The organism is Burkholderia sp. BCC1638, assembly GCF_902833195.1.
In the GTDB taxonomy this organism is placed as follows: domain Bacteria; phylum Pseudomonadota; class Gammaproteobacteria; order Burkholderiales; family Burkholderiaceae; genus Burkholderia; species Burkholderia diffusa.
Genome location: NZ_CADFEC010000010.1, coordinates 1 through 56,695, shown reverse-complemented (window position 1 = coordinate 56,695; position 56,695 = coordinate 1). Strand labels below are relative to the sequence as shown.

Annotated in this window: 52 protein-coding genes and 1 pseudogene (1 of these 53 cut by a window edge); 19 read left to right on the top strand and 34 right to left on the bottom strand. The window is 68.4% G+C overall.

Annotated elements, in window-relative coordinates:
- The 16 genes from HWX22_RS14210 to HWX22_RS14135 all read right to left on the bottom strand — a co-directional run.
- Positions 1-431, bottom strand: the 5' end (the start) of a protein-coding gene (locus HWX22_RS14210; RefSeq protein WP_175915861.1) for a 3-hydroxyacyl-CoA dehydrogenase/enoyl-CoA hydratase family protein. Its footprint begins 2,005 nt before the window's first position; only the first 431 of its 2,436 coding nucleotides appear in the window; it begins with the start codon at positions 429-431; the stop codon falls past the left edge of the window.
- Positions 432-544: 113 nt separating this feature from the next.
- Complete coding sequence (locus HWX22_RS14205; RefSeq protein WP_059690653.1) at positions 545-2,332, bottom strand: acyl-CoA dehydrogenase C-terminal domain-containing protein; 1,788 nt, start codon at positions 2,330-2,332, stop codon at positions 545-547.
- 58 nt (positions 2,333-2,390) lie between these two features.
- A complete protein-coding gene (locus HWX22_RS14200; protein ID WP_006751498.1) occupies positions 2,391-2,990 on the bottom strand; it encodes a TetR/AcrR family transcriptional regulator in 600 nt (199 codons plus the stop codon).
- A gap of 199 nt (positions 2,991-3,189) precedes the next feature.
- Entirely contained in the window at positions 3,190-4,464 is a 1,275-nt protein-coding gene (gene clsB, locus HWX22_RS14195) for a cardiolipin synthase ClsB (RefSeq protein WP_175910659.1), read from the bottom strand.
- Positions 4,461-4,955, bottom strand: a complete 495-nt coding sequence (gene nudB, locus HWX22_RS14190) for a dihydroneopterin triphosphate diphosphatase (protein WP_175915860.1) — start codon at positions 4,953-4,955, stop codon at positions 4,461-4,463. The genes clsB and nudB overlap by 4 nt, the downstream gene beginning before the upstream one ends.
- A 156-nt stretch (positions 4,956-5,111) precedes the next feature.
- The gene (aspS, locus tag HWX22_RS14185; protein ID WP_059820390.1) at positions 5,112-6,914 is read right to left on the bottom strand and encodes an aspartate--tRNA ligase; all 1,803 of its coding nucleotides are present in this window, start codon (positions 6,912-6,914) and stop codon (positions 5,112-5,114) included.
- Positions 6,915-6,981: 67 nt separating this feature from the next.
- Positions 6,982-7,632, bottom strand: coding sequence for a DUF502 domain-containing protein (locus HWX22_RS14180; RefSeq protein ID WP_006477842.1), 651 nt, complete (start codon positions 7,630-7,632; stop codon positions 6,982-6,984).
- A gap of 61 nt (positions 7,633-7,693) precedes the next feature.
- On the bottom strand, positions 7,694-8,032 hold the full coding sequence (locus tag HWX22_RS14175; protein WP_059690654.1) for an FmdB family zinc ribbon protein: 339 nt from the start codon (positions 8,030-8,032) through the stop codon (positions 7,694-7,696).
- Between the two features lie 95 nt (positions 8,033-8,127).
- Positions 8,128-8,754 carry an SAM-dependent methyltransferase gene (locus tag HWX22_RS14170; protein ID WP_175915859.1) on the bottom strand — a complete coding sequence of 209 codons (627 nt, stop codon included), beginning with the start codon at positions 8,752-8,754 and terminating at the stop codon, positions 8,128-8,130.
- Positions 8,755-8,771: 17 nt separating this feature from the next.
- Complete coding sequence (gene ubiB, locus HWX22_RS14165; protein WP_059528200.1) at positions 8,772-10,349, bottom strand: ubiquinone biosynthesis regulatory protein kinase UbiB; 1,578 nt, start codon at positions 10,347-10,349, stop codon at positions 8,772-8,774.
- 12 nt (positions 10,350-10,361) lie between these two features.
- Positions 10,362-10,988 carry an SCP2 sterol-binding domain-containing protein gene (locus HWX22_RS14160; protein ID WP_175915858.1) on the bottom strand — a complete coding sequence of 209 codons (627 nt, stop codon included), beginning with the start codon at positions 10,986-10,988 and terminating at the stop codon, positions 10,362-10,364.
- A gap of 163 nt (positions 10,989-11,151) precedes the next feature.
- The gene (locus HWX22_RS14155) at positions 11,152-12,186 is read right to left on the bottom strand and encodes a TIM44-like domain-containing protein (RefSeq protein ID WP_175915857.1); all 1,035 of its coding nucleotides are present in this window, start codon (positions 12,184-12,186) and stop codon (positions 11,152-11,154) included.
- A 41-nt stretch (positions 12,187-12,227) separates the two neighbouring features.
- A complete protein-coding gene (gene ubiE, locus HWX22_RS14150; protein ID WP_059528209.1) occupies positions 12,228-12,959 on the bottom strand; it encodes a bifunctional demethylmenaquinone methyltransferase/2-methoxy-6-polyprenyl-1,4-benzoquinol methylase UbiE in 732 nt (243 codons plus the stop codon).
- 52 nt (positions 12,960-13,011) lie between these two features.
- Positions 13,012-13,425 (bottom strand): DUF971 domain-containing protein, encoded by a 414-nt coding sequence (locus HWX22_RS14145; RefSeq protein WP_011886002.1) that lies wholly within the window; start codon positions 13,423-13,425, stop codon positions 13,012-13,014.
- Complete coding sequence (locus tag HWX22_RS14140) at positions 13,422-13,865, bottom strand: HIT family protein (RefSeq protein ID WP_044846840.1); 444 nt, start codon at positions 13,863-13,865, stop codon at positions 13,422-13,424. The genes HWX22_RS14145 and HWX22_RS14140 overlap by 4 nt, the downstream gene beginning before the upstream one ends.
- 87 nt (positions 13,866-13,952) lie before the next feature.
- On the bottom strand, positions 13,953-17,969 hold the full coding sequence (locus HWX22_RS14135; RefSeq protein ID WP_175915856.1) for a DUF3683 domain-containing protein: 4,017 nt from the start codon (positions 17,967-17,969) through the stop codon (positions 13,953-13,955).
- Between the two features lie 576 nt (positions 17,970-18,545).
- Here HWX22_RS14135 and ilvA point away from each other — a divergent pair.
- Positions 18,546-20,069 carry a threonine ammonia-lyase, biosynthetic gene (gene ilvA, locus HWX22_RS14130; RefSeq protein WP_059820394.1) on the top strand — a complete coding sequence of 508 codons (1,524 nt, stop codon included), beginning with the start codon at positions 18,546-18,548 and terminating at the stop codon, positions 20,067-20,069.
- Between the two features lie 12 nt (positions 20,070-20,081).
- On the top strand, positions 20,082-20,906 hold the full coding sequence (gene queF, locus HWX22_RS14125) for an NADPH-dependent 7-cyano-7-deazaguanine reductase QueF (RefSeq protein ID WP_175910647.1): 825 nt from the start codon (positions 20,082-20,084) through the stop codon (positions 20,904-20,906).
- An 84-nt stretch (positions 20,907-20,990) separates the two neighbouring features.
- Here queF and HWX22_RS14120 read toward each other — a convergent pair whose 3' ends face one another.
- The 3 genes from HWX22_RS14120 to HWX22_RS14110 all read right to left on the bottom strand — a co-directional run bounded on the left by HWX22_RS14120 (position 20,991) and on the right by HWX22_RS14110 (position 23,917).
- Positions 20,991-21,377, bottom strand: a complete 387-nt coding sequence (locus HWX22_RS14120) for a Rid family hydrolase (RefSeq protein WP_006751946.1) — start codon at positions 21,375-21,377, stop codon at positions 20,991-20,993.
- 123 nt (positions 21,378-21,500) lie between these two features.
- Positions 21,501-22,982, bottom strand: coding sequence for a D-aminoacylase (locus HWX22_RS14115; protein ID WP_175915855.1), 1,482 nt, complete (start codon positions 22,980-22,982; stop codon positions 21,501-21,503).
- A 2-nt stretch (positions 22,983-22,984) separates the two neighbouring features.
- Positions 22,985-23,917 (bottom strand): MurR/RpiR family transcriptional regulator, encoded by a 933-nt coding sequence (locus HWX22_RS14110; RefSeq protein WP_059528223.1) that lies wholly within the window; start codon positions 23,915-23,917, stop codon positions 22,985-22,987.
- 119 nt (positions 23,918-24,036) lie between these two features.
- Here HWX22_RS14110 and HWX22_RS14105 point away from each other — a divergent pair, with 119 nt between their 5' ends.
- Both HWX22_RS14105 and HWX22_RS14100 read left to right on the top strand, forming a co-directional pair.
- Entirely contained in the window at positions 24,037-25,317 is a 1,281-nt protein-coding gene (locus tag HWX22_RS14105; RefSeq protein WP_175915854.1) for an amino acid deaminase, read from the top strand.
- 163 nt (positions 25,318-25,480) lie between these two features.
- Positions 25,481-26,062: a DJ-1/PfpI family protein gene (locus HWX22_RS14100; protein ID WP_014896064.1), complete on the top strand. Its 582-nt coding sequence runs from the start codon at positions 25,481-25,483 to the stop codon at positions 26,060-26,062.
- A gap of 121 nt (positions 26,063-26,183) precedes the next feature.
- On the opposite strand, the gene HWX22_RS14095 is transcribed toward HWX22_RS14100, so the two are convergent.
- Positions 26,184-26,630 (bottom strand): MarR family transcriptional regulator, encoded by a 447-nt coding sequence (locus HWX22_RS14095; protein WP_175910642.1) that lies wholly within the window; start codon positions 26,628-26,630, stop codon positions 26,184-26,186.
- A gap of 34 nt (positions 26,631-26,664) precedes the next feature.
- Positions 26,665-28,260 (bottom strand): MDR family MFS transporter, encoded by a 1,596-nt coding sequence (locus HWX22_RS14090; protein WP_175915853.1) that lies wholly within the window; start codon positions 28,258-28,260, stop codon positions 26,665-26,667.
- 107 nt (positions 28,261-28,367) lie between these two features.
- On the opposite strand from HWX22_RS14090, the gene HWX22_RS14085 reads away from it, so the two are divergent.
- Positions 28,368-29,210: an EcsC family protein gene (locus HWX22_RS14085; protein WP_059528235.1), complete on the top strand. Its 843-nt coding sequence runs from the start codon at positions 28,368-28,370 to the stop codon at positions 29,208-29,210.
- Here the strand turns inward: HWX22_RS14085 and HWX22_RS14080 are convergent.
- The 5 genes from HWX22_RS14080 to HWX22_RS14060 form a co-directional block, all read right to left on the bottom strand.
- Positions 29,180-30,142, bottom strand: a complete 963-nt coding sequence (locus HWX22_RS14080) for an alpha/beta hydrolase (protein WP_175915852.1) — start codon at positions 30,140-30,142, stop codon at positions 29,180-29,182. The two genes, HWX22_RS14085 and HWX22_RS14080, sit on opposite strands and share 31 nt — an antisense overlap.
- Before the next feature lie 103 nt (positions 30,143-30,245).
- On the bottom strand, positions 30,246-30,680 hold the full coding sequence (locus tag HWX22_RS14075; RefSeq protein ID WP_059701698.1) for a CHRD domain-containing protein: 435 nt from the start codon (positions 30,678-30,680) through the stop codon (positions 30,246-30,248).
- A gap of 363 nt (positions 30,681-31,043) precedes the next feature.
- Positions 31,044-31,817 carry a class II aldolase/adducin family protein gene (locus tag HWX22_RS14070; RefSeq protein ID WP_175915851.1) on the bottom strand — a complete coding sequence of 258 codons (774 nt, stop codon included), beginning with the start codon at positions 31,815-31,817 and terminating at the stop codon, positions 31,044-31,046.
- A gap of 253 nt (positions 31,818-32,070) precedes the next feature.
- The gene (locus tag HWX22_RS14065; RefSeq protein ID WP_175915850.1) at positions 32,071-33,696 is read right to left on the bottom strand and encodes a phospholipase D family protein; all 1,626 of its coding nucleotides are present in this window, start codon (positions 33,694-33,696) and stop codon (positions 32,071-32,073) included.
- Positions 33,697-33,920: 224 nt separating this feature from the next.
- Positions 33,921-34,637, bottom strand: coding sequence for a FadR/GntR family transcriptional regulator (locus HWX22_RS14060; RefSeq protein ID WP_059820403.1), 717 nt, complete (start codon positions 34,635-34,637; stop codon positions 33,921-33,923).
- 131 nt (positions 34,638-34,768) lie between these two features.
- Here HWX22_RS14060 and HWX22_RS14055 point away from each other — a divergent pair, with 131 nt between their 5' ends.
- The 4 genes from HWX22_RS14055 to HWX22_RS14040 are packed head-to-tail and all read left to right on the top strand — an operon-like array spanning position 34,769 to position 39,470.
- On the top strand, positions 34,769-35,566 hold the full coding sequence (locus tag HWX22_RS14055; RefSeq protein WP_175915849.1) for a (Fe-S)-binding protein: 798 nt from the start codon (positions 34,769-34,771) through the stop codon (positions 35,564-35,566).
- Complete coding sequence (locus HWX22_RS14050) at positions 35,563-36,276, top strand: LUD domain-containing protein (RefSeq protein WP_175915848.1); 714 nt, start codon at positions 35,563-35,565, stop codon at positions 36,274-36,276. The genes HWX22_RS14055 and HWX22_RS14050 overlap by 4 nt, the downstream gene beginning before the upstream one ends.
- A complete protein-coding gene (locus HWX22_RS14045; protein ID WP_175910627.1) occupies positions 36,273-37,718 on the top strand; it encodes a LutB/LldF family L-lactate oxidation iron-sulfur protein in 1,446 nt (481 codons plus the stop codon). Before HWX22_RS14050 ends, HWX22_RS14045 begins: the two co-directional genes overlap by 4 nt.
- 51 nt (positions 37,719-37,769) lie before the next feature.
- Positions 37,770-39,470, top strand: coding sequence for a lactate permease LctP family transporter (locus HWX22_RS14040; protein ID WP_175910625.1), 1,701 nt, complete (start codon positions 37,770-37,772; stop codon positions 39,468-39,470).
- A gap of 113 nt (positions 39,471-39,583) precedes the next feature.
- On the opposite strand, the gene HWX22_RS14035 is transcribed toward HWX22_RS14040, so the two are convergent.
- The 5 genes from HWX22_RS14035 to HWX22_RS14015 all read right to left on the bottom strand — a co-directional run bounded on the left by HWX22_RS14035 (position 39,584) and on the right by HWX22_RS14015 (position 43,908).
- Positions 39,584-40,345, bottom strand: coding sequence for a M48 family metalloprotease (locus HWX22_RS14035; protein WP_175915847.1), 762 nt, complete (start codon positions 40,343-40,345; stop codon positions 39,584-39,586).
- Positions 40,346-40,495: 150 nt separating this feature from the next.
- Entirely contained in the window at positions 40,496-41,302 is an 807-nt protein-coding gene (locus HWX22_RS14030) for a glycosyltransferase family 2 protein (RefSeq protein WP_175915846.1), read from the bottom strand.
- Positions 41,303-41,412: 110 nt separating this feature from the next.
- Positions 41,413-42,702, bottom strand: a complete 1,290-nt coding sequence (locus HWX22_RS14025; RefSeq protein ID WP_175915845.1) for an endoribonuclease L-PSP — start codon at positions 42,700-42,702, stop codon at positions 41,413-41,415.
- 89 nt (positions 42,703-42,791) lie between these two features.
- Positions 42,792-43,508 (bottom strand): 3-oxoacyl-ACP reductase FabG, encoded by a 717-nt coding sequence (gene fabG / locus HWX22_RS14020; RefSeq protein WP_175915844.1) that lies wholly within the window; start codon positions 43,506-43,508, stop codon positions 42,792-42,794.
- 115 nt (positions 43,509-43,623) lie between these two features.
- Positions 43,624-43,908, bottom strand: coding sequence for a phosphopantetheine-binding protein (locus tag HWX22_RS14015; RefSeq protein WP_082722004.1), 285 nt, complete (start codon positions 43,906-43,908; stop codon positions 43,624-43,626).
- 565 nt (positions 43,909-44,473) lie between these two features.
- Here HWX22_RS14015 and HWX22_RS14010 point away from each other — a divergent pair.
- The 10 genes from HWX22_RS14010 to HWX22_RS13965 all read left to right on the top strand — a co-directional run bounded on the left by HWX22_RS14010 (position 44,474) and on the right by HWX22_RS13965 (position 54,871).
- On the top strand, positions 44,474-45,118 hold the full coding sequence (locus HWX22_RS14010) for a hypothetical protein (RefSeq protein WP_175910619.1): 645 nt from the start codon (positions 44,474-44,476) through the stop codon (positions 45,116-45,118).
- Positions 45,119-45,183: 65 nt separating this feature from the next.
- Positions 45,184-46,944 carry an AMP-binding protein gene (locus HWX22_RS14005; RefSeq protein ID WP_175915919.1) on the top strand — a complete coding sequence of 587 codons (1,761 nt, stop codon included), beginning with the start codon at positions 45,184-45,186 and terminating at the stop codon, positions 46,942-46,944.
- Positions 46,941-47,915 (top strand): acyl-CoA synthetase, encoded by a 975-nt coding sequence (locus HWX22_RS14000; RefSeq protein WP_175915843.1) that lies wholly within the window; start codon positions 46,941-46,943, stop codon positions 47,913-47,915. Before HWX22_RS14005 ends, HWX22_RS14000 begins: the two co-directional genes overlap by 4 nt.
- Positions 47,912-48,556: an outer membrane lipoprotein carrier protein LolA gene (locus HWX22_RS13995; protein WP_175910616.1), complete on the top strand. Its 645-nt coding sequence runs from the start codon at positions 47,912-47,914 to the stop codon at positions 48,554-48,556. The genes HWX22_RS14000 and HWX22_RS13995 overlap by 4 nt, the downstream gene beginning before the upstream one ends.
- Complete coding sequence (locus HWX22_RS13990) at positions 48,556-51,039, top strand: MMPL family transporter (protein WP_175910613.1); 2,484 nt, start codon at positions 48,556-48,558, stop codon at positions 51,037-51,039. Before HWX22_RS13995 ends, HWX22_RS13990 begins: the two co-directional genes overlap by 1 nt.
- Positions 51,036-51,920, top strand: a complete 885-nt coding sequence (locus HWX22_RS13985; protein ID WP_175910611.1) for a polysaccharide deacetylase family protein — start codon at positions 51,036-51,038, stop codon at positions 51,918-51,920. The genes HWX22_RS13990 and HWX22_RS13985 overlap by 4 nt, the downstream gene beginning before the upstream one ends.
- A gap of 63 nt (positions 51,921-51,983) precedes the next feature.
- Complete coding sequence (locus tag HWX22_RS13980) at positions 51,984-53,207, top strand: beta-ketoacyl-[acyl-carrier-protein] synthase family protein (RefSeq protein WP_175915842.1); 1,224 nt, start codon at positions 51,984-51,986, stop codon at positions 53,205-53,207.
- The gene (locus HWX22_RS13975; RefSeq protein ID WP_175915841.1) at positions 53,204-54,022 is read left to right on the top strand and encodes a beta-ketoacyl synthase chain length factor; all 819 of its coding nucleotides are present in this window, start codon (positions 53,204-53,206) and stop codon (positions 54,020-54,022) included. Before HWX22_RS13980 ends, HWX22_RS13975 begins: the two co-directional genes overlap by 4 nt.
- On the top strand, positions 54,019-54,555 hold the full coding sequence (locus tag HWX22_RS13970; RefSeq protein WP_175915840.1) for a hotdog family protein: 537 nt from the start codon (positions 54,019-54,021) through the stop codon (positions 54,553-54,555). The genes HWX22_RS13975 and HWX22_RS13970 overlap by 4 nt, the downstream gene beginning before the upstream one ends.
- Before the next feature lie 22 nt (positions 54,556-54,577).
- Positions 54,578-54,871, top strand: coding sequence for a hypothetical protein (locus HWX22_RS13965; protein WP_059447900.1), 294 nt, complete (start codon positions 54,578-54,580; stop codon positions 54,869-54,871).
- Positions 54,872-54,958: 87 nt separating this feature from the next.
- On the opposite strand, the gene HWX22_RS13960 is transcribed toward HWX22_RS13965, so the two are convergent.
- The 3 genes and pseudogenes from HWX22_RS13960 to HWX22_RS13950 form a co-directional block, all read right to left on the bottom strand.
- Positions 54,959-55,159: a hypothetical protein gene (locus HWX22_RS13960; RefSeq protein ID WP_059528278.1), complete on the bottom strand. Its 201-nt coding sequence runs from the start codon at positions 55,157-55,159 to the stop codon at positions 54,959-54,961.
- A gap of 199 nt (positions 55,160-55,358) precedes the next feature.
- Positions 55,359-56,102: an acetoacetyl-CoA reductase gene (gene phbB / locus HWX22_RS13955; protein WP_059820417.1), complete on the bottom strand. Its 744-nt coding sequence runs from the start codon at positions 56,100-56,102 to the stop codon at positions 55,359-55,361.
- A gap of 216 nt (positions 56,103-56,318) precedes the next feature.
- A pseudogene (locus HWX22_RS13950) lies at positions 56,319-56,695 on the bottom strand (acetyl-CoA C-acetyltransferase); the annotation flags it as partial.

Here is a 56,695-nt window from a genome sequence, read left to right as displayed (position 1 = left end):
CCGCAGAAGCGCGACTTCAGCTCGTCCGAGAAACCTTCGGACAGCTTCGTGATCGACAGTCCCGACGTGTTGGTCGCGAAGATCGCGTTCGGTGCGATGTGCGGCGCGACCTTCTTGTACAGGTCGTGCTTCCAGTCCATCCGCTCGGCGATCGCCTCGATCACGACGTCGCACTCGGCGAGCTTCGCGATGTCGTCTTCGTAGTTCGCGGCTTCGAGGTATTTCGCGTCGTCCTTCACGCCGAACGGCGCGGGCGACAGCTTCTTCAGATTCTCGATCGCCTTCAGCGCGATCGCGTTTTTCGGGCCTTCCTTGGCCGGCAGGTCGAACAGCAGCACCGGCACGCGCGCGTTGACGAGGTGCGCGGCGATCTGCGCGCCCATCACGCCGGCGCCCAGCACGGCGACCTTGCGAATCAGGAAATTGCTCACGGGATGTCTCCGGATAATGTCGTGCAGCGCGGGTTGTGAGGGCTGCACGGCGAAGTGAGTACCAGGAACCGTTGCGTTCGGGCGGCGCGCGGCGCGCACCGCCCGGACTCGCGTCAGAACAGCGATTCGTCGACTTCCATCAGCGTCTTCGAGCCGGCGCGCGCGGCGCGGATCGTCGCCGCCGTCTCGGGCAGCAGGCGTGCGAAATAGAAGCGTGCGGTCGCGAGCTTCGACTTGTAGAACGGATCGCCCGACGCTTCCTTGTCGAGTGCGAGACGCGCCATGCGCGCCCAGAAGTACGAGAACACGAGATGGCCGACGGTGCGCAGGTACGGCACGGCGGCAGCGCCGACTTCGTCCGGGTTCTGCATCGCCTTCATGCCGATTTCCATCGTCAGCTTCTGCACCTTGTCGCCGATGTCGGCGAGCGGGTTGATGAACTCGGCCATCTCCGGCTTCACGCCTTCGGCTTCCGCGAATTCGGTGACGAGCTTGCCGAACTTCTTCAGCTTCGCGCCCATGTCGCCGAGCACCTTGCGGCCCAGCAGGTCGAGCGACTGGATCGAGTTCGTGCCTTCGTAGATCATGTTGATCCGCGCGTCGCGCACGTACTGCTCCATGCCCCACTCGGAGATGAAGCCGTGGCCGCCGTAGATCTGCATTGCGTGGTTGGTCGACTCGAACGCGTTGTCGGTCAGGAACGCCTTGATGATCGGCGTGAGCAGCGCGACGAGGTCGGCCGCTTCCTTGCGCACCGCTTCGTCACCGTGCGACAGCTCCTTGTCGATCTGCAGCGCGGACCAGTACGTGAATGCGCGCGCGCCTTCCGCGTAGGCCTTCTGCGTGAGCAGCATGCGGCGCACGTCCGGGTGCACGATGATCGGGTCGGCCGGCTTGTCCGGTGCCTTCGGGCCCGTCAGCGAGCGCATCTGCAGGCGCTCCTTCGCGTACGTCAGCGAGTTCTGGTACGCGACTTCCGTGAGGCCCAGGCCCTGCATGCCGACGCCCAGGCGCGCGGCGTTCATCATCACGAACATTGCGTTGAGGCCCTTGTTCGGCTCGCCGACCATCCAGCCCTTCGCGTTGTCGAGGTTCATCACGCACGTCGAATTGCCGTGGATGCCCATCTTGTGTTCGATCGAGCCGCACTTGATGCCGTTGCGCTCGCCCGGCTCGCCCGCGGCGTCCGGAACGAACTTCGGCACGATGAACAGCGAGATCCCCTTCGTGCCTTGCGGCGCGTCCGGCAGGCGCGCGAGCACGAGGTGGACGATGTTCTTCGACATGTCGTGCTCGCCGCTCGAGATGAAGATCTTCGTGCCGCTGATCGAGTACGAGCCGTCGCCGTTCGGTTCGGCCTTGGTGCGCAGGATGCCGAGGTCGGTGCCGCAGTGCGGCTCGGTCAGGCACATCGTGCCCGTCCATTCGCCCGACACGAGCTTCGGCAGATACTGCTTCTGGAGTTCCGGCGCGCCGTGCGCGTGCAGGCATTCGTAGGCGCCGTGCGACAGGCCCGGATACATCGTCCATGCCTGGTTCGCCGAATTAAGCATTTCGTAGAGCGCGTTGTTCACGAACGCGGGCAGGCCCTGGCCGCCGTAGTCCGGATCGCAGCCGAGCGCCGGCCAGCCTGCCTCGACGTACTGCCGATACGCTTCCTTGAAGCCGGTCGGGGTCTTCACGACGCCGTCGCCTTCATACGTGCAGCCTTCACGGTCGCCGACCTGGTTCAGCGGGAACAGTACCTCGGAGCAGAACTTGCCCGCCTCCTCGAGGACCTGGTTGATCGTGTCGGCGTCGAGGTCCGCGTGCCGCGGCATTTGCTTGACCTCGGCTTCGACGTTCAGAAGCTCGTGCAACACGAATTGCATGTCGCGCAGCGGCGCGGCGTACTGTCCCATGACTCTCTCCAAAGGTGGGCAAAACGGCTCGAGCTCCCGGCGGGCGGATCACGCGCCGCTAACGGCTCTCGCTCTGATACGAAACGATCGTCTTTTCCAGCGCGGCCCACGTGAGGCGCACGGCATCCGGCGAATGCAGGAATCGTGCGTCGTGATGCAGGCCGAGCGTGAAGCTGTACAACTCGAAGAGCATCAGGTCCGGATCCGTATCCGCACGCAGATGGCCTTCTTCCTTCGCCTGCGAAATGGCACGCAGCATCGCAGCACGCCAGGCCGTCACGCTCGCGATCAACTGCTCGCGCACGGGGCTGTCAGGCCGGTCGTCGTACTCGACGGCGCCGCTGATGTAGATGCATCCGGTCGTCACCTCCTGGATGCGCTTCTCCGTCCAGCGGGCCAGCATCGCCCGAAGGCGCGGCAAGCCTCGCGGCTCGCGCAGGCTCGGAAAGAACACCTCGTTTTCGAAACGATGGTGATACTCGCGAACGACCTCGACCTGCAGGTCTTCGCGCGATCCGAAGTGCGCGAACACACCACTCTTGCTCATCTGCATGCGCTCGGCCAGCAGGCCGATCGTCAGCCCCTCCAGCCCGTCACGGCTGGCGAGGTCCAAAGCAGCTTCGAGTATCGCGGCACGCGTCTGTTCGCCTTTTCGCATAGCTATTTCTGTAACCGTTCGGGGGTTCAAATAAAATCGAACGGCCGTACTATTATTGAGTGCGGCCGCTCGCGAAACAAGGAAATTATTAGAAACCGGTGTCTAACCGAGCCGCTATTTTGCGCGATTCCGGCGGGACCGGAGCGGCTTTTCCGCACGAACGTGCGGACAGATTTTTGAAGCGGATGCTTAGTCCGTGTCAGTCGTAACCACCGACCGTCAGCGCCTTCATCACGATGCGGTACGTGTTGTATGCGAGCCAGTTCAGCATGCGCTCGATGCGCGGCCGCGCGGCATACCGGGCAGCGTCGATTTCACGGCCTTCGGTGAAGGCGGCCGCGATCGCGTCGCGCAGTTCGTTGGTGACCGCATCGTAGCGCACCAGCACGACATTCGCCTCATTGTTCAGCATCAGGCTCAGCGCGTCGAGGTTCGACGAGCCGACGGTCGCCCAGTTGTCGTCGATCACCGCGACCTTGCCGTGCAGGATCGTCTTGTCGTATTCCGCCACGCGCACGCCCGCGCGCAGCAGCGCGTGATACAGGAACGGCACGGCCGTATCGAGCGCCGTGAACTCGTTGCGGCCGATCAGGATCCGCACGTCGACGCCGCGGCGAGCGGCGCCCGTCAGCGCGCGGCGCAGCTTGCGGCCCGGCATGAAATACGGATTCGCGAGCAGGATCCGCTGGCGCGCCTGGCCGATCGCGGCGAGATACGCCTTCTCGATCGCGCGGCGGTTCACGACGTTGTCGCGCGCGACGAACGCGACGCTCGGCTCCGTCACGACCCGCAGCGCACCGGCCTTTATCCACCGGTGGCTGCGCATCCAGCGCCGGAACATGTCCGGGAACGCCTCGCCGCCGTGCAGCCCGGCCGCGTACTGCGCGTACGGCTTGTGGCCGAACTGGATGCGGTGCCACTGCAGCTCGAACGCGGCGCGCACGTCCGACACCGCCGGCCCGGCCATCTCGACCGCGAAATCCCAGCGCGGGAACGGCAGCGTCGCGCTGCCCTGCGCGTAGTCGTCGACGATGTTGATGCCGCCGCAGAACGCGACCGCATGATCGATCACCGCGAGCTTGCGGTGCGTGCGCGAGAAGCCGAAGCGGCCGAACAGGTAGCGGTTGTAGATGCAGTGCTCGACACCGGCCTCGGCCCACGTATCGAACAGCGGCAGGCGCGCGGTTCCGACGCCGTCGGTGATCACGCGCACGCGCACGCCGCGCTGCGCCGCGCGAATCAGCGCATCCGACACCGGGCGGCCGGCCGCGTCGTCGCAGAAGATGTAGGTTTCGAGCATCACCTGCTCGCGTGCTGCATCGATCCGTTCGATCAGCGCGTGGAAGAATTCGCTGCCGGTCTCGCAGAGCCGCACCGTGTTGCCGGCCGTGAACGCGAGCCGCGACGCGGAGCCGCGCTCCTGCAGGAACATCTGCCGCAATTGCGCGAAGCGCTTGCGGGTTTCCGCATTCATGCGGACGAGCCGTGCGACGCCCGCGCGAGCGACACGCGCACGGGCAATTGCAGGATCGCCTCGGCGTTCGACGGCGAGAAGCAGCGCGCGGCCGCTTCGCGGTACGGCAACCACGCGTGGTCGACATGCTCGCGCGGCGACAACGTCACGTCGACGCGGCGCGGCACACACAGGCCGAACCAGTGCTCGACGTTGCGCGTGACGCCCGGCGCATAGCGATGCAGGTATTGCGGATAGATGTTGTATTCGATCCGGTGGTGCCAGTCGATCAGCGCGGTGGCCGGCACGTCGTGCGACCCGACCGAGATGCCGGTTTCCTCGGCGACTTCGCGCGCGGCCGTGAGCGCGAGCGGCTCGTCGAGCGCGTCCTTCGATCCGGTCACCGATTGCCAGAAATCGGGCTGGTCGGCACGCTTGATCACCAGCACGTCGAGTTCGGGCGTATAGATCACGACGAGAACGGATTCGGGGATTTTCGGCGGCTTCGTCATCTTTGTTTCATGCGGCACAGGGCCGGGCGCCGGGCCTGTGCCGGAACGTGCGGCAAGTGCTGCGACTGTACCGCAAAAAACGAAAAAGGCGCACCACGGCGCCTTTTTCGCTGGATGTCGTGCACGCGTTGCCGCGCACACGACCTGTGGCACGCGTCACGCCTTCGGCTGTTCCGGCTGACGCAGACGGATGTGCAGCTCGCGCAGTTGACGCTCGTCGACCGGGCTCGGCGCCTGCGTGAGCAGATCCTGCGCACGCTGCGTCTTCGGGAACGCGATCACGTCGCGGATCGAGTCGGCGCCGGCCATCATCGTGACGATGCGGTCGAGGCCGAATGCGATACCACCATGCGGCGGCGCGCCATACTGCAGCGCGTCCAGCAGGAAGCCGAACTTCAGTTGCGCTTCTTCCGCGCCGATCTTCAGCGCGCGGAACACCTTGCTCTGCACTTCCTCACGGTGGATACGCACCGAGCCGCCACCGATTTCCCAGCCGTTCAGCACCATGTCGTACGCCTTCGCGAGACAACGGCCCGGATCGGTCTCGAGGTACTCGAGGTGCTCGTCCTTCGGGCTGGTGAACGGGTGGTGCGCGGCGACGTAGCGCGCATCTTCGTCGTCGTATTCGAACATCGGGAAGTCGACGACCCACAGCGGCTTCCAGCCGGCCTGGACGAGGCCGTTCGCCTTGCCGAATTCCGAATGACCGATCTTCAGGCGCAGTGCGCCGAGGCTGTCGTTGACGACCTTCGCGCGGTCGGCCGCGAAGAAGATGATGTCGCCGTCTTCAGCGCCGGTGCGCTCGAGGATCGCCGCGATCGACGCGTCATGCAGGTTCTTGACGATCGGGCTTTGCAGGCCGTCGCGGCCCTTCGCCTTCTCGTTGACCTTGATCCATGCGAGGCCCTTCGCGCCGTAGATGCGCACGAATTCCGTGTAACCGTCGATGTCGCCGCGCGACAGCTCGCCACCCTTCGGCACGCGCAGCGCCGCGACACGGCCGTCCTTCGCGTTGGCCGGCGTGCTGAACACCTTGAAGTCGACATCCTTCATCGCGTCGGTCAGCTCGGTGAATTCGAGCTGCACGCGCAGGTCCGGCTTGTCCGAACCGAAACGCGCCATCGCTTCCGAGTACGGCATCACCGGGAATTTCGCGTCGAGTTCGACGTCGATCGTCGTCTTGAAGATGTGACGGATCATGTCTTCGAACAGGTCGCGGATTTCCTGCTCGCCGAGGAACGACGTCTCGCAGTCGATCTGCGTGAATTCCGGCTGACGATCGGCACGGAGGTCCTCGTCGCGGAAGCACTTGGTGATCTGGTAGTAACGGTCGAAGTTCGCGACCATCAGCAACTGCTTGAACAGCTGCGGCGACTGCGGCAGCGCGAAGAACTGGCCCGCGTTCACGCGCGACGGCACGAGGTAGTCGCGGGCACCTTCCGGCGTGCTCTTCGTCAGCATCGGCGTTTCGATGTCGATGAAGCCCTGCTCGTCGAGGTACTTGCGTGCTTCGATCGCGACGCGGTAGCGCAGGCGCAGGTTGTGCTGCATCTGCGGACGGCGCAGGTCGAGCACGCGGTGCGTGAGACGCGTCGTTTCCGACAGGTTGTCGTCGTCGAGCTGGAACGGCGGCGTGACCGACGCGTTCAGCACGTTCAGTTCGTGACACAGCACTTCGATCTTACCGCTCTTCAGGCCGGCGTTGACCGTGCCGTCCGGACGGTTGCGTACGAGGCCCTTGATCTGCACGCAGAACTCGTTGCGCACGCCTTCGGCGGTCGCGAACATTTCCGCGCGATCCGGGTCGCACACCACCTGCACGAGGCCTTCACGATCGCGCAGGTCGATGAAGATCACACCGCCGTGATCGCGGCGGCGCTGCACCCAGCCGCACAGCGACACGGTTTGGCCCAGCAGGTGTTCGGTCACGAGACCGCAGTATTCAGTACGCATCGACATGATGTTTGCTTTCGTTCGGTTTGATCAACGGGTGCCGCAACGCGCGGCCCGGGCGATGATTCTTTACTTACAGCGGCGGCTCGACGGGACGACGGGCGGGCGCCGGAGCCGGCGCCGAAGGCGCCACGACGCCCATCGAGACGATGTACTTGAGCGCGGCATCGACCGACATGTCGAGTTCGATGACTTCGCTCTTCGGCAGCATCAGGAAGAAGCCCGACGTCGGGTTCGGCGTCGTGGGCACGTACACGCTCACGTACTCTTCCGTCAGATGGTTGACCACGTCGCCACCGGGCGTGCCCGTCAGAAACGCGATCGTATACGAGCCGCGCCGCGGGTATTCGATCAGCAGCGCCTTGCGGAACGCGTTGCCGCTGCTCGACAGCAGCGTGTCCGACACCTGCTTGACGCTCGTGTAGATCGGCCCGACGACCGGGATGTGACGCACGACCGCGTTCCACCACGTGACGAGCTTCTGGCCGATGAAGTTCTGCGTGGCCAGCCCGACGACGAAGATGAACGCGAGCGTCAGCACCGCGCCGATCCCCGGCAGGTGGAAGCCGAGCATGCGCTCCGGCTGCCACGATTCGGGCAACAGCAACAGCGTCTGGTCCATCGTGCCGATGATGAGGCCGAGCACCCACAGCGTGATCGCGAGCGGGACGAGGACCAGCAGGCCGGTCAGAAACACCGTTTTCAGGGTCGTCTTTTTCATCATCTGCCGTCAATGAACCGCGCCGGAAGCGCGGGTTGGTCGCGGCCCGGCCGGGCCGCGACGGTCAACTGCCGGCGGCGGGCGCCGCAGCCGGGGCCGGCGCGGCGCTCGTCGTCGTACTTTCGGAGCTCGCGGCAGCGGGCGCGGCTGCCGCCGGCGCTGCGGCCGGTGCTGCCGCCGTGTCGCCGGACGCCGTCGCCGGCGCGCTGGTGCCGCCCGAGCCACCGCGGAAATCGGTGACATACCAGCCGGAGCCCTTCAGCTGGAAGCCGGCGGCGGTGACCTGCTTGCGAAAAGCATCCTTCCCGCATTCGGGGCACTGCGACAACGGCGCGTCGCTCATCTTCTGGAGCACGTCCTTCGCGAAACCGCACGCTTCGCATCGATAGGCGTAGATCGGCATGATATTTTTCCCGCAGAAACTGGAAACGGCTTGCAAAACCTTGAATTATAGCCGAAACCCCGGCGCGCTCCGGCAACGGCCGCGACGCCCTGGCTTCAGCGACGGCGCCATGTGAGCCAGCGCTCGTGCCCTTCGAACACGGCCAGCGAATCGGTCACCGGCAGATCCTCGATCAGTTCGAAGTGCGGCGCGAGCAGCGCATCGAGTTCGGCGCGCTCGATGCCGAACGGCGGCCCCTTCGGTTTCGCCGTCACGAAGAAATAGCCGGCCAGCAACGCTCCGGCCGGCAACAATTCGGCCATCCGCGCCGCATAGCCGGCGCGCAGGCTCGGCGGCAGCGCGCACAGGAACGCACGCTCGTACACCCACTGCACGTCGAACGGCGGTCGGTACGCGAAGAAATCGGCCTGCTCGACGACGTCCGCATGCGCGCCGAGCAGCGCCTTCGCGGTCGCCACCGCCTGCGCCGAGAAATCGATCGCGCGCACGGGCCAGCCGGCCTGCGCGAGCCAGCCGGCCTCCTGCGCACTGCCGCAGCCGGGAATCAGCACCGCACACGGCTCGAGGCGCTGCGCAAACGCGCGAAACCCGTCGGGCACGCCGCCGAATTCCCACGGCGTCACGCCGCGCGCGAAACGCTCGTCCCAGAACGCGGCGTTGCCGGGGTCACGCGTTGCGAAATCGGCGGCGCTCGGTGCGGACGGTCGTGTCGGTTCAGGCATCGCGCGGCTCCCTTCGTTCATGCGCCGTACGCGAGCGCGAGCAGCACGCGCGCGACGAGCGCCCCGACGCCGACGGCAAGCCCGAAGATCAGCAATGCCTGCAGCAGCCGGTTGGTACGTTTCTGCTCGACGAGGATCTGACGCATCAGGTCCTCGCTCGCCGCGCGCGGCGCGTCGTGGCGTGCCGCCATCGCATGGTGGATCAGGCGCGGCAGTTGCGGCAGCGTCTTGCTCCACTGCGGCGCCTCGACCTTGAAGCGCTCGTACCAACCGCGCAGGCCGATCTGCTCGGTCATCCAGCGCTCGAGATACGGCTTGGCCGTCTTCCACAGGTCGAGTTCAGGATCGAGCGAACGGCCGAGCCCCTCGACGTTCAGCATCGTCTTCTGCAGCAGCACGAGCTGCGGCTGGATCTCGACGTTGAAGCGGCGCGACGTCGAGAACAGGCGCATCAGCACCTGACCAAGCGAGATGTCCTTCAGCGCGCGGTCGAAATACGGCTCGCACACCGCGCGAATCGCGCTTTCCAGCTCCTCGACACGCGTCTCGGGCGGCACCCAGCCCGATTCGAGGTGCAGCGTCGCGACGCGGTGGTAATCGCGCTTGAAGAACGCGAGGAAGTTCTGCGCGAGGTAGTTCTTGTCGAAATCCGACAACGCGCCGACGATCCCGAAATCGAGCGCGATATAGCGGCCGAACGTGTTCGGATCGAGGCTCACCTGGATGTTGCCCGGATGCATGTCCGCGTGAAAGAAACCGTCGCGGAACACCTGCGTGAAGAAGATCTCGACGCCTTCGCGCGCGAGCTTCTTGATGTCGACGCCGGCCGAGCGCAGCGTCTCGACCTGGCTGATCGGCACGCCGGTCATGCGCTCCATCACGAGCACCTGCGACGTCGAGAAATCCCAGAACATCTCGGGCACGAGCAGCAGATCGAGGCCCGCGAAGTTGCGGCGCAGCTGGCTGCCGTTCGCCGCCTCGCGCATCAGGTCCAGCTCGTCGTGCAGGTACTTGTCGAATTCGGCGACGACTTCACGCGGCTTCAGGCGCCGGCCGTCGGCCCACATGCGCTCCGTCCACGTCGCGATGTCGCGCATCAGCGCGAGGTCCGAATCGATCACCGGCAGCATGTTCGGGCGCAGCACCTTGACCGCGACGGCCTTGCCCGCGTGCGGGCCCTGCTTCAGCTTCGCGAAATGCACCTGCGCGATCGACGCGCTCGCGATCGGCTCGCGCTCGAATTCGTCGAACAGCTCGTCGACCGGCGCGCCGAGCGACTTCTCGATGATCGCGATCGCGACCGCCGAATCGAACGGCGGCACCTGGTCCTGCAGCTTCGCGAGTTCGTTCGCGAAATCGACCGACAGCAGGTCGCGGCGGGTCGACAGCACCTGGCCGAACTTCACGAAGATCGGGCCGAGGCTTTCGAGCGCGTGACGCAACCGCACGGCGGGCGGATCGGAATAGCGGCGGCCGATCGTCGTGATCCGCAACAGCAGTTTCACGCGCCGGTCGTCGATCCGGGACAGCATCACTTCGTCGAGGCCAAAGCGGATGACGGTGTAGACAATCTTGATGAAACGGAAAATGCGCATGCCCTGCGGCCCTCAGTGCGCGCCGCGCGGGCTGGAGCCCGTGCGCGCGCCGATTTTTTGTTCGAGTCGCTCGACCCGTTTCTCGACCCGCGCGAGCGCATCGCGCGCGCGCGCCAGTTCGGCGTCGAAGCCGCCGAGCACCGTGCGCCGGACGACTTGCGGGTTTTCGTCGAGCCAGTATTCGGCGACGGAATCGAGCACGTTGCGGCCGGTGCGGCGCGCGCGCGCGCCGGCGTCGCGCACGACCGTCGCGATCCGGTGCGCCGCCGCGTCGCCGACCAGCTTCGCGAGATCTTCCTCAGGTTCCCAGCGCAGGTGCTCGGCCAGCTTCGCGATCTGCGTCGCGAACTCCGCGTCGCCCTCGATCTTCACGTGCTTCATCACGGCCGCCTGGCCGCCCTGCAGGAATGCGGCGACGGTGTCGCCCGCGAGCGCGATCGACACGTCGACGTGTTGCGCATCGTGCGCTTCCACGGCGGACAGATAGCCGTCGGGCTGCACGAGCAGCGTGAGCGTGACGGGCGGCACGTCGAGCCGGGCGGTCTTGCCCGAGTAGGGGATCAGGCGGTCGCGCGCCCACGATTCGCGCGCGAGCAGGTGATTGACAGCAGCAGCAAAAGGCTTGGCGGCAAAGGTCATCGGGCTGGGAAAGAAAAAACCCGCGCGGGCCGGGCGCCCACGCGGGTTTCTATTGTAACGTCGGATCGTCGGCAGACCGCGGCCAACCGCACACCCGGGCGGCAAGCGGTCGCAGTGCGGCGGCCGTCGCCCGGGCAGCCGGCAAGCCGGCCGCCGGTCACGTTCAGTGCGTGTTGAGCTGCTGGATACCCGCGAGCAGCCAGCCCTGACTGCCCGACTTCGACAGGTTCCACACCTCGTCGAACGGTGCCGCCGACGCATTCGCCGATTCGCGGATCAGCCCGTGGAAGCGCACGCTCGCCGACTGCTCGATGCCGCGATCCTCGATCGCGACCAGTTCCGCGTCGAGCTGCACGACATCGGTCTGGTTCGCCTCGTTGCCGCGCGAGTCGAGGTCGATCTTGATCTCGGCGAACATTTCCGGCGTCGTGAACTCGCGAATGTCGGCCAGGTTGCCCTGGTCCCAGGCTGCCTGCAGGCGCACGAAGTAGACCTTCGCGCTGCGCAGGAACGCTTCGGTGTCGAAGCCGGCCGGCACCTGCAGCGGCGCGGCCGCCATCGCGCCCGCCGCGCCCGCGGCGGCTGCGCCGCCGCCGAACACGCCTTGCGCTTCGTTCGCATAGCTGCTGCCGCTGCCGGCATAGTTGTTACCGGTGCCGCCTTGCTGGAACGACGGGCTCTGCGAGTAGCCGCCCGACGACGATGCCGAACCGCCCACCGAGTACGCCGGTTCGTGCGAACGGCGACGGTTCATGAACTTGCGGATCAGCCAGATGCCGACCATCGCGAGCAGGGCGATCACGATGACGTTCGCCATCATGCTCGCGAACGCGCCGCCCAGGCCGAAGTGCGACAGCAGCGCCGCGATGCCGAGGCCGGCCGCGAGACCGGCGATCGGCCCGAGCCAGCGCGAGCGGTTCGGCTGCGCGGCCGGAGCCGGTGCGGCCGGATTCGCGCGCTGCGCCTGCGCCGGCGCGGCCTGCTGCATCGGCTGCTGCGCGGGCGGTGTGGCCTGGCGCTGCGTGACGGTGGAGCTTTGACGGCCGATGCTGCGCCCGCCGCCCATGCGCTTGGCTTCAGCGTCGAGCGATGCGAACGTGCCGGCCGTGAGCAGGCCAACCATCAGCAGCGTGCCGACCCGTCGAGCCCACGGCTTCGACGGCTTGCTACGGTTGAACAACGAACGCGATTCGGACATCAGCTTCTCCAGATGTAAGGCGAATGTATGGAAAGAACCCCTTAGTACTTGGTTCCTAGGTGTAACGCTACCACGCCACCTGACAAATTGTAATATTTGACGGCATCGAGGCCCGCTTGTTCCATCATCGTCTTCAGCGTGTCCTGATCGGGGTGCATCCGGATAGATTCAGCAAGATACTTGTAACTTTCAGCATCTTTCGCGAACTTGTCGCCAAGCCACGGTAATACTTTGAAAGAATACAGATCGTACGCTTTTTTCAGCGGATCCCAGACTTTCGAGAATTCCAGCACCATCACGCGGCCGCCGGGCTTCGCCACGCGGCGCATCTCGGCCAGCGCGGCGTCCTTGTGCGTCATGTTGCGCAGCCCGAATGCGACCGTGACGACATCGAAGTAGTTGTCGGGAAAGGGAATTTTCTCGGCGTCGCACAACAGCGACGGCGTCACGATGCCCTTGTCGAGCAATCGGTCGCGACCGACGCGCAGCATCGATTCGTTGATGTCGGTGTGCCAGACCTCGCCCGTCGGGCCCGCCGCCTTCGCGAACGCCTTGGTCAGGTCGCCCGTGCCGGCCGCGATGTCGAGCACCTTGAAGCCGGGGCGCACGTTCGCCTGGGCGATCGTGAACGCCTTCCACGCGCGGTGCATGCCGGCCGACATCAGGTCGTTCATCAGATCGTAGTTGCTCGCGACCGAATGGAACACGCCCGCCACTTTCTTCGCTTTTTCGGTTTCCTCGACGCTTTCGAAGCCGAAGTGGGTTTTGCTCATCGCGTTGATCCTCAGTAAATGGCAAGACGGCGCCGAGCGGGCGCCGTCGATTTCAGTGGCAGTGACCGTGCGGCGCGGGAGCCGCCTGCATCGGCGCGTCGCGCTCGACGCCCGCCGCCTTCAGTTTGTCGAAATAGTCGCGCCACAGCGCGTCCTGCTGCGTCGCCAGTTCGTACAGCAGATCCCACGAGTAGATGCCGGTCGAATGGCCGTCCGAGAACGTCGGCTGCAGCGCGTAGTTGCCCACGCCCTCGAGCGCGGTGATCGTCACCTCGCGCTTGCCGGTCTGCAGCGTCTCCTGGCCCGGCCCGTGGCCGCGCACCTCGGCCGACGGCGAATAAACGCGCATCAGCTCGAACGGAATCCGGTAGCTCTCGCCATTCGGGTACTGCAATTCGAGCACGCGCGACACCGCGTGCACGACGACGCCGGACGGAATCGGCGTCGTGGAAGTCAAACCGCTCATGGCTGCCTCGAATCGGTCATGCGTTGAATTTCCTCGCGCACCGCATTGTGCAGCAGCGAGGCCTGCGCCGCGCGCGTGCGCAGCAGTGCCTCGGACACGCTGCGCTGGCGCGGCGCCCAGACGGGCTGCGGGAAATGGGCGTCGTTGGAGAAGCGCGGGATCACGTGCCAGTGCACGTGCGGCACCATGTTGCCGAGGCTCGCGAGATTCACCTTGTTCGGCTGCATCACGCGGCGCACGGCCCGCTCCACCGCGTACACCACGCGCATCAGATGTGCCCGCTCGGGCTCGCCGAGATCGGAAAACTCGGCCACGTGCGTGCCCCAGATCACCCGGCAGAAGCCCGGGTAGTCGTGCTCGCCCGTCGCAAGCACGACGCGCAGCGCATCGTCCTGCCAGAGCACCTCGCCGCCGTCTTCACGGCAAAACACGCATTCCATCGTCGCTCCCATGTAGACGGGCGCCGGCGCTTCAGCGCAGGCGCCCGCTCTCATCCCTCGCCCGGCCGGGCGGCCGTCATGCCCGCATTAGACCAGCACGCGCTCGATCCCGCCATTGTTCGCGTGTGCGACATAATCGGCCATCCAGTTCTCGCCGAGCACCTGGCGCGCGATCTCGACCACGATGTAGTCGGCCTCGAGGTTCGCGTCCTCGTTGTAGCGCGACAGGCCCTGCAAGCACGACGGGCAGCTCGTCAGGATCTTCACGTCCGGGCCGTTCGCGGCCGGCGCCGGCGTGTCGCCGGCCACGACCGGGATGCTGCGCAGCTTCGCGGCGCCCTTGCGGATTTCCTCTTCCTTGCGGAAGCGAACCTGCGTCGAGATGTCCGGACGCGTCACCGCGAGCGTGCCCGATTCGCCGCAGCAGCGCTCGTTCTTCTCGATCTTGTAGCCGTCCTTCTCCGTACCCATCAGCTCGTTGACGAGCTTCACCGGGTCCATCGTCTTGATCGGCGTATGGCACGGGTCGTGATACATGTAGCGGGTGCCCGTCACGCCGTCGAGCTTCATCCCCTTCTCGAGCAGGAACTCGTGGATGTCGATGATCCGGCAGCCCGGGAAGATCTTGTCGAATTCGTAGCCCGCGAGCTGGTCGTAGCAGGTGCCGCACGACACGACCACCGTCTTGATGTCGAGGTAGTTCAGCGTGTTCGCGACCCGGTGGAACAGCACGCGGTTGTCGGTGACGATCTTCTCGGCCTTGTCGTACTGGCCCGAGCCGCGCTGCGGATAGCCGCAGCACAGGTAGCCCGGCGGCAGCACGGTCTGCACGCCCGCCTCCCACAGCATCGCCTGCGTCGCGAGGCCGACCTGCGAGAACAGGCGCTCGGAGCCGCAGCCCGGGAAGTAGAACACCGCTTCCGAATCGACGGTCGTCGATTTCGGGTTGCGGATGATCGGCACGATCTTGTTGTCCTCGATGTCGAGCAGCGCGCGCGCCGTCTTCTTCGGCAGGTTGCCCGGCATCTTCTTGTTGACGAAGTGGATCACCTGCTCGACCACGGGCGGCTTGCCGACCGTCGCCGGCGGGTGCTGGGTCTGCTTCGTCACGACCTTCTTCAGCATGTCGTTCGCGAAGCGCTGCACCTTGTAGCCGACGCCCATCATCACGCTGCGCGCGGCGTTGATCGTCTGCGGATTGGTCGCGTTCAGGAAGAACATGCCGGCCGCATTGCCGGCGTTGAATTTCTTCTTGCCCATCTTGCGCAACAGGTTGCGCATGTTCATCGTGACGTCGCCGAAGTCGATCTTCACCGGGCACGGCGTCGCACACTTGTGGCACACCGTGCAGTGGTCGGCCACGTCGTTGAACTCGTCCCAGTGCTTGATCGACACGCCGCGGCGCGTCTGTTCCTCGTACAGGAACGCCTCGACCAGCAGCGAGGTCGCGAGAATCTTGTTGCGCGGGCTGTACAGGAGGTTCGCGCGCGGCACGTGCGTCGCGCACACCGGCTTGCACTTGCCGCAGCGCAGGCAGTCCTTCACCGAATCGGCGATCGCGCCGATGTCGGACTGCTGCATGATCAGCGACTCGTAGCCCATCAGCCCGAAGCTCGGCGTGTATGCATTGCGCAGGTCGGCGCCGTCGAGCAGCTTGCCCTTGTTGAAGCGGCCGTTCGGATCGACGCGCTGCTTGTACGCGCGGAATTCTGCGATCTCGTCGTCGGTCAGGAACTCGAGCTTCGTGATGCCGATCCCGTGTTCGCCGGAAATCACGCCGTCGAGCGAGCGTGCGAGCGTCATGATGCGCGCGACCGCCGCGTGCGCATCCTGCAGCATCTCGTAATTGTCGGAGTTGACCGGGATGTTGGTGTGGACGTTGCCGTCGCCCGCGTGCATGTGCAGCGCGACGAATACGCGACCGCGCAGCACCTGCTTGTGGATCGCCTGCGCCTCGTCGAGGATCTGCTTGAACGCGCCGCCGTTGAAGATCGCGCGCAGCTCCGCGCGGATCTCCTGCTTCCACGAGATGCGGACCGTGCGGTCCTGCGTGACGTGGAACACGGTCGCGCCCGGCTGATCGTCCGCGCGATCGGCGAACTTCTCGGCGAGCGCCTCGTAGCCGAGCTGCACGAGATAGTGCTGTGCCTCGCGCAGCGGCTGATCGAGCCGGTCGCGCACGAATTCCCAGCGTGCACGCACGCGCTTGAGCAGCTCCAGCGCCTGCTGCACGCGATCCTCGAGCAGTTCGGCGCTCGGGATTTCGTTCGCGTCGTCGGTCTTGCCGAGCGGCAGGTTGCCGGCGCGGAAGAACGCTTCGAGCGCGTCGACCAGCTGCAGCTTGTTCTTCAGCGACAGCTCGATGTTGATCCGCTCGATGCCGTCGGTGTACTCGCCCATCCGGTTCAGCGGGATGACGACGTCCTCGTTGATCTTGAACGCGTTGGTGTGCTTCGCGATCGCGGCCGTGCGGCTGCGGTCGAGCCAGAAGCGCTTGCGCGCCTCCGCGCTGATCGCGACGAAGCCTTCGCCGCTCTTGCCGTTCGCCATCCGGATCACTTCGGACGTCGCCTGCGCGACCGCATCGGCGTCGTCGCCGACGATGTCGCCGATCAGCACCATCTTGGGGAATGCGTTGCGCTTGCTCTTGGTCGCATAGCCGACCGCGCGCAGGTAGCGCTCGTCGAGGTGCTCGAGGCCCGCGAGAATCGCGCCGCCCTGCTTCGACGTCTCGAACAGGTAATCCTTGATCTCGACGATGCTCGGGATCGCCTCGCGCGCCTGGCCGAAGAATTCGAGACAGACGGTGCGCGTGTGCGCCGGCATCTTGTGCAGCACCCAGCGCGCGGACGTGATCAGCCCGTCGCAGCCTTCCTTCTGTACGCCCGGCAGCCCGGCGAGGAACTTGTCGGTGACGTCCTTGCCGAGGCCTTCCTTGCGGAACCGGCGGCCTTCGATCTCAAGCATCTCGCTCTTCAGCAGCTTCTCGCCCGGCGCGTACGCGCCGTCGAACCACTTCAGCTCGAAACGCGCGACCGCGATGTCGTGGATCTTGCCCTGGTTGTGCTCATGGCGCGTGACTTCGAGCCAGTTGCCGTCCGGGTCGACCATCCGCCACCAGGCCAGGTTGTCGAGCGCGGTGCCCCACAGCACGGCCTTCTTGCCGCCCGCGTTCATCGCGACGTTGCCGCCGATGCACGATGCGTCCAGCGAGGTCGGATCGACCGCGAACACGTAGCCGGCCGCTTCGGCCGCTTCCGTCACGCGGCGCGTGACGACGCCCGCGCCGGAGAAGATCGTCGGCACCTTGTGGGCGACGCCCGGCAGTTCGGTGAGCTCGACCGCGCCGAGCTGTTCGAGCTTCTCGGTGTTGATCACCGCGGAGAACGGCGTGAGCGGCACCGCGCCGCCCGTGTAGCCGGTACCGCCGCCGCGCGGGATCACGGTCAGGCCGAGTTCGAAGCACGCCTTGATCAGGCCCGCGATCTCGGCTTCGGTATCGGGAGTCAGCACGACGAACGGGTATTCGACACGCCAGTCGGTCGCGTCGGTGACGTGCGACACGCGCGACAGCCCGTCGAAGCGGATGTTGTCCTTCTGCGTGCAGCGGCCGAGCGCCTTGGTCGCACGGCGGCGCAGGTCGGCCATCTTGTCGAATTCGTCTGCGAACTCGTCGACCGCGCGCTGCGCGGCGGCTTCCAGCATCTCGACGCGTCCGGCACGTTCGCGGCCCGCGTCGTCGCGGTGCTCGGTCAGGTCGGCGCGGCGGCGCTTGCCGATCTCGGTCAGGCGGTGGTTCAGCGCCTCGATCAGCAGCGCGCGGCGCTTCGGGTTATCGAGCAGGTCATCCTGCAGGTACGGATTGCGGCGCACGACCCAGATATCGCCGAGCACTTCGTACAGCATCCGTGCCGAGCGGCCCGTGCGGCGTTCGGCGCGCAGCTCGTCGAGCACCGACCACGCCTCCTCGCCGAGCAGGCGGATCACGATCTCGCGGTCGGAGAAGGACGTGTAGTTGTAGGGAATCTCGCGCAGACGGGGCGCGGGGTCGGCGGCGACGGTGGCGGCCGCGCCATGCGGATCGAAAACTTGTGGTGCGTTCATGTTCGGACGACTCGGAGGGCCGATACACCGTGCACGGGCGTCGGCAAGCGCGTAGGCGCAATCTTGGGGAAATCTGTTCTGGTGCCAGGCGCGCGACTATCTCGCATGGGGCCGGAGCGGGTCTGGACTCACCGTTCCGGGCCGGCGGGGCCTGGCGGCACTCGGAGCCATCAGCACGATCGCGCGCGGCGCGCATGCCGCTCCGCCGCGGGGCTGGCTGCGCGCGGCGTCGGCTTCAACGGGGCGATCCGAGGGTGCCTCTGCATCTTCCGATCCTTGATTCAAAACGGAATTCTAACCCATGATCGGCCCGCCCGTGAGACGCCGGACAGGTCGTGGGGCTTTCGCCGCAACCCGCGCCGGGCCTGCTTCGGCGCGATTTCGCGCCCGCATTCGCCGTCCGTCCGGTCGGTAACCACGCGGTTAACCCGGTAAAAAGGGGACGCTCCGCGCGGCAAACACGCCCGCCGACGCGCTTCCGCGACCGCGCGCCCGGCATGCCGCTTGCGTGCGGACGGACCCTTGGCGCTATCATTGATCCTTTACCGTCTGCTTCCGCACCGCACGCGAGCGCCCATGGCATCCCACGATTACCTGAAGAAAATCCTCACCGCGCGCGTCTACGACGTCGCGCTCGAGACGGAACTCGAACCCGCCCGCAACCTGTCGGCCCGACTGCGCAACCCCGTCTACCTGAAGCGCGAGGACAACCAGCCGGTGTTCTCGTTCAAGCTGCGCGGCGCGTACAACAAAATGGCGCACATTCCGGCCGACGCGCTCGCGCGCGGCGTGATCACGGCATCGGCCGGCAATCATGCGCAGGGCGTCGCGTTCTCGGCGGCACGGATGGGCATCAAGGCCGTGATCGTCGTGCCCGTCACGACGCCGCAGGTGAAGGTCGACGCGGTACGCGCGCACGGCGGCCCGAGCGTCGAGGTGATTCAGGCGGGCGAGTCGTACAGCGATGCGTACGCGCACGCGGTCAAGGTGCAGGCGGAGCGCGACCTCACGTTCGTCCACCCGTTCGACGATCCGTACGTGATCGCCGGCCAGGGCACGATCGCGATGGAAATCCTGCGTCAGCACCAGGGGCCGATTCACGCGATCTTCGTGCCGATCGGCGGTGGCGGGCTCGCGGCCGGCGTGGCGGCCTACGTCAAGGCGGTGCGGCCGGAAATCAAGGTATTCGGCGTGCAGGCCGAGGATTCGTGCGCGATGGCGCAATCGCTGCAGAAGGGCGAGCGCGTCGAGCTGAGCGAGGTCGGCCTGTTCGCGGACGGCACCGCGGTGAAGCTCGTCGGCGAGGAAACCTTCCGGCTCTGCCGCGAATTCCTCGACGGCGTGCTGACGGTCGACACCGACGCGCTGTGCGCGGCGATCAAGGACGTGTTCCAGGATACGCGCAGCGTGCTCGAACCGTCCGGCGCGCTCGCGGTCGCGGGCGCGAAACGCTACGCGGAACGCGAAGGCATCGAGAACCAGACGCTCGTCGCGGTCACGTCCGGCGCGAACATGAACTTCGACCGGATGCGCTTCGTTGCCGAGCGCGCGGAAGTCGGCGAGGCGCGCGAAGCCGTGTTCGCCGTCACGATCCCCGAGGAGCGCGGCAGCTTCAAGCGCTTCTGCTCGCTCGTCGGCGATCGCAACGTGACCGAGTTCAACTACCGGATCGCCGATGCACAATCCGCGCACATCTTCGTCGGCGTGCAGATCAAGCGTCGCGGCGAATCGGCCGAAATCGCCGCGAACTTCGAGTCGCACGGCTTCAAGACCGTCGACCTGACGCACGACGAATTGTCGAAGGAACACATCCGCTACATGGTGGGCGGCCGCTCGCCGCTCGCGCTCGACGAACGCCTGTTCCGCTTCGAATTCCCGGAGCGGCCGGGCGCGCTGATGAAGTTCCTGTCGTCGATGGCGCCGGACTGGAACATCAGCCTGTTCCACTACCGCAACCAGGGCGCGGACTACAGCTCGATCCTCGTCGGGCTGCAGGTGCCGCAGGCCGATCGCGCCGAATTCGAACGCTTCCTCGCTGCGCTCGGCTATCCGTATGTCGAAGAGAGCGCCAATCCGGCTTACCGCCTCTTCCTGTCGTAAAGGCTTCGTGCAATGAATCCCGAACATTCCCCGCTCGGCAAGGCGACCGTCTACGCAGCGCAGTACGACGCGTCGCTGCTGTTCCCGATCCCGCGCGCCGGGGCGCGCGAGCAGCTCGGCATCACGTCGGCGCTGCCGTTCTTCGGCACCGACATCTGGAACGCGTACGAGCTGTCGTGGCTCAACGCGCGCGGCAAGCCACAGCTCGCGGTCGCGACGTTCTTCGTGCCGGCCGAATCGCCGAACATCGTCGAATCGAAGTCGTTCAAGCTGTATCTCGGTTCGTTCGCGCAATCGAAGTTCGACTCGGTCGACGCCGTGCGCGACGTGCTGAAACGCGACGTGTCGGCCGCGTGCGGCGCGAGCGTGTCGGTGCAGCTCGTGTCGCCGCACGATTTCGGCAAGCTCGAGATGGAGGAGCTCGACGGGCTGTCGCTCGACCGGCTCGACCTCGACACCGACGTGTACGAACCCGATCCGTCGCTGCTGTCGGCGGCCGAGGACGAAGCGCCGGTCGAGGAAACGCTCGTGTCCGACCTGCTGCGCTCGAACTGCCCGGTCACCGGCCAGCCCGACTGGGGCAGCGTGCAGATTCACTACGTCGGGCCGCAGATCGATCACGCGGGGCTGCTGCGCTACATCATCTCGTTCCGCAACCACACGGGGTTTCACGAGCAATGCGTCGAGCGGATCTTCCTCGACATCCTGCATGCGTGCAAACCGGTGAAGCTCGCGGTGTATGCGCGCTATACGCGCCGCGGCGGGCTCGACATCAATCCGTTCCGCACGAACTACAACCAGCCGATGCCGGACAACGCGCGGACCGCGCGGCAGTAACACCGGGCCGCCCGAAACGAAACAGCCCCGCCGGCTCGCGCCGACGGGGCTGTTTCACTGTGCGCAGCAGATTGCGCGGACGCGTTACTTCGCCGGCGCCTTGTAAGCGATGCAATCGACCTCGACCTTGCAGTCGATGACCATGCTCGACTGCACGCACGCGCGTGCCGGCGGATGCTCGCCGAAGTACGACACGAACACCTTGTTGAACGACGCGAAATCGCGTGCGTCGTCGAGCCACACGCCGCAGCGCACGACGTGTTCGAGGCCGTAGCCGGCTTCCTTCAGGATCGCGATCACGTTCTCGATCGTCTGCTTCGACTGCGTGACGATCCCGCCTTCGACGACCTCGCCGTTCACCATCGGCGTCTGGCCCGACACGTACAGCCAGCCGTCGGCCTCGACCGCGCGTGCAAACGGCATCACCTGGCCGCCGGTACCCTTCGCTTCGCCCACGCCATATCGCTTCATCGTTTCACTCCTTGATTGTCGACCGGCATCGGCGCGCAAGCGCCAGCGCCGGTCCCATGCAACGCACGGTTGCGGATGCGCGCGCCGACATGGCGCACGCGGCAAATCGGATCGGGACCGCGTTCAGAACGCGGCGTCGGCACTCGCCGGCACGCGCTCGCCGCGCGCGACGAAACCACCGGCGCGCGCGCCGGTCGGCTGGCCGTTCTCGTAGGTCAGCACGCCGTTCACCCACACCGCATCGATCCCGTGCGCGGGCTGCTGCGGCTTCTCGAACGTCGCGGCATCGATCACGCGCGCCGGATCGAACAGCACGAGATCCGCGTGGTAGCCGACGTGCACTTCGCCGCGCCGTGCGATCCCGTAGCGGCGCGCGGAAAGCGACGTCATCTTGCGAATCGCTTCCTCGAGCGGCAGCAGGTTCGTGTCGCGCACGTAATGGCCGAGCACGCGCGGGAATGCGCCCCACAGCCGCGGGTGCGGCAGCGGATCGTTCGGCAGGCCGTCCGAGCCGACCATCGTCGCCGGGTGCGACAGGATCCGCCGCACGTCGTCCTCGGACATGTTGTGATACACGGCGCCGGCCGGGCGGATCCGCTGCGCGGCCTCCTGCTCGGTCACGCTCCAGTCGGCCGCGATCGCCTTCAGCAGCTTGCCCGCAACTTCCGGATGCGGCTCCGACCATGTGATCGTGACGTCGATGTCGCCCGTCACCTGCTTCAGGTCTAGCGTCGACGAACTGCGGCTGTACGGATAGCAGTCGCAGCCGACCGGCTGGTAGCGGCGCGCGCCTTCGAGCGACGCGAGCACCTCGGTGCTGCGCCCCCAGTTCGACGGGCCCGCGCATTTCAGGTGCGAGATCACGACCGGCACCTGCGCGTGACGGCCGACGCGATAAGCCTCGTCCATCGCGTCGAGGATCGCGTCGAACTCGGTGCGCATGTGCGTCGTGTACAGCGCGCCCGCATTCGCGAGCGGTTCGGCGAGCGCCATCACCTCCTCGGCCGGCGCCGCGAACGCGGAGCCGTATGCGAGGCCCGACGACAGCCCGAGCGCGCCGTTCGCGAGCGCCTCCTCGAGCTGCGTGCGCATTCCGGCGATTTCGCCGTCGGTCGCCGCGCGGTCGAGGCGGTCCATCTGGTTGTTGCGCAGCGCGGTGTGCCCGACGAGCGCCGCGACGTTGACGGCCGGACGCGCGTCGTTGACGGCCGCGACATAGGCGGCGAAGGTCGGATAGCGGAACGCGTCGCGATCGCCGAGCAGGTTCATCGGGTCCGGCGGATCGCCCGCGAGCGTCACCGGCGACGCGCTGATCCCGCAATTGCCGACGATCACGGTCGTCACGCCCTGCGAGATCTTCGGCAGCATCTCCGGCGCGCGGATCACGTGCGTGTCGTCGTGCGTGTGCACGTCGACGAAGCCCGGCGCGAGCGCGCGGCCGTTCGCATCGACGACGGTCTCGGCGAGCCAGTTCGACAGATTGCCGATCGCCGCGATCACGCCGTTGCGGATCGCGACGTCGCGCGTGACGGGCGGCGCGCCGGTGCCGTCGTACAGCTGCGCGCCGACGATCAGCGTATCGGCGGCTTCGGGATGCGAATGCATGGTCAGTCTCCTACCGGTTGACGGTCTCCGCCGCCGCGATGCGCATCGAGCGCATGCTTGATGCGGCGCAGCGATTCTCGGCCCGCATCGCCGAGCCGCAATGCGACTCCGGTGACGAGCACGTCGATCGCCATCATCATCGCGTAGCGCGACGTCGAAGGCTTGTAAATGAAATCGGTTTCGAACGCGACGACCGGGATCAGATGGTCGGCAAGCTTCGCGAGCGGCGAGGCCGGCGCGGTGATCGCGATCAACTTCGCGCCGTAGCGCTTCGCGAGACGGCAGCTCTCGAGCAGCTCGGGCACGCGCCCGCTCACCGACAGCGCGACGACCACGGCATCGCGCGACAGCGTCGCCGCCACCATCCGCTGCAGCAGGCTGTCCTGGTAGCTCGCGACCGGCCGGCCGAAGCGCACGAGCCGGAAGCGCAATTCGTCGGCGAGCGCGGTCGAGCCGCCGCCCTGCCCGTACACGTAGATCATCTTCGCGCCGGCGAGCAGGTCAGCCGCCGCGTCGAACGACGTGTTGCGCAGCAGCTGGTGATTGTGCGCGAGCGCCACGCGGATTTCGTCGTAGACGACCGATGCGGGGCTCGCGTCTTCTTCGGGATGCTCGTCGGCCGGCACGAAAAAGCGCTGGCCGACGGCCGCCGCCTGCGCGACGAGCACCTTCAGTTCGCGCACGTCGCGGCAGCCGACGGCCTTCGCGAAACGCGTGACCGTCGCGACGCTGACCCCCGCGTCGCGCGCGAGCGCACCGATGCTCGCATGCGCGGCGCGCGCGAGATCAGCGAGGATGAATGCGGCAACCTTGCGTTCGGCCTCGCGCAACTCGGGCGCGCATTCGGCGATCCGCGCGACGATGTCGAGGACCGGCTGGGCGACCGAAGCCGATTCGGCTGCGAACGGAGCGGACGGAGTGGCGGACGAATTCATCTGCTGAAAAGGATCTGGCGTCTCATGTTACTAAATAACATAACCGCGCCGATGCTACTTTCTGTACCATCTGCGTGTCAACTTCAGTGCAATGCATAGTGATGATGGAGCGGGATGACATGAAAGTTACAAACTATCAGGAACCGACAATCAATCCGTTGGGCAAGGGGCTCGGCAACCTGCCGAGCGCGAGCGTGCCGCTCGACGACGCGGGCCGCCTCGAGTGGAACCTGCTCGCGGAAGACGTCAGCCTGCCGGCCGCCGTGCTGTACGCGGATCGCATCGAACACAATCTGAACTGGATGCAGGCGTTCGTCCAGCAATACGGCGTGAAGTTCGCGCCGCACGGCAAGACGACGATGGCGCCGCAACTGTTCCGCCGCCAGCTCGACGCCGGCGCATGGGGCATCACGCTCGCGACCGCGCACCAGACGCAGGCCGCGTATCACGGCGGCGTGCGGCGCGTGCTGCTCGCGAACCAGCTGGTCGGCCGCCAGAACATGGCGATCATCGCGCAGCTGCTGTCCGATCCCGAGTTCGAATTCTTCTGCCTCGTCGATTCGGCCGACAGCGTCGACCAGCTCGGCCGCTTCTTCGGCGACGCGAAGAAAACGCTGAACGTCCTGCTCGAGCTCGGCGTGCCGGGCGGCCGCGCGGGTGTGCGCGACGCCTCGCAACGCCAGGCCGTGCTCGACGCGATCGCGCGCTATCCGGACACGCTGAAGCTGGCCGGCATCGAACTCTACGAAGGCGTGCTGAAGGAGGAAGGCGAGATCCGCACGTTCCTGCAGGACGCGGTCGCGCTCACGCGTGAGCTGGCCGAAGCCGGCCGTTTCGCGCGCACGCCGGCGATCCTGTCGGGCGCCGGCTCGGCGTGGTACGACGTGGTCGCGGAGGAATTCGCGAAGGCGTCCGACGCCGGTTTCGCGGAAGTCGTGCTGCGTCCGGGCTGCTACCTGACGCACGACGTCGGCATATACAAGAAGGCGCAGACCGACGTGTTCGCGCGCAACCCGATCGCCCGCAGGATGGGCGAAGGGCTGCTGCCGGCGCTGCAGCTGTGGGCGTACGTGCAGTCGGTGCCGGAGCAGGATCGCGCGATCATCGCGCTCGGCAAGCGCGACGCGGCGTTCGACGCGGGCCTGCCCGAGCCGGCGCGCCACTTCCGCCCGGGCCGCGACAGCGCGCCGCGCGATGTCGCCGCGAGCGAAGGCTGGGCCGTCACCGGGATGATGGACCAGCACGCGTACCTGCAGATCCCGCCGGGCGCGGACGTGAAGGTCGGCGACATGGTCGCATTCGACATCTCGCACCCGTGCCTGACGTTCGACAAGTGGCGCCAGCTGCTCGTCCTCGATCCGCAGTTCCGTGTGACGGAAGTCGTCGAAACCTTCTTCTGACGCCCCGCGCGCCCCGCCCCGCCGCCGCGCGGGGCGGCCGTCACGCGCGCTTCAAGCGGCCGGAGTACACTGCGCTTTCGTCCTCGGGGCCGCTTCGCCGCCGCAGCGCCGTCTGCCGCATGCGGCGCGAACGGACCCTCAACGCTGTTCAATGGAGAAAGCCATGGCCGCGAAGAAGATCCTGTTCCTGACCGGCGATTTCGCCGAAGACTACGAAACGATGGTGCCGTTCCAGGCGCTGCAGGCCGTCGGCCATCACGTCGATGCAGTCTGCCCGGGCAAGCGCGCGGGCGACAAGGTCAAGACCGCGATCCACGATTTCGAGGGTGACCAGACCTACACCGAAAAGCCCGGCCACAACTTCACGCTGAACGCGACGTTCGACGACGTCGATGCGTCGGCCTACGACGCGCTCGCGATCGCGGGCGGCCGCGCGCCCGAATACCTGCGTCTGGATGCGAAGGTGATCGCGCTGGTGCGCGCGTTCGCCGAAGCCGGCAAGCCGATCGCCGCGATCTGCCATGCGGCGCAACTGCTCGCGGCCGCCGACGTGATCCGCGGCAAGCGCATCTCGGCCTACCCGGCCTGCGCGCCCGAAGTGAAGCTCGCGGGCGGCGAATACGCGGACATCCCGGTCGATGCGGCCGTGACCGACGCGCCGTTCGTCACCGCGCCCGCGTGGCCCGCGCATCCGGCATGGCTCGCGCAGTTCCTCGCGCTGCTGGGCACGCGCATCGAGCTGTGAACGAAGCTGAATGAAATGACGTGAAACGCCGGCCGGCGGCGGGTTCGCGCGACCCGCATGCCGCGCCGATCAGGACCGGTCGACGGGGGCGCGCCCCGTCGTGCCGCTTGCGCCCTGCCCTTCAGTGCTGCGCCGGCGTCGAGCCGACTTCCGCGATCCGCGACTCCAGCATCGCCAGCGCACCCGACAGCGCGGTCAGCACGTCGTCCGGCAGTTGCGCCATCGTCTGGTCGAGAAATGCCTTGCGGCGCGGCAGGCACGCGTCGAACGCGGCGCGGCCGTCTTCGGTCAGCGTGACGTTGGTCACGCGGTTGTCGCGGGCGTCGGACGCGCGCTCGATCCAGCCGAGCGCGTCGAGCGATTTCAGCTGGCGCGTGAGCGCGCCCGGATCGATGCGCAGCACCTCGACGAGCTTCTTCTGCGACGAATGCCCGCCCATCGTGTGCAGCGCGACCATGATGCGCCAGCGCGGCATCGGCTGCCCGACGTGCGTTTCGAACGCGCTCAAGAACGCGCGATACGTGCGTCCGAATTGCTGCAAGATCGCGACGCGGTCCTGTTCTTCCATGCGCTGATGCCTACTCGTTCAATCGGTGAATCGTTCAATCGGCCGCGACATGCGGTTCGATCTTGTGCCGTAGCGCGATCGGCGGCACGCGGCGACACTGCCACACCGACACCACGGCGACGACGGCCGCCATCGCGACCCCCAGGTGAATCGCGCCGACCAGCGATTCGCGGGCCGCTTCCAGCAGCAGCGCGCCATTATGCCCGGCGCGCGTCAGCTCCGCGACGAGACCGACCTGCGCGGCGCGGTCGATCAGGATCTGCGGATCGGCGAGTTGCGCGTGCCACTGCAGCGCGTGGTCGCCCGACAACGCATCGCGCACGCCGCTCGAATACATCTGGTTGACCAGCGTGCCCGTCAGCGCGGTGCCGATCATCCCGCCGACCATCCGCAGCGACTGCAGCAGCGCCGTCGCGATGCCGAGGTGCTCGCGGCCGGCCGTCTGCTGCGCGAACACGGTGAGGTTCGGCAGCACGAAGCCGAGGCCAATGCCGCCGGCGACCATCAGCGCCATCAGCACCCAGGTCGGCGTCGTGTGCGTCGACACGACGATGCCTGCGCATGCGATCGCGAACAGCACGAAACCGACGTGCAGCATCGTATTCGGATTGCGGATGCGCGTGACGACGCGGCCGTTCATGATGCTGCCGATCGTGATGAACACGACGAGCGGCGTGATCACGAGCCCCGCCTCCTTCGGCGACATGCCGAAGCCGCCCTGGAACAGCAGCGGCGCGTAGAACAGCAGCGAGAACATCGAGAAGCCGGCGAGGATCGCGAGCACGAACAGCGCCGACAGCGCGCGGTTGCCGAACATGTCGAACGGCAGAATCGGCTGCGCGCAGCGCTTTTCCCAATGCCACAAGCCGACGCCGGCGCCGACCGCGACGATCAGCAGCAGCGACGCCCAGCTCATGACGCCGTACTTCGGCAGCCATTCGACGAACAGCTGCAGCGCGCCGAGCGACAGCGCAATCAGCAGCGCGCCGGGCCAGTCGAGCCGCATCTTGCGGTCGTGCTCGACATGGCGCAGATGCGGCAGGTAGCGCCACACGAAGAACAGCGACAGCAGGCCGACCGGCAGATTCACGTAGAACACCGAGCGCCAGCCGAACGACTGTGTCAGGATCCCGCCGAGCGACGGCCCGACCGCGTTCGCGATGCCGAACGCCGAGCTCATCAGCACCTGCCAGCGCAGCCGCACGACGGAATCGGGGAACAGGTCGGGAACGCTCGCGAACGCGGTGCCGACCAGCATCCCGCCGCCGATCCCCTGCAGGCCGCGCGCGAGCACCAGGTACAGCATGTCGTTGGCCATCCCGCACAGCACCGACGCGGCGGTGAACACGACGATCGACGCGATCACGAACGGCTTGCGGCCGTAATAATCGCCGAGGCGGCCGAAGATCGGCACGGTGATCACGGAACTGAGCAGGTACGAGGTCGCGACCCACGCATACAGGTCGAACCCCTTGAGCTCGGCGACGATGGTCGGCAACGCGGTGCCGACGACCGTCTGGTCGAGCGCGACGAGCATGGTAACGAACGAAATCCCGAGCATCGCCAGCAGCGATTCGCGGAACGGCAGGACTTGCCCGCTCGAATGGTGGGCGGCAGTATGGACGGCCATTTTTTGTTGATGCAACTTTTGACGAGTCAAACAATCTCAAAATTCTAGCACGCCGGAGTAATCTAGGCTGGCGACGGATTTGGGGCCGATGGCCGCCAGGGAGAAAGATGGAACCGATTTCAATCACGCCTGCCGCGACGCTGTCGCCGGAAGACCAGGACGCATTGCGGCGCGCGAAGCAGGTGCTGGAAAGCCCGTCGCTGACGATGAAGCTGACGGGCGTGCTGGGCGCGCCGGTCGAGAAGATGATCGCGCGGTTGCCCGACTTCGCGACCGGCAAGATCAACGATGCGACGCAGCTGGCGCTGCGCAAGTGCCTGAACATCGCGCTGCGCACGCTCGGCAAGCCGCAGACGCCCGATGCCGAGCCGGACAAGCCGAGCAACCTGCTGCACAAGCTCGCGGTCGCGACGACCGGCGCGGCGGGCGGCGCGTTCGGCTTTCTCGCGCTGCCGGTCGAGCTGCCGGTGACGACTACGCTGATCTTCCGCTCGGTGTGCGACATCGCGCGCAGCGAGGGCGAGGACCTGGGCTCGGTGGATACGCAGTTGCAGTGCCTGGCCGTGCTCGGCATGGGCGGCAACGCGGACAAGCGGGAAGAGGACGCCGATCTCGGCTATTTCGTGCTGCGTGGCGCGCTCGCGCAGGCGATTTCGAAGGCGTCGTCGGACATCACGACGAAAGGGATCACCGCGCACAGCTCGGCGGCGGTGTTCAAGCTCGTGCAGACGGTGGCATCACGTTTCTCGGTGCAGGTCACCGAGCAGATGGCCGCGAAGTCGATCCCGGCGATCGGCGCGGTGCTCGGGGCGACCGTCAACACGCTGTTCATCGACCACTTCCAGCAGATGGCGCACGGCCACTTCACCGTGCGCCGGCTCGAACGCAAGTACGGCCCGGTCGCCGTCAAGGCCGCGTATCAGGCGATCGACGGCTCGCCCACGCGCTGAACCGCCCGCTCGACTGCGACGCGGCGCAGGAATGCGGCCGCACGGTCGAGCGCGTCGCGCGACTCCGGCACCATCGGCGTGTAGAGCTGCCACACGTGCGGCATGTCGGGCCACACCTCGATCTCCACCGGCACGCCGGCCGCCTTCGCGTTGTCGGCGACGCGGCGCGAATCGTCGAGGAGCACCTCGGTGCTGCCGGCCTGGATGAAGAGCGGCGGCAGCCCGGTGAGATCCGCATAGAGCGGCGACGCGTACGGATGCGTCGCCGATTCGTCTCCCAGATACAGCTTCGCCGCCTTCGGCAGCGCCGCGGCCGCGAACATCGGGTCGCGGCCGTCGTTGCTGCGCATCGTGTCGCCGGTGCCGGCCAGGTCGGTCCACGGCGAGAACAGGATCGCGCCGGCCGGCAACGGCTCGCCGCGATCGCGCAGCGCGACGAGCGTCGCGAGCGCGAGGCCGCCGCCCGCCGAATCGCCGCCGAACACGATCGACTCGGGCGGCGTGCCGAGCGCGAGCAATTGCCGGTACGCGGCCAGCGCGTCGTCGAGCGCGGCCGGGAAGCGGTTCTCGGGCGCGAGCCGGTAGTCGAGCGAGAACGAGCGCACGCCCGCGCGCTTCGTGAGGCCGAACACGAGCGGCCGATGGGTTTTCGTCGAACAGAAGTAGTAGCCGCCGCCGTGGAAGTACAGCAGCGTGCGGCCGGGCCCACGAGCGGCGGCCGCATCGGTGCGTTCGAGCCATTCGCCCCGCAGCGGCGCGTCGCCGGGACCGTAGCATTCGCGCAGCCGGTAGCCCGACGGTGCGCGACGCGGCACGATCATCCTCAGATCGGTAAAGCGCCGCGCGCGGGCAGGGTCGAGCACCGGGCGCGTGGTCTCGGGACGAAACTGCCAGCGCAGCAGCCAGCACGCGAACTTGCTTTGCCAACTCATCCAACACACTCCATCGTCGCAGTGTGACGATGGTACGTGCGATCGTCACCGCGCCGCTCGACGGGAGCCTCTATATCAAACGCCGGCGCGCGGCTCGCCGGCCTCAGCTCGCCGGCATCATCTGGCCGCGGATCTCGCCGGACGGATGCTCCTTCGTGTGCACGTTGAAGTACCACTTGCCGGCCATCAGGTCGGTCACCTGCGAGTCCGTGAGTTCCTTCGAACCCTTGATCGGGCTCGCGAGCGCGTCCTTCGGAATCGGCACCTGCACGCCGGCGTTCTGGCCGACCGGCGCGGGCCCGTGGAAATGCGCGGCGGTGGCCGGCCCCGTGAGATGTTCGTACGTCACCGTCCACTGCAGCATGTGGGTGGCCGTGTCGTAGGTCGCAGCGACGGCGCCGGCGCCCTTGGTCGCGGTGGGCGGCACTTCGCTCGACGGCTGCAGATTGGCGGACAGGCGCACCGTTTCGGCGGCGGCGCTGCCGGCGGCCAGGACGCCCGCGAGCAACGCCACCTGGAGCAAACGCAGCTTCGGCATGAATCCTCCTTGTACGACGGGGTACGCCACCCGGACGGGGGACGTTCCATGATGGTAGTCGATCGTCGCCGATCCGGCACCGCTGCGTCGCTCGCCAGCCTGACGGAACCTGGAAGAGACCTTTGCAGCGGGAGCCCTGAATCCGCGCGCGGCCTTTCGCTACACTTCGTCTCACAGTTGCTTGTTTCCTTCGTCCGAAGGAGTCTGCGAGTATTCACGCGGCCATCCGGCCGCGTTTTTTTTGCCCGTGCCCGGGCGGCATGCACGCCTGCGTCGAGCAAATTCCGCTTCGCGGGCCGTCAAGCATCACGAATCGATTGTCGCCGCGGCGATCGGGTCCGACGTCGCGCCGACCCCGCGCCCTCACGCGCGATAGCCCGGATCGATCCGATCGACGATGCGCTGCAACGCGTCGAATGCGTCCTGCCCCGCGCCGTGCTTCGGATCGAAGTTCAGCGAGTCGCGCACGCAGCCCTCGAGCACCGGCAGCGCAATCGGCAGCGCGTCGCCGATCGCATGGGTCGCGACCTGCACCTCGCACGCGCGATTGAGCAGCCACATCAACGAGAAGGTCTGCGCGAGCGTCGCGCCGATCGTCACGGGCCCGTGGTTGCGCAGCAGCAGCACCGGCCGCCCGTCGGCGCTCTCGACGATGCGCCGCCCTTCGTCGAGGTGCACCGTGATGCCCTCGAAATCGTGATACGCGATCTTCCCGTACAACTGCGCCGAATAGAAGTTCGAGAACGACAGCCCGTCGCGCGAGCAGCACACGGCCATCGTCGGCGTCGTGTGCACGTGCATCACGCAGTGCGCGTCGGGCAGCGCCGCATGGATCGCGCTGTGGAACGTGAAGCCGGCCGGATTGATCGGCCAGTCGGAATGGCCGATCACATTGCCGTCGATGTCGATCTTCACGAGGTTCGACGCGCATACCTCGCGGTAATGGAGCCCGAACGGATTGATCAGGAAATGGCCGTCCTCGCCCGGCACGCGCAGCGAGATATGGTTGTAGATCAGCTCGGTCCAGCCGAGATGGTCGAAGATCCGGTAGGCAGCCGCGAGCTGCACGCGCGCCTGCCATTCGGCTTCGGAGAAGCGGGCGGGACGCGTGAACGGCTGGTTCGGTACACGTTGCATGAGGCACTCCGGTTGCGGGCGGGGCGGCCGCGCGGGCGGCTCGCGCATCGTCCCTCGTCTCCTGGCGGCGCGCGCGGTGCGCAGGCGCGCGCGGTGCGCAGGCGCGTGCAGCGCGTCGTTCGGCATCGCTGCGGCCCGCGTTGCGCGAGCCGTCCGGCGGCACCCGTCACGATACTCATATCGTTGCGCGCACAACCATATCACCTTTCCCCGCGCACCGGTATCGCGGGTTTGGCCCGAGCCGTTCCGGCCCTTACAACTGGTCTTCGACCGGCAGCAGCATGAAGAGGCCGGTCATCAGGTTGCGCATCAGCCCCGCATGCGGATCGACGTGATAGGTGGCCGGCTCGCCGTTGTCGGTGCCGGTCCACTCGAGTTCGGGCGTGCCGCCGCCCGGCGGCGTCGCGAGGCTCACGCGGTAGCTTTCGTCGGGCTGCGTCACGCGCGCGAAGATCGCCGCGGCCTGCTGCGCGATCGTCGGGCTGTGGATCACGAGCGCGAGTTCCGTATTCAGGTACGCCGAACGCGGATCGAGGTTCAGCGAACCGATCACGAGGACCTTGCGGTCGATCACGTACGCCTTCGCATGCAGGCTCGCACGCGAGCGTGAGCCGAACAGGCCCGCGCGCGGCGGGTTCGGCCGCGCCTTGAATTCGTACAGTTCGACGCCGTGCTGCAGCAACGGCACGCGGTACGGCGCATAGCCGGCCTGCACGGCGACTGCGTCGGTCGCGGCGAGCGAATTGGTCAGGATCGCGACGCGCACGCCGCGCGCGGCCGTGTCGCCGAGGATCTTCACGCCCGCGTCGTGCGGCACGAAGTACGGCGAAAACGCGAGGAATTCCTGCTGCGCGTCGCGCGTCAGTTCGACGAGGCGCTGCATCGGCGGGCTCACGTACGCGCCGGTCGGCCGCATGACCTTGTCCGGTGCGTCGACCTTGAACTCGGCCGGCGCCCACACCAGCTCGAGCTCGTCGCGCGCGATCTGCTGCGCGAGCGGCGTCGCGTTCAGCGGCTTCGCATTGTACGGGTCGGCGTTCTTGCGCCAGTGGTCGCGCAACTCGTCGCGCATCGCGTCGAGATCCTTCGGATCAAACTTCTGATGATTCAGCACCCGCAGCGGATAGCTGCTCGCGCTTGCCCAGTAGTCGTCGAAGCTCGTCGAGATGTCGTTCGTCACGGGGCCGGCCGCGAGCACGTCGAGATCGCGGAACTGCAGCGTCGGGCTCGCGCTGAAGTATTCGTCGCCGAGATTACGGCCGCCGACGATCGCGATCTGGTTGTCCGCGATCATCGCCTTGTTGTGCATCCGCCGCGTAAAGCTATCGAGCCGCGTCAGGGAGTTGGCCGTGCGCTCGACCATCCCGTACCGCGACGCACCGAACGGGTTGAACACGCGAATCTCGACCTTCGGATGCGTATTCAGCGCGGCCATGACGCGGTCGATGTCGCGGAAATTCAGGTCGTCGACCAGCATCCGCACACGCACGCCGCGATCGGCCGCATACAGCGCCGCGCCGAGCAGCAGCTTGCCGGTCGTGTCCTCGGTCGCGATGTAGTACTGCATGTCGAGCGTCTTCGTCGCCGCGCGCGCGAGCGCGATGCGCATCTGCAGCGCGGTCGCGCCGTCGGGCAGCAGCCGGAAGCCCGATTGCCCCGGGTGCGCGGCTTCCGGCGCGGCCAGCGCATTGCGCAGCGGCGTCGCGGCATCGGTCGGCAATGCGTGCGAGACGGGGCGATCGAGCGTGGTGGCGGGCGGATGCGTCGCGCAGGCGGCGACCAGCGACAGCAGCGCGCAGACGGCGAGCGCGCGGGCCGGGCGGCAGGCGGCGCGCCATGAGAGCGCGGCCGGCGCGCGCCGGATCAAAGACATGAGCACGGAAACTTCCTCGACAGGCGGATCAACAGGTCCGCAATCGCCGCGGCGTGCGGCTGACGGGTGGTTCCAATCGATTCTAGTGGGCGCCCGATGAACCGGTCAATCGCGTGGCTCGCGCATGCGGCGCCGTGAACCGCTCGCGCGCGGCCGGCGCGGGCGTCCGGGAACGGCAGCCTGCGGCTGGGCCGCCAGACGGGCACGCGGCACCCATGGTCCAACCAATCTCACGGCGTATCGCCGCTTCGCTCGAAGTGGCTGCGCACGTAGTCGATATGGGTCTGCATCGCGGTGCGCGCCTCCTCGGGCCGGTGTGCGCAGATCGCCTCGCAAACTACCCGGTGCTGCTGCAACAGCAGTTCTGACGCCTGCTCGTCGTGCGTCGTCATCCCCGCGACGTTGATCGAGATGTGCTCGCGCAGCATCCCGATCACGCTCGTGTGCAGGTGCAGGAACATCGTGTTGTGCGACGCCTGCGCGATCGCCTCGTGCAACTTCGCGTCGGTCGATGCCTCGACGGCCGCGTCGTCGTTCGCGTATGCGGTCTCGAGCTCGCGCAGCAGCGTCCGGATCCGGCGCCGATCGTTCGCATCTGCGCGCAGCGCGGCGAAATACGCGGTCGCGCCTTCGAGCACGCGACGGAATTCGAGTATGTCGTCGCGCAGCGCCGGGTGGTCGGCGACCAGTTGGCCCCACGGCGACGCGATGCCCGCGCGCAACTGGTCCGTCACGTACACGCCCGCGCCGCGCCGGCTCTGCAGCAGCCCGCGCGCGACGAGCCGCTGCGTCGCCTCGCGCACCGTATTGCGCGCCACGCCGTACTGTTGCGCGAGCAAGCGCTCGGCCGGCAGCCGCGCCCCGGCCGGCCAAGTGCCGTCGAGCAGCGCCGTCTCGATCTTGCGCATTACCACTTCGGTCCGGCCCCGTGCCGTCATCGCCGCCATTGCCGTCTCCCCATCGAATACCCGCCGCGCCGATTGGCCCAACCAATTTGAGCTGCGGCGCCGTCGCGGGAATTATGCAGCGAAATCGTCGTCCCGCATTCGCTTGCCGGGCCGGCACCTTGGAGCGAGACATGAACGAAAGGCACTACCCCGCCGCCCCCGCGCACGTCTATCTGTTCGCGACCTGCCTGGTCGACCTGTTCGTCCCCGAAGCCGGGCTCGACGCGGTCCGCCTGCTGGAACGTGAAGGCTTGACCGTCCACTATCCGCGCGGCCAGAGCTGCTGCGGGCAGCCGGCCTACAGCAGCGGCAATCCCGACGAGGCTCGCCGCGTCGCGGCCGCGCAGCTCGATCTGTTCGCCGAGCCGTGGCCCGTGATCGTGCCGTCCGGCTCGTGCGCGGGCATGATCCGGCACCATTGGCCGGCCCTCTTCACCGACGACCCCGTGCACGGCCCGAAGGCGCGCGCGATCGCGGAGCGCACCTACGAACTCGCCGAATTCCTCGTCCATGTGCTCGACGTGCGGCTCGACCGCATCGACACGAACGCCGGCCCGAACGAGCGCGTGGTGCTGCACACGTCGTGCGCGGCCCGCCGCGAGATGGGCACGCGCGTGCACGGCGTCGCGCTCGTCGACGCGCTGCCGGGCGTCACGCGCATCGAACACGAACGCGAATCGGAATGCTGCGGCTTTGGCGGCACGTTCTCGCTGAAACACCCCGACATCTCCGGCGCGATGGTGCACGACAAGGTCGCATCGGCCTGCGCGACGGGCTGCGACCGGCTCGTGTCGGCGGACTGCGGCTGCCTGCTGAACATCGGCCACGCCGCGACCAAGGCCGGCGCGACGCTGCCCGTCGAGCATCTCGCAAGCTTCCTGTGGCGCCGCACGGCAGGCGCCGGCTCGCTGCGCGGAGACGCGAAATGAGCGCGCGCGACGCCATCCTCGCGCGCCTGCGCGCCGCCGCGCCCGGCGCCGCCGCGAACGCCGCACCCGCCCTTGATGCGCGCATCGACACGCATTACGCGGCGCGCCGCGCACCGGTCACGCCCGATTCCCATACGCTCGCGCAGACGATGCAGGCCGTGCTCGCCGCGTCGCACGCCGACGTCTGGTGCGCCACCGCCGATGCGTGGCCCGCGCAACTTGCCGCACGCCTCGCCGACGCCGGCGTGCGCCGCCTGCTGCTCGACCCGGCCCGCGCCGAATCCGCGGCCCTCGCGCGTGCGCTGCCCGACGCGGTCGCGCCGGTGCCGTTCGACCGGCCGATCGACGCGTGGAAAGCCGAGCTGTTCGACACGATCGACGCAGGCTTCACCGTCGCGCGCTCGGGCATCGCGGCGACCGGCACCGTCGTGCTCGCGCCCGATGCCGGCACGCCGCGCACGGTATCGCTGGTGCCGCCGCTGCACGTCGCGCTCGTCCATGCGAACACGCTGCACGCGGACCTCCACGCGGCCGTGCACGCGGAGCGCTGGCACGCCGGCATGCCGACCAACGTCGTGCTGGTGTCGGGCCCGTCGAAGACCTCCGACATCCAGCAGACCCTCGCGTATGGCGCACACGGGCCGCGCAACCTCTGGGTCGTGATCGTCACCGAACCGACCGCAACCGCCCGCCAGGACCTGCCGCGATGAGCGACCAACCGCTGCAATTCGTCGCCCCCGGCGACTTCAAGGCCCGCGCGCGCGCCGCGCTCGACGATCCCGCGCTGCGCCGGAGCTTTCGCGGCGCGATGGACTTCCTGCAGGGCAAGCGCGCGACCCAGTTCCCCGACGACACCGAGCTGCAGCAACTGCGCGATCTCGGCGAAGCCGTGCGGCAGCACGCGCTCGCGCAACTGCCCGCGCTGCTGGAGCGGCTGGAGGCGAAGCTCACGGCGGCCGGCGTGCACGTGCACTGGGCCGAGACCGCCGCCGACGCGAACGCGATCGTGCTCGGCATCGCGCAGGCGAAGAAAGCGCGCCGCGTGATCAAGGGCAAGTCGATGGCAAGCGAGGAAATCGAGCTGAACCATTACCTCGCGGATCACGGCGTCGACTGCATCGAGTCCGACATGGGCGAGTTCATCGTGCAGCTCGCGGGCGAGAAGCCGTCGCACATCGTGATGCCGGCTATCCACAAGACGCGCGGCGACATCGCCGAGCTGTTCGAGGAGCACATCCCCGGCACGCGCTACACGGAGGACGTCGACGAGCTGATCCAGACCGGCCGGCGCGCGCTGCGCCGCGCATTCGCGGAAGCCGACATCGGCCTGTCCGGCGTGAACTTCGCGGCGGCCGACACGGGCACGCTGTGGCTCGTCGAGAACGAGGGCAACGGCCGGCTGTCGACCACCGTGCCCGACACGCACGTCGCGATCATGGGCATAGAGAAGGTCGTCGAGAAACTCGAGCACATCGTGCCGCTGTCGAGTCTCCTGACGCGCTCGGCCACCGGCCAGGCGATCACGACCTACTTCAACCTGATCTCGGGTCCGCGCCGCGACGGCGAACGCGACGGCCCGCGCGAGCTGCATCTCGTGCTGCTCGACAACGGCCGCACGCAGGCCTACGCCGACGAACAGCTGCGCGCGACGCTGCAATGCATCCGCTGCGGCGCGTGCATGAATCACTGCCCCGTCTATACGCGCATCGGCGGCCACGCATACGGGACGACCTACCCGGGCCCGATCGGCAAGATCATCTCGCCGCACCTGCTCGGCCTCGACGCGACGGCCGACCTGCCGACCGCGTCGACGCTGTGCGGCGCGTGCGGCGAGGTGTGCCCGGTCCGGATTCCGATCCCGCAGCTGCTCGTGCGGCTGCGCACCGAGGCGAACCGCAAGCCCGACGAACCCGTCGCGCATCCGTTGCGCGGCCAGGGCGCGAACTACAACCGCGCGGAAGACCTCGTGTGGCGCTTCTGGTCCGGCGCATTCGCGCATCCGCGTGCGTATCGCGCATTCCGCTGGACCGCGACGCGGCTGCGCGCGCTGACGCCGGCCAGGCAAATGGGCTGGACGCAGCACCGCACGCCGCTCGAGCCGGCGCCGCGCAGCCTGTCCGACCTGCTGCGCGCACGCGGCCAGCCCGAATAGACCCCCTCGCTTTCAAACCCGTACCGATAGCAATCCATGGAGGAGACACCCATGCAGGTTTGGCATCAGATCTACACCCCGCTCGGCAGCCTCGGGCTGTCGGCGCTCGTCGCCGCGATCCCGATCATCTTCTTTTTCGTCGCGCTCGCCGCGTTGCGGATGAAGGGGCACGTCGCCGCCGCGATCACGCTGCTGCTGGCGCTCGGCGTCGCGATCCTCGCTTACGGCATGCCCGTGCCGCAGGCGCTCGCGGCAGCCGGCTTCGGCTTCGCGTACGGCCTGTGGCCGATCGCGTGGATCATCGTCGCGGCCGTGTTCCTGTACAAGATCGTCGTGAAGACGGGGCAGTTCGACATCATCCGTGCGTCGGTGCTGTCGATCACCGACGACCAGCGGCTGCAGATGCTGCTGATCGGCTTTTCGTTCGGCGCGTTCCTCGAAGGCGCGGCCGGCTTCGGCGCGCCCGTCGCGATCACAGCCGCGCTGCTCGTCGGCCTCGGCTTCAAGCCGCTGCACGCGGCCGGACTGTGTCTCATTGCAAACACCGCGCCGGTTGCATTCGGCGCGATGGGCATTCCGATCATCGTCGCCGGACAGGTGACCGGCATCGACGCGTTCCACATCGGCGCGATGGCCGGCCGCCAGTTGCCGCTGCTGTCGCTTGCGGTGCCGTTCTGGCTCGTGTTCATGATGGACGGGCTGCGCGGCGTGCGGCAGACTTGGCCGGCCGCGCTCGTCGCCGGCGGCAGCTTCGCGATCACGCAGTACTTCACGTCGAACCACATCGGGCCCGAACTGCCGGACATCACGTCGTCGCTCGTCAGCCTCGTGTCGCTTGCCGCGTTCCTGAAGGTCTGGCAACCGAGCAGCGCGAAGCAGACGGCCGGCGGCCTCGTCGCGTCCGGCGGCGGCGCGGCGCTCGCAGGTTTCGGCGCGGGCGGCAACAGCTCGGGTGCGAGCCGCCAAGCGTCGCCGTATACGCTCGCGCAGACCGTGCGCGCGTGGTCGCCGTTCCTGATCCTGACGGCCGTCGTCACCGTGTGGAGCATCGCGCCGTTCAAGGCGCTGTTCGCCGCGCACGGCGCGCTCGCGTCGACCGTCCTGAAATTCCATGTGGCCGGGCTCGACCAGCTCGTCGTGAAGACCGCGCCGATCGCCGCGACGCCGAAGGTGCTCGACGCCGTGCTGAAGATCGATCTCGTGTCGGCGGTGGGCAGCGCGATCCTCGTGACCGCGCTGATCTCGATGGCGCTGTTGCGGATGAAGCCGCGCGACGGGCTCGTCACGTTCGGCGAGACGCTGAAGGAACTCACGCGCCCGATCCTGTCGATCGGCCTCGTGCTCGCGTTTGCGTTCGTCGCGAACTACTCGGGGATGTCGTCGACGCTTGCGCTGATGCTCGCCGCGACCGGCGCCGCGTTCCCGTTCTTCTCGCCGTTCCTCGGCTGGCTCGGCGTATTCCTGACCGGCTCGGATACGTCGTCGAACGCGCTGTTCTGCTCGCTGCAGCAAGCGACCGCGCACCAGCTCGGCGTGCCCGAGACGCTCGCCGTCGCCGCGAACACCACGGGCGGCGTGACCGCGAAGATGATCTCGCCGCAGTCGATCGCGGTCGCATGCGCGGCGACCGGCCTCGTCGGCAAGGAATCGGAGCTGTTCCGCTTCACGGTGCGCCACAGCCTGCTGTTCGCGGTGATCGTCGGCCTGATCACGCTCGTGCAGGCCTACGTGCTGCCGGGGATGGTGCCGTAAGCAAGCGGCGCGGCCGCTTTCCGGTTCGCCGAAAAACAAAAACCCCACGCCCGCAAGAGCGTGGGGTTTCGTTCATCCCGGGCGCCGGACGCGGCCGGCGCACCAGACGGCGATCAGCTGCCCTTCGCGATGCGATCCTGGATGTGCTGGGCACGGCTCGCCGACGACGGGTGCGAGCTCATCATCGAGCTCTTGCCGCCATCGAGCTGCGCGAGTTTCTGGAACGCGGTGACGAGGCCCTTCTGATTCATGTTCTTCTGCTTCATCAGGTCGAACGAGTAGTCGTCGGCCGCGCTTTCCTGCGTCTGCGAGAACTGCGCGTTGATGAACTTCTCGGTGATGTCGCCGAGCTGCGAGCTCGTCAGGGCCGCGACGCCCGGCGATGCCGCGCCGGCCGCGGTGCGCGCCGCGCTGACCGCGTAGGCGGTCTGCATCGCCTTCTTCGAGTGACCCAGCGCGACGTGGCCCATTTCATGACCGATCACGCCGCGCAGTTCGTCGTCGTTCATCATGTCCATCAGGCCGCTGTATACGCGCACGCAGCCGTTGCCCATCGCCCACGCGTTGACGTCCTTGGTCACGTAGACCTTGTAGTTGATCTTCTGGCCGTTCAGCGTCATGTCGCCGAAGCCCTTCATCACCTTCGTCAGGCGCTTCGAGTACGCGCTGTTCGGCGCGGCGATCTTCGATTCGGCGTCGCTCGCCTTGCACGAGTCGTTCGACAGCACCGCGATGTCGCTGTCCGACAGCGTCGCCGCCTTGAACAGGCTGGTCCCCGCCGACGTCAGGCTGTTCGCGTCGAGATTCTGCACGCCGCCGCATGCGCTCAACAGGAACGCCATGCCACACGCTGCCGCCGCTTTCTTGATATGCATCCCGGATCCCTCGGTAGTTGTATTTAGGAGCGGCGATTTTGCATAATCCGGCAGAAAATTACCAGACGTTTACATCAAATGACAACTTGATTGCGCAGCGATTCGAAACTAACGACGCGATTGGTCAGCGAATTGACGGCAATCAGCTCATCAATCGCCGCGACCGGATGACCGGCTGAACGTCGAACGCGACCGGCGCGTGAGCCGCCGCGCGACCAGCATCGGCAGCCGCACCACGAAACCGGCGAAGAGCCGCAGGTGCATCCATGCGAGCAGCACGTTGTCGCGGCCATAGTGGAAATGCGACACGCCGCCCTCGTGCGCGCCGAAGTAGCGCACCGGCGCTTCGATGCGAATCGGCCGCACCCCGGCCCAGCACAGTCGCACGGCCGCTTCCGGATCGAAGTCGAAGCCGCGCATCCACGGCTGGCGATGCATGATCGCGGCGAGCGGCGCGACGGGATACACGCGAAAGCCGTACAGCGAATCGCCGATCCCGGCCCACAGCGTCTCCAGATCGGCCCATCCGTTCGACAGCCGCCGGCCCTGCACGCGCAGTTGCGGCGCGCTCGCGTCGAACTTCGGCAGGCCCAGCACCATCGCGTCCGGCGCCGCCTGCGACGCGGCCATGAATTCGGGAATCAGGTCGGCCGGATGCTGGCCGTCGGAGTCCATCGTCAGCACGTGCGTGAAGCCGCTTGCGGCCGCCGCGTCGAGCCCGGCCAGCACCGCGGCGCCCTTGCCGCGGTTCTCCGGCAGCACGATCACGCGCAGCCCGGGGTCGCGCTCGGCCATCGCCTGCAGCCGCTCGGCGCTGCCGTCGGTGCTGCCGTCGACGACGACCCACACCGGGTTCCACTGTGCGCGGGCGTTGCGCACGGTCGTATCGACCTTGATGCCCGGGTTGTAGCTCGGAATCAGTACGAGATGGGTGGACGAGGCGTGCAGCTTGGACATGGGAACGGCCGATTGCGAAGACGGGGATCCTGACAAAAGTTTATGACCTGCAGGCGACTGTCGACAGGCTTCGTCGACGCCGCGTTCGCGCAGTGACAGGGCCGCGCGCTTCACGACAGGTACTCCAGCGGATGGCCGGCGCTCGCTTCGATCTCGACCAGCAGATCGTCGCGGCACACGTCCGCGTGGACGAACAACGGCCGCACGCCGGGGCCCGCCGCATCGCGCAGCGCGCGATCGATCGCGGCGAGCGCCGCGGCATCGCCGGCGTCGCGCACGTAGACGCGGTAGTTCAGGTCGGCGAGCGCGAACGGGCCGTGCCCTTGCCGCGCCGCCTGCTCGAGCACGGCGGCCAGGTTCGCGATGGTCTCGCGCGTTTGCGCGACGACGTCGCCGCGATGCACGGTGCAATGCCCGACGATGCTGGCGGTGCCCGACACGAACAGCAACGGCGCGGCATCGTCGCCGGGCCACGCTGCCGCGCGCGCGAACGTCGGCGCACGCGGGCCGTACTCCGCCGGGTAGTGATACGCGCTGACCTGGCGCGGGTTCTCGACCGGATCGGCCGGCGTGCGGGTCGCGATGAAATGGATCGCGAGCGGCGCGGCGGGCGGCGTGTCGCCCGCGACGGGCACGACCGAGCCGAGCGCGCAGGCCGCCGGCACGCTGCCCGTCAGCGCGCGACGGCACGCGTCGAACGCGCGCTGCCTGCCGATATTGAACTGACGATAGCGCTCGATCCCGAACTGCAGCGCGTTGATCGCGGGCACGGTATTCCAGATTCGCAGCGGATGCGCGATGCCGAGTGCATCGAGCGCGTCGAACAGCGCGCGGTATGCATCGTGTGTCGCGCGCTCGAGCGGCGTGCCGCCGTCGCGATCGGCATCGGCCGCTTCCTCCTCTTCCTGCACGACGATGCTGCCAAATACGAGCCCCGCCGCTTCGCTGAAGCGATACTGCAGCGCGCCGCGTCGCTCGCTGCGCAGGTCGGGCGCGTCGCACTGCCAGATTTCGCAGACCGCGCCGGCGCGTGCGTGGCCGCCGGCGTCGAGCAGCGCCATCTGCACCGGTGCGAGCGGCAGGTCGGGCGCGGCGGCGGCGAGCATGCGGGCCATCGCATCGGTCGGCGCTCCGGCCGCGCCGATGCAGACCGCACCCAGCGCGCCGGGAAACACGCGGTCGAATGCGTCGCCGCGCTGCCGCGCATCGTGCAGCAGCGCAGCCAGCCGCGCATGATCGATCCGGACGAGTCGCAGCGCACGGTTGCCGCCGTTTGCTGCGGGCGAAATGCCCGCGCCCGATACGGCGGCTCCGCCCGTCATGTGTTCACGCGCGACCGCGGTCGTGGCGGACGACAGGGAATACGCTCGCCGTTCGGCGTCGACTGGATGCACTGACACTTCGATTTCCTCACTATGCGATGCGGGCTCGCGGCCACGCGCCGCGTTGCGCGCCGTTGCTTCGCGTCAAGCCGACGCCGCGCGCGTCGTCATGCAAGCCCGCCGTTGACGGACAGCACCTGTCCCGTCACATAAGCAGCCGCATCGGATACCAGATACGCGACCATCGCCGCGACTTCGTCGGGCCGGCCCGCGCGTTGCGCCGGCACGAGCTGCTTGATCCGTTCAGCGGGAAACGCAGGGTCGGCCATCGGCGATTCGATGATGCCGGGCGCGACCGCATTCACCGTGATGCCGCGCGACGCGAGCTCCAGCGACAGCGACTTCGTCGCGCCGATCAGCCCCGCCTTCGCGGCCGCGTAGTTGACCTGCCCGCGGTTGCCGGTCACGCCGGCGACCGACGCGATGTTGACGATCCGGCCGCGCCGCGTGCGGATCATCGGCAGCAGCAACGGCTGCGTCACGTTGAAAAAACCGTTGAGCGTCACGTCGATCACGCTGTGCCACTGCCGGCGCGACATGCCGGCCATTGGTGCGTCGTCGTGAATGCCCGCGTTGTTGACGAGGATCTGCACCGGTGCGTCGTCGATGAACGGCGCGAGGGCCGCGAGCGTCGCATCGGCGTCGGTCACGTCGAATGCAAGCGCATGCGCGGTGCCGCCGGCCGCGACGATCTGCTGCGCGACCGCCTCCGCCTGCGCGAGATTCCGGTTCGCGTGCACCCAGACTTCGTGGCCGGCCTGCGCGAGCGCCGCACAGATCGCCTGCCCGAGTGCGCCGCTGCCGCCCGTTACGAGCGCCCGCATCGCCTTGCTCCGTTCATCGCGTTTCCTCTCGATCGACGCGGCCGTGGTTCGTCCAGCGGCCGCCGCCGCGTGCCGTCATCGTCTGCGTGCCGCGTCGCGTTCGCGCGCGCCGCCGTCACTTGGTGCGATGCGCGGCGACGTACTCGGCAAGCGCGCCGAGCGTCGCGAAGATCTTCTGGTTGTCCGGATTGTCCGAGCGCAGTTCGAAGCCGTATTTCTTCGAGATCAGCAGCGCGATTTCCAGGATGTCGATGGAGTCGAGCCCGAAGCCCTCGCCATACAGCGGGGTCCCGGCCGTCACCGTTTCGAGCGGGACGTCTTCGAGATTCAGTTCGCCGATGATCAGCGTGGCGAGCTCTTGTTCCAGTGCGTTCATCATGCTTGCGGGCAGGCGGCCCATGGCAGCGGGAGGCGCCCGGAAACGGCAATCGTCGTGCACGCCCGGCGCGTGCGAAGCGCGCGCCAATCTCCGTCCCTCCGGCGTCTGCCGGCTTCCCCGCCTGCGTTATTGGGGGTCGTTTGTAAAAGTTACGCGGATTCTAGACGATGGGTATCGGCACGTATACGGGGAATGGTTACAGACTGAAGGCCCCCGCCGCGGCCGGTTTCGGGACCCGATCGCAGCAGACGCTTGAGCCGCTTCGGGCGGAAATGAATCACCATCGCGAAAGGTTCAGTTCGCTGCCATACATTCGGTTACAAAACCCGGCTGCGCCGACCTCGAACCGCCGCGCCGCGGCCCTAAAATGTGCGTGCATGACAGCCGGCCCGGACATGCGTCCCGGCCACCATTCATATGATGTTTGACGGCCCGACGAACACGTCCGCCCCCTGATCCGCCCGATGTTTCCAGCAGCCATGCCGCGCCCGTCCATTCGCCTCGCCCCGGTTTGCCCGCCCGTCCGCCGCCGTGCCGCGACGGACGACGGCAATGCGCGCACGCGCCGCGCGCCCGGAGCGCCGCGATGAGCTCGCCGCTCGGCATCGCACGCGGCGTCGGCGCGGTCGCCGCGGTGGCGGCGTACCAGATCGGCGCGCACTACGCGGCCGCGACACCCGGCGCGCACGGCTTCGGCCTCGCGATGGCGCTCGTGCCGCCGCTGCTGCTCGCGCTCGGCGCAGCACTGCGCTCGCCGAAGCGGGCATGGCTCGTGCCGGCGTGGCTGCTCGCCGCCGCCGCGCTGTGGGCCGCGCGTGCCCCGCTCGCGCGCCATTTCGAATGGGGCCTGTATCTGGAGCACGCGAGCTTCAACCTCGCGATGGCGCTGCTGTTCGGCCGCACGCTCGCGGCCGGCCAGGTGCCGCTGTGCACGCGCTTCGCGACGATGATCCACGGCACGATCTCGCCGGCCGTCGCGCGCTACACGCGGCGCATCACGCTCGCATGGACGCTGTTCTTCGTCGCGATCGCCGCCGTGTCGACGCTGCTGTTCGCGACCGCGCCGATCGTCGCGTGGTCGACGTTCGCGAACTACCTGTCGCTGCCGCTCGTCGCGGTGATGTTCGCGGCCGAGCATGCGTGCCGGCGCTTCGCACTGCCGCACGACGCGCGGCCGCGGATGGTCGACGCGGTGCGCGCATACCGCGCGTCGACGCAGCCGTCACGATGAATTCATGGCCGGCGCGGCGCCGCATTGCGGCCGCGCCGGCCACCGTCTCCCGCTTCAGCCGATTTATGCCGACTTACCCGCTGGTGTTCCATTCCTCGCCGGACCAGACGATCGCCTGGCGCGACGGCACGCCCGTCAGCGTGCGCGCGTTCGTCGCCGACGTCGCGCGCGTGGCCGCCGCACTGCCCGCCGGCGGTCACGTGTTCAACGTGTGCCGCGATCGCTACCGCTTCGCGGTCAGCCTGTGCGCGGCGCTCGTCGCCGGCAGGATCAGCCTGCTGCCGTCGACGCACACGCCGGAGATGGTGCGCCAGCTCGCGTCGTTCGCACCGGACGCGTTCTGTCTGCACGACGCGCCGGACTGCGCGATCGACCTGCCGCGCTTCGCCTATCCGGACGCCGCACCCGGCGACCGCCTCGACGACGCGCCGTGCGTGGTGCCGCGGATCGACGCGTCGCGCATCATGGCGTACGTGTTCACGTCCGGCTCGACCGGCGCGCCGGTGCCGCACCGCAAGACCTGGGGCTTCCTGGTCGGCTGCGTGCGCGCGGCGGCCGACCGCCTCGGCCTGCTCGACGGCCGCGCGGCCACGCTGATCGGCACCGTGCCCGCGCAACACATGTACGGCTTCGAGTCGACGGTGCTGCTCGCGCTGATCGGCGGCCTCGCGTTCAGCAACCGCCAGCCCTTCTACCCCGTCGACATTCGCGACGAACTCGCCGCGATCCCGCAGCCGCGCGTGCTCGTCACGTCACCGATTCACCTGCGCGCGCTGCTGTCGGCCGGCCATGCGCTGCCGCCGGCCGCGCTCGTGCTGTCGGCCACCGCACCGCTGTCGGAAAAGCTCGCGTGCGAAGCCGAGGCCGCGCTCGATGCGCCGCTCGTCGAGATCTACGGCAGCACCGAGACCGGCCAGATCGCGACGCGCCGCACGTCGCAAGGCGCAACGTGGCAGCTGTTCCCCGGCATCCGCCTCGACGCGCGCGCGGCACAGGACGGGCCGGGCCGCGACGCCGCGGGCGACGACAGCGGCCCGACCGTATGGGCGTCGGGCGGACACGTCGAAACCCCCGTGCCGATGGGCGACGCGCTCGAACTGCTCGGCGACGGCCGGTTCCTGCTGCACGGCCGCAAGGCGGACCTCGTCAACATCGCGGGCAAGCGCACGTCGCTCGCCTATCTGAATCACCAACTGAACGCGATCGCCGACGTCGTCGACGGTGTGTTCTTCATGCCGGACGACGCCGCACCAGCCGACGCCGATGCACCCCGCGAACCGGTCACGCGGCTCGTCGCGCTCGTGGTCGCGCCAACGCTCGCCGCGGCCGACCTGCAGCGCGCGCTGCGCGAACGGATCGATCCCGCCTTCATGCCGCGTCCGCTCGTGTTCGTCGACGCCTTGCCGCGCAACGAAACGGGCAAGCTGCCGCGCGACGTGCTCGCCGCGCTCGTCGCACGGCACACGCGCGCCGCGGCGGCCGACGCGAGCGCGCGCGCCGAGACGGATGCGCCGCTCGCGTTCACGATTCCCGCCGATCACCCGGCGCTGCCCGGTCATTTCCCCGGTCATCCGATCGTGCCGGGCGTCGTGCTGCTCGATCACGCGATCGCCGCGCTCGGCGCGTCGCTGAACCGCCCGCTGCACACGTGGCGGCTGGCTTCCGCGAAATTCCTCAGCCCGGTCGCGCCCGGCGAGCCGCTCGATCTCGCGTTCGATGCGGCGGCCGGCGGCGCGATCCGCTTCACGCTGCGCGCCGGCGCGCGCGACGTCGCCACCGGCGTGCTGTCCGCGCCAGCCGCCGCGCAGGACGGTGCACGGCCATGAAGCGCACCGCGTGGGCCGAGCGCCAGGAACGCAGCAACGCGGCGTTGCTGCGCGCGATGACCTGGATCTCGCTGCGGTTCGGCCGGCAGCCGTCGCGTGTCGTGCTGCACGCCATCGCAACCTATTTCGTGCTGTTCTCGCCGGCAGCCTGCTCGGCGTCGCGCGACTATCTGCGCCGCGCGCTCGGCCGTCCCGCGCGCTGGCGCGACGTGTATCGGCACGTGTTCACGTTCGCCGCGACGATCCACGACCGCATCTACCTGATGAACGGCCGCTTCGACCTGTTCGACATCCGGCTGCATGGCGAAACGCGGGTCGACGCCGCGCTCGCGGGCGGGCGCGGCGCATTCCTGATGGGCGCGCACCTCGGCAGCTTCGAAGTCGTGCGCGCGATCGGCCGCACGCGTCCGGACCTGCGCGTCGTCGTCACGATGTTCGAAGAGAACGCGCGCAAGATCAACGCGACGCTCGCCGCCGTGAACCCGGCCGCGAAACCGGAAGTGATTCCGCTCGGGCAGGTCGACTCGATGCTGAAGGTGCGCGAGCGTCTCGACGCGAACTGCATGGTCGGCATGCTCGCCGACCGCACGCTGCTCGACGATGCGGCAACCTCGCTGCGGCGGCTGCCGCTGCTCGGCGCACCGGCCGCGTTTCCGCTCGGGCCGCTGTACATGGCCGCGATGCTGCGGCGCCCGGTGCTGTTCATGACCGGCCTCTATCGCGACGGCAACCGCTACGACGTGCACTTCGAGACACTCGCCGATTTCTCCGACGTGCGTCGCGACGCGCGCGCGGCGGCCGTCGACGCGGCGCTCGCGCGTTACGTCGCGCTGCTCGACAAGTATTGCCGCGCGGCCCCGTACAACTGGTTCAACTATTTCGATTTCTGGCAGACCGGCACGGCCGCCGCGCGCCGCGACGATGCGCGCGCGTGCGCCGGCCTGTCCGCCACGAGGGATTCCGACGCATGACCGCCGTTCTCCGCTTCCTGTCGCTGTTCCCGCTGCCGTCCGCGCCCGTGCTGCGCCGCTCGGCGCGCACGTTCGCCGTCACGGCCGCCGTCGCGCTCGCGCTGCCCGCGCACGCGGCCGACACCGGTTCGGCGTGGACCCTCGACCGGCTGATGTCGACGCTCGCGCAGCACAAGTCCGGACGCGCGACGTTCACCGAGACGAAGTCGCTGTCGATCGCCGCGCAACCGCTCGAATCGTCGGGCGAACTCGTGTTCGTCGCGCCCGACCACCTCGAGAAGCACACGCTCAGTCCGAAGCCCGAACATCTCGTCGTCGACGGCGACATGCTCACCGTCGAGCGCAACAACCGCAAATACACGCTCGCGCTCGCGCGCTATCCGGAGCTCGGCGCGTTCATCGACAGCATCCGCGCGACGCTCGCCGGCAATCGCTACGCGCTCGAGCAGGTCTACAAGGTCGCGCTCGCCGGTCGCGGCGACGACTGGACGCTGATGCTCACGCCGCTCGATTCGCGGATGCTGAAGGTCGTCAGCACGATCACGCTCGAAGGCTCGCGCGACGTGTTGCGCAGCGTCGCGATCCAGCAGGCCGACGGCGACCATTCGACGATGCGCCTGCAACCCGTCCCGGCGAAGTGATGGACGAGCGCACCCGGCCAACCGCCCCCGTCGCGCACCGCCCGTCCGCGTGGCGGCAGCGCGCGGTGCTCGTGTGGCTGCTCGCGCTCGTCGCGTGCGGGATCGCGATCGCCCGCGCGAATTTCACGGCCGACCTGTCCGCGTTCCTGCCGCGCGCGCCGAGCGCCGGGCAGCGCGTGCTCGTCGATCAACTGCGCGACGGCATCGTGTCGCGGCTGATCCTCGTCGCGATCGACGGCGGCGATGCGGCCACGCGCGCCGCGCTGTCGCGGCGCGTCGCCGGCACGCTGCGCGCCGACCGGCAATTCTCGGCGATCAACAACGGCGAAGCCGTCAACGACGCGCGCGACCGGCAATTCGTGTTCGACCATCGTTACCTGCTGAGCCCGGCCGTCGCGCCGCAACGCTTCAGCGCGGACGGCCTGCACCAGGCGCTCGGCGACAGCCTCGACCTGCTGAGCTCGTCGGCGGGTCTCGTCGCGAAGGCGATGTTGCCGCGCGACCCGACCGGCGAAGTGACCGCGCTCGTCGACCAGCTCGACAGCGGCGCGCAGCCCGCGATGCGCGACGGCGTGTGGGCGTCGCGCGACGGCACGCGCGCGGTGCTGGTCGTGCAGACGGCCGCCGCCGGCTCCGACACCGAAGCGCAGGCGCGCGCGATCGACGCGGTGCGCCGCGCGTTCTCCGCCGCGACGCAGACGCTGCCGAACCGCGCCGCGTACACGCTCGCGATGACCGGCCCCGGCGTGTTCTCGGTCGACACGCGCGACACGATCCGGCACGACGTCGAACGGCTGTCGACGGCGAGCGTCGTGCTGATCGTCGCGCTGCTGCTAACGCTGTACCGCTCGCCGCGCACGCTCGCGCTGGGGCTGCTGCCGGTGCTGACGGGCATCGCGGCCGGCATCGCGGCGGTCAGCACCGCGTTCGGCACGGTCCACGGACTGACGCTCGGCTTCGGCACGACGCTGATCGGCGAAGCCGTCGACTATTCGATCTACCTGTTCGTGCAATCGGCGCAGGTCGGCGCGCGCGGCACGGCGCGGCCCGCCGACGCGACGCGCGCATGGCTCGCCGCGTACTGGCCGACGATCCGGCTCGGCGTGCTGACGTCCGTGTGCGGCTTCGCGTCGATGCTGTTCTCCGGTTTTCCGGGCCTCGTGCAGCTCGGGCTGTACTCGATCGCCGGGCTGACGGCCGCCGCGCTCGTCACGCGCTTCGTGCTGCCTCACCTGCGCGGCGAGCACGTCGCGATTCGCGACGTGTCGCGCGTCGGCGCGGTGCTCGCGCGTGCGGCCGCTGCGGCGCCGCGGCTGCGCTGGCCGCTCGCCGTGCTCGTGCTCGCCGCGTGCGCGACGCTCGTGCTGCATCGCGGCGGCCTGTGGAGCCGCGAGCTTGCGGCGCTGAGCCCCGTCCCCGCCCGCGCGCAGGCCCTCGACGCACGTCTGCGCGCCGATGTCGGCGCGCCGGACGTGCGCTACCTCGTCGTGATTTCCGCGCCGACCGAACAGGCCGCGCTCGAACGCGCGGAACAGGTCGCCGCGCAATTGCAGCCGCTCGTCGATCGCGGCACGCTCGCGGGCTTCGAAAGTCCCGCGCGCTACCTGCCGAGCGACGCCGCGCAGCGCGCGCGCCAGGCGAGCCTGCCGGACGCGGACGTGCTCGCCGCGCGCATGCGTGCGGCCGTCGCGAACCAGCCGATCTCGGTGCGGCCCGAGCTGTTCGCACCGTTCATCGCCGATGTCGAAGCCGCACGCCACGCGCCGCCGATCACGCGCGCGGACCTGCGCGGCACGTCGATGGCGCTCGCCGTCGACGCGCTGCTGACCGAGCGCGCGGGCCGCTGGAGCGCGATGTTGCCGCTGCGCGCGCCGGATGCCGCACGCTCAGCTTCGGCGGCGTCGGCGCCGGCGCTCGATGCTGCGCCGATCCGCGCGGCCGTCGCGCGCGCCGGCGTGCCGGATGCGCTGTTCGTCGACATGAAGGCCGAAGCCGACCGCCTGTACGTGAACTATGTGCACGAGGACATCCGGCTGTCGCTCGCGGGTTTCGCGGCGATCGCCGTGCTGCTGCTGATCGCGCTGCGCTCGCCGCGCCGCGTCGTGCGCGCGCTCGCGCCGCTGGTCGCGGCCGTGCTGGTGGTGACGGCCGGCTTCGCGCTCGCCGCCGTGCCGCTGACCATCCTGCATCTCGTCGGGATGCTGCTGATCGTCGCGGTCGGCTCGAACTATGCGCTGTTCTTCTGCAAGCGCGACGACGCGCAACCGGTCACGCCGTACACACTCGTATCGCTGCTGATCGCGAACCTCGCGACGGTCGCCGGCTTCGGCCTGCTCGCGCTGTCGCGCGTGCCGCTGCTCGAAACCTTCGGGCTGACCGTCGGCCCCGGCGCGATGCTGGCGCTCGCGTTCGCCGCGATTCTCGCGCCGCGCGCCGCGGCGACGAGCAGCGCTCGTCCCGACCTGACAGGAGCCCGCGCATGAACGCGCCGTCGTCCGTTCCACCTCGGCTGTCCGGCGATGCGCGCCGCTGGAAACCGACGCCGCTGATCGCGGGCACCGCGGCGTTGCACGCGGGTGCGCTCGCAGCGGTCGTCGCGCAACCGGCTGCCTGGCCGTGGGCCGCCGGCGGCGTGGTTGCGTCGCATCTCGCACTGACCGCCGCCGGCCTGTGGCCGCGCAGCGCGCTGCTCGGACCGAACTGGACGCGCCTGCCGGCCGGCGCCGGCCGCCGGATCGCGCTGACGATCGACGATGGCCCGGACCCCGACGTCACGCCGCGCGTGCTCGACCTGCTCGATCGTCACGATGCGCGCGCGACGTTCTTCTGCATCGGCGATCTCGCGCGCCGCCATCCGAAGTGGATCGAAGCGATCGTCGCGCGCGGCCATGCGGTCGAGAATCACAGCCAGCGGCACCGGCATACGTTCTCGCTGTCGGGGCCCGCCGCGCTGCGGCGCGAAATCGCGGCCGCGCAGCAGACGCTGACCGAGATCGCCGGCACGCGCCCGCGCTTCTTCCGCGCGCCGGCCGGCCTGCGCAATCCGTTTCTCGAGCCGGTGCTGTGCGAGCTCGGCCTGCAGCTCGCCAGCTGGACGCGCCGTGGTTTCGACACGCGCGCGCGCGACGCGGACCTCGTCACGCGCCGCCTGCTCGACGGACTGGCGCCGCGCGACATCCTGCTCGTGCACGACGGCCACGCGGCACGCGACGCGCGCGGAGAACCGGTCGTGCTCGACGTGCTGCCGGCGCTGCTGCGCGCGGCCGCCGATGCGCAGCTGCACTGGACCACGCTGCGCGCCGCGCTCGCGCCCGAACCGCCCGGCCAGCCGGGCATGCCGGCACCCCCGTTTGATAAAATCTGACCATGCCCGGCGCGCCCGCCAGCCCCGCTGCGGCGCCCGTTCCGGCCACCGGATACGACCCTCGTGAAACCTCTCCTGCTCTCGCACTTCACCGCCACCAGTTGCATCGGCAGCGGCCTCGACGCGACCCTCGACGCGCTGCGCAACGCACGCGGCGGGCTCACGCCGTGCGACTTCGAACGCGCCGATCTCGACACCTGGATCGGCGCCGTGGACGGTGTCGATACGCATCCCGTGCGCACGGATCTCGCCGACTTCGACTGCCGCAACAACCGCCTCGCGCAACTCGGCCTCGTCCAGGACGGCTTCGACGCGCGCGTCGCGGCGGCCGTGGCGCGCCATGGCGCCGCGCGCGTCGGCGTGTTCATCGGCACGAGCACGTCAGGCATCCTCGAAACCGAGCGCGCATACGAGCAACGCGATCCGGCGAGCGGCGCGCTGCCCGCCGGCTTCCGCTATGCAAACACGCACAACCCGTATTCGCCGGCCGCGTTCGTGCGCGCGTATTTCGCGCTGCGCGGGCCGGCGATGGCGATCTCGTCCGCGTGTTCGTCCGGCGCGAAGGTGTTCGGCTCCGCGCGACGGATGATCGAAGCGGGGCTGATCGACGCGGCCGTCGTCGGCGGCGTCGATTCGCTGTGCCTGACGACGCTGTACGGCTTCAATTCGCTCGAACTGCTGTCGCGCCGGCCGTGCCGGCCGTTCGACGTCGCGCGCGACGGCATCTCGATCGGCGAAGCGGCTGCGTTCGCGCTGCTCGAACGCGTGCCAAATACACGCACCGCGCTCGACGACGACGCGATCCTGCTGCTCGGCATCGGCGAATCGAGCGATGCGCATCACATGTCGTCGCCGCATCCGGAAGGGCTCGGTGCCCGGCTCGCGATCGAACAGGCGCTCGCCTCGGCCAGCCTCGCTGCAGGCGACATCGACTACGTGAACCTGCACGGCACCGCAACGCCCAGCAACGATGCCGCCGAAAGCCGCGCCGTGGGCGCGCTGCTCACGCGCACGCCGTGCAGCTCGACGAAGGGGGCGACCGGTCACACGCTCGGTGCGGCCGGCGCGCTCGAAGCGGTCGTCGCCGCGCTCGCGCTGCGCGAGCAGTTCGTGCCGGCCGGCGTCAACACGACGCAACCCGACCCGGCGCTGGCCGCCGACTACGTGCTGGCGAGCCGCGAGGCCCGCGTGCGTGCGGTCCTGTCGAATTCGTTCGGATTCGGCGGCACGAACTGCAGCCTGATCCTCGGCCGCGCCGAGCATGCCCGCTGCGGGGAGCCGACATGACCCTCACCGCCTTCATCGAAAGCGTCGGCCTCGTCGGGCCGGGACTGAACGACTGGTCGCACGCGGCCGACGTGCTCGCGGGCCGCGCGGCCTATGCGAGCACGCGCACCGTGCTGCCGCCGCCCGCCAGCCTGCCGCCGGCGGAACGCCGCCGCACCGGCCCCGTCGTGCGCGTCGCGCTGGCGGTCGGCCTCGAGGCGGCGGCCGCGAGCGGGCGCGATGCCGCCACGCTCGCGACCGTGTTCAGCGCGTCCGGCGGCGACGGCCAGAACTGCCACGCGATCTGCGAGACCCTCGCCGGCGACGATCGTCACCTGTCGCCCACGCGCTTTCACAACTCCGTGCACAACGCGCCGGCCGGCTACTGGAGCATCGCGACCCGCGCGATGGCGACGTCGAACGTGCTGTGCGCGCACGACGGCAGCTTTGCCGCGGGCCTGCTCGAGAGCGTGTGCCAGGTCGCGGTCGATCGCGTGCCGAGCCTGCTGATCGCCTACGATACCGACTATCCGGAGCCGCTGCGCGCGGTACGGCCGATCGTCGACGCATTCGGCGTCGCGCTCGTGCTCGCGCCCGACGCGAGCGAACGCACGCTCGCGCGCATCGACGTGCAGCTCACCGACGCGCCGGCGACGACGCTCGCGAACCCCGAACTCGACGCGCTGCGCACCGGCAATCCGGCCGCGCGCGCACTGCCGCTGCTCGACGCGCTCGCCGCGCGGCGCACGGCAAGTGTCGTGCTCGATTATCTGGAAGATGCGCGCGTGCAGGTCGATATCGCGCCGGCGGATCCCACGGCGGGGCACGCGCCATGACGACGCCCGTCTCGACGCCGATGCCTGCGCTGACGACGGCCACGCTCGATCGCGCATGGATCGCCGCGCACATTCCGCACGACGGCGCGATGTGCTTGCTCGATCGCGTCGAAGCATGGGATGCCGCGCGGATCCGCTGCAGCGCGACGAGCCATCGCGATCCGCACAACCCGCTGCGCTCGCGCGGCCGGCTCGCATCGGTCTGCGGAATCGAATACGCGGCACAGGCGATGGCCGTGCATGGCGCGCTGGTCGGTGCGCAACGCGCGCAGACGGAACCCGCGCGGCCGCGCGCCGGCTATCTGGCGAGCGTGCGCAACGTCGACGCGTTCGTCGATCGGCTCGACACGTTCGAGCTGCCGCTGACCGTCGACGCCGAGCGCATCGGCGGCGACGACCGCTCCGTGCTGTACGGCTTCACGCTGCGCTGCGGCGAGCGCGTGCTGCTCGGCGGCCGCGCCGCGGTGATGCTCGATGCATCGGCGGCCGGCGTACTCGTTCCGCCGCCTGCCGGCCGCGCGGACCCTCGATGACTATCCCCAAGGAAACCAGGTCGTGAAAGCACGTCAGTTCATTTGCACCGCGTTCGTTCTCGCGCTGATCAGCCCGATCGCGCACGCGGACATGTCGGAAGTGAAGCAGGACATCAAGCGCGATTCGAAGGAAGCCGCGCACAAGACCGGCGAGGCCGCGCGCAGCTTCGGCCACGCGACCGCGAGCGCCGCGAAGACGGTCGGCCATGGCATCGCGCATGCGTCGCGCGAGGGCTGGGATGCCACCAAGCGCACGACGAAGCGGATCTTCCACAAGAACGATTCGGGCGAAGGCTCGGCGAAAAGCAGCGATTGAGCGCGGGCGTCCCGCGCACCGCGCACCGCACATGAATGCGCGCAATGCGGCACGACGCGTGAACGCGCCGTTGCCGCACCGCCGCCGTCAGCGCGCGCCGCTGCGCGTGCGACGCGCCGGCCCGCGCGCGAGGCACTTGCCGTACGCGACGAGCCAGCAATCGCGATGATCGAAGTTGCGCAGCAGCCGCGCGCGGCGCCGCTCGAGCCAGTGAAGCGCGATCGCCATCGTCAGCGCGACGGCCAGTGCCGAGCCGCCGATCGCGAGTCCCATCCAGGTGTCACCCATGCCTCCTCCGGAATGCGAGGCCGGTGCGGCGCGCGTGCCGCGACGCGGCGGCCGGAGCGCGGGCGCACTCGGCCTGCCGCATGCGCGGCGAACCTGCGTCCGTGATCCGTCACCACGCGCTTGGCGCGTTGCCCCGGCACTGGATACAGCGGGAGCACGGCCCGGACGCGCGCGCGAACGCCGCCCGGGCCGCCGCGCGTCAGTGCATGTGCTGGCCGCCGTTGATCGCGATGTTGGAGCCCGTCACGAAGCCGGCCTCCTCCGAGCACAGAAACGCGATCAGCGCCGCGACTTCCTCGGGTTGACCGAGCCGTCCCGCCGGAATCTGCGGAAGGATCTTCGTATCGAGGATGTCCTGCGGGATCGCCGTCACCATCTTCGTCGCGAGATAGCCCGGCGATACCGTATTCACCGTCACGCCCTTGCGCGCGATCTCGAGCGCGAGCGATTTCGTGAAGCCGTGCATGCCGGCCTTCGCGGCCGCGTAGTTGGTCTGGCCGACCGAGCCCTTCGAGCCGTTGACCGACGAGATGTTGACGATGCGTCCCCAGCCGCGCTCGACCATGCCGTCGCAGACCGGCTTCGTCATGTTGAACACGGAATCGAGGTTGGTGCGAATCACCGCATCCCAGTTGACCTTGTCGAGCTTGCGCAGCGTCATGTCGCGCGTGATGCCCGCGTTGTTCACCAGGATGTCGACCGGGCCGACGTCCCGGGCGATCTTGTCGATGCACTGCTGGCACGAATCGTGATCGGCCACGTCCACCGGATACGCATGGAATTCGCGGCCGGCCGCATGCATTTCCGTCAGCCAGCGATCGGCGCCCGCGTTGTTCGGCGAATACGTGACGACGACCCGGTGGCCCGCATCGTTCAACCGGATGCTGATCGCTTCGCCGAGGCCGCCCATTCCACCAGTCACAACTGCAATTCGCTTAGTCATCCTATGAGTTACCGACAAAAAAGTAATCAATGATGCGGAGCGACGGCATGGCACATGCTGCCGCCCCACCGCTGTGGTGCGCTGGCGCCCGCAAGGCGGACACGGCGCGCACCGGAACATCACGCGTATTGTTGGCTGCTTGTTCCGCGCGAAGGTTGCTGCGCATGTGTGCGGCGCTGGCCGGCGCCGCACGCGTGCAATATCGTCAGACCGTGCTCAATCGCGTTCGACCGCGAGCGCAACACCCATCCCGCCGCCGATGCACAGCGACGCCAGCCCGCGCTTCGCGTCGCGCTTAACCATCTCGTGCAGTAGCGTCACCAGGATCCGGCAGCCCGACGCGCCGATCGGGTGACCGATCGCGATCGCACCGCCGTTCACGTTCACCTTCGACGTGTCCCAGCCCATCTGCTTGTGCACCGCCAGCGCCTGCGCCGCGAATGCCTCGTTGATTTCCATCAGGTCCAAGTCGCCCGGCGTCCAGCCCGCTCGCTCCAGGCAGCGGCGCGATGCCGGCACCGGACCCATGCCCATCACGCTCGGATCCACGCCCGCGTTCGCGTATGCCTTGATCCGCGCGAGCGGCGTCAGGC

Bases quoted from the DNA above. Each gene is read 5' to 3' on its own strand.
- HWX22_RS14205 (WP_059690653.1), bottom strand. From the start codon at position 2,332: ATGGGACAGTACGCCGCGCCGCTGCGCGACATGCAATTCGTGTTGCAC.
- HWX22_RS14200 (WP_006751498.1), bottom strand. From the start codon at position 2,990: ATGCGAAAAGGCGAACAGACGCGTGCCGCGATACTCGAAGCTGCTTTG.
- clsB (WP_175910659.1), bottom strand. From the start codon at position 4,464: ATGAATGCGGAAACCCGCAAGCGCTTCGCGCAATTGCGGCAGATGTTC.
- nudB (WP_175915860.1), bottom strand. From the start codon at position 4,955: ATGACGAAGCCGCCGAAAATCCCCGAATCCGTTCTCGTCGTGATCTAT.
- aspS (WP_059820390.1), bottom strand. From the start codon at position 6,914: ATGTCGATGCGTACTGAATACTGCGGTCTCGTGACCGAACACCTGCTG.
- HWX22_RS14180 (WP_006477842.1), bottom strand. From the start codon at position 7,632: ATGATGAAAAAGACGACCCTGAAAACGGTGTTTCTGACCGGCCTGCTG.
- HWX22_RS14175 (WP_059690654.1), bottom strand. From the start codon at position 8,032: ATGCCGATCTACGCCTATCGATGCGAAGCGTGCGGTTTCGCGAAGGAC.
- HWX22_RS14170 (WP_175915859.1), bottom strand. From the start codon at position 8,754: ATGCCTGAACCGACACGACCGTCCGCACCGAGCGCCGCCGATTTCGCA.
- ubiB (WP_059528200.1), bottom strand. From the start codon at position 10,349: ATGCGCATTTTCCGTTTCATCAAGATTGTCTACACCGTCATCCGCTTT.
- HWX22_RS14160 (WP_175915858.1), bottom strand. From the start codon at position 10,988: ATGACCTTTGCCGCCAAGCCTTTTGCTGCTGCTGTCAATCACCTGCTC.
- HWX22_RS14155 (WP_175915857.1), bottom strand. From the start codon at position 12,186: ATGTCCGAATCGCGTTCGTTGTTCAACCGTAGCAAGCCGTCGAAGCCG.
- ubiE (WP_059528209.1), bottom strand. From the start codon at position 12,959: ATGAGCAAAACCCACTTCGGCTTCGAAAGCGTCGAGGAAACCGAAAAA.
- HWX22_RS14145 (WP_011886002.1), bottom strand. From the start codon at position 13,425: ATGAGCGGTTTGACTTCCACGACGCCGATTCCGTCCGGCGTCGTCGTG.
- HWX22_RS14140 (WP_044846840.1), bottom strand. From the start codon at position 13,865: ATGGAATGCGTGTTTTGCCGTGAAGACGGCGGCGAGGTGCTCTGGCAG.
- HWX22_RS14135 (WP_175915856.1), bottom strand. From the start codon at position 17,969: ATGAACGCACCACAAGTTTTCGATCCGCATGGCGCGGCCGCCACCGTC.
- ilvA (WP_059820394.1), top strand. From the start codon at position 18,546: ATGGCATCCCACGATTACCTGAAGAAAATCCTCACCGCGCGCGTCTAC.
- queF (WP_175910647.1), top strand. From the start codon at position 20,082: ATGAATCCCGAACATTCCCCGCTCGGCAAGGCGACCGTCTACGCAGCG.
- HWX22_RS14120 (WP_006751946.1), bottom strand. From the start codon at position 21,377: ATGAAGCGATATGGCGTGGGCGAAGCGAAGGGTACCGGCGGCCAGGTG.
- HWX22_RS14115 (WP_175915855.1), bottom strand. From the start codon at position 22,982: ATGCATTCGCATCCCGAAGCCGCCGATACGCTGATCGTCGGCGCGCAG.
- HWX22_RS14110 (WP_059528223.1), bottom strand. From the start codon at position 23,917: ATGAATTCGTCCGCCACTCCGTCCGCTCCGTTCGCAGCCGAATCGGCT.
- HWX22_RS14105 (WP_175915854.1), top strand. From the start codon at position 24,037: ATGAAAGTTACAAACTATCAGGAACCGACAATCAATCCGTTGGGCAAG.
- HWX22_RS14100 (WP_014896064.1), top strand. From the start codon at position 25,481: ATGGCCGCGAAGAAGATCCTGTTCCTGACCGGCGATTTCGCCGAAGAC.
- HWX22_RS14095 (WP_175910642.1), bottom strand. From the start codon at position 26,630: ATGGAAGAACAGGACCGCGTCGCGATCTTGCAGCAATTCGGACGCACG.
- HWX22_RS14090 (WP_175915853.1), bottom strand. From the start codon at position 28,260: ATGGCCGTCCATACTGCCGCCCACCATTCGAGCGGGCAAGTCCTGCCG.
- HWX22_RS14085 (WP_059528235.1), top strand. From the start codon at position 28,368: ATGGAACCGATTTCAATCACGCCTGCCGCGACGCTGTCGCCGGAAGAC.
- HWX22_RS14080 (WP_175915852.1), bottom strand. From the start codon at position 30,142: ATGAGTTGGCAAAGCAAGTTCGCGTGCTGGCTGCTGCGCTGGCAGTTT.
- HWX22_RS14075 (WP_059701698.1), bottom strand. From the start codon at position 30,680: ATGCCGAAGCTGCGTTTGCTCCAGGTGGCGTTGCTCGCGGGCGTCCTG.
- HWX22_RS14070 (WP_175915851.1), bottom strand. From the start codon at position 31,817: ATGCAACGTGTACCGAACCAGCCGTTCACGCGTCCCGCCCGCTTCTCC.
- HWX22_RS14060 (WP_059820403.1), bottom strand. From the start codon at position 34,637: ATGGCGGCGATGACGGCACGGGGCCGGACCGAAGTGGTAATGCGCAAG.
- HWX22_RS14055 (WP_175915849.1), top strand. From the start codon at position 34,769: ATGAACGAAAGGCACTACCCCGCCGCCCCCGCGCACGTCTATCTGTTC.
- HWX22_RS14050 (WP_175915848.1), top strand. From the start codon at position 35,563: ATGAGCGCGCGCGACGCCATCCTCGCGCGCCTGCGCGCCGCCGCGCCC.
- HWX22_RS14045 (WP_175910627.1), top strand. From the start codon at position 36,273: ATGAGCGACCAACCGCTGCAATTCGTCGCCCCCGGCGACTTCAAGGCC.
- HWX22_RS14040 (WP_175910625.1), top strand. From the start codon at position 37,770: ATGCAGGTTTGGCATCAGATCTACACCCCGCTCGGCAGCCTCGGGCTG.
- HWX22_RS14035 (WP_175915847.1), bottom strand. From the start codon at position 40,345: ATGCATATCAAGAAAGCGGCGGCAGCGTGTGGCATGGCGTTCCTGTTG.
- HWX22_RS14030 (WP_175915846.1), bottom strand. From the start codon at position 41,302: ATGTCCAAGCTGCACGCCTCGTCCACCCATCTCGTACTGATTCCGAGC.
- fabG (WP_175915844.1), bottom strand. From the start codon at position 43,508: ATGCGGGCGCTCGTAACGGGCGGCAGCGGCGCACTCGGGCAGGCGATC.
- HWX22_RS14015 (WP_082722004.1), bottom strand. From the start codon at position 43,908: ATGGGCCGCCTGCCCGCAAGCATGATGAACGCACTGGAACAAGAGCTC.
- HWX22_RS14010 (WP_175910619.1), top strand. From the start codon at position 44,474: ATGAGCTCGCCGCTCGGCATCGCACGCGGCGTCGGCGCGGTCGCCGCG.
- HWX22_RS14005 (WP_175915919.1), top strand. From the start codon at position 45,184: ATGCCGACTTACCCGCTGGTGTTCCATTCCTCGCCGGACCAGACGATC.
- HWX22_RS14000 (WP_175915843.1), top strand. From the start codon at position 46,941: ATGAAGCGCACCGCGTGGGCCGAGCGCCAGGAACGCAGCAACGCGGCG.
- HWX22_RS13995 (WP_175910616.1), top strand. From the start codon at position 47,912: ATGACCGCCGTTCTCCGCTTCCTGTCGCTGTTCCCGCTGCCGTCCGCG.
- HWX22_RS13990 (WP_175910613.1), top strand. From the start codon at position 48,556: ATGGACGAGCGCACCCGGCCAACCGCCCCCGTCGCGCACCGCCCGTCC.
- HWX22_RS13985 (WP_175910611.1), top strand. From the start codon at position 51,036: ATGAACGCGCCGTCGTCCGTTCCACCTCGGCTGTCCGGCGATGCGCGC.
- HWX22_RS13975 (WP_175915841.1), top strand. From the start codon at position 53,204: ATGACCCTCACCGCCTTCATCGAAAGCGTCGGCCTCGTCGGGCCGGGA.
- HWX22_RS13970 (WP_175915840.1), top strand. From the start codon at position 54,019: ATGACGACGCCCGTCTCGACGCCGATGCCTGCGCTGACGACGGCCACG.
- HWX22_RS13960 (WP_059528278.1), bottom strand. From the start codon at position 55,159: ATGGGTGACACCTGGATGGGACTCGCGATCGGCGGCTCGGCACTGGCC.
- phbB (WP_059820417.1), bottom strand. From the start codon at position 56,102: ATGACTAAGCGAATTGCAGTTGTGACTGGTGGAATGGGCGGCCTCGGC.